The organism is Pedobacter sp. AC212, from assembly GCF_979258625.1.
Window position 1 is genome coordinate 3,114,262 of record NZ_OZ409870.1, and the last position, 57,671, is coordinate 3,171,932.

A 57,671-nucleotide genomic window follows, 5' to 3' on the forward strand; every position below is an offset into this window, starting at 1 on the left:
CGGGATAAATATTAAAGAACCAACTCCCAAAATTACCATACCCAATACCAATCCATTTTTAAAGCCTATCTTTTTTAAAATCCATGAACTTGGTAATGCTAAGAAGAAGTAAGCGATGTAGGATGCAAATGTGACAAAGAATGCCTGTAAATCAGTTTTTAGGTTGAGTGCTAATTTCAAAAAAGGGATTAAAGTTCCATTAGCCCAGGTTACAAAGCCAAAAATAAAAAACAGGGCACAACAAATTATCATGGGTAATAGTGCCGTTTTCTTTTGCGGTTTAGAGGGGTTGATCATTTTTTATAGTTGTTAAAGTTGGTTTGTTTAGTTAATAGGACCAAACTAAGCAATTTAACTATAACTTTTCAACTCAAACGTTTGCGTGATTTTCAGCATCAATTCCGTTGGGTGTCTCTGTTCTAACTGTTAGATAACCCTTTATGTCAATTAAACCAATAAATTCCGATGGTTGACAACCAAACTATAAAAAATGACCATCACGGTTAATTTATTACTATTTTAAATTGAGGTTTTCGTTCAAAATTGTGAGCACGAATAATTAATTGCCTTATAAATCAATACAGTAGCACTTTTTCAATATTTTTATTTGCATGAGATATATGGTAACCCTATATTTGCATCACTTTAAAGGAAACGGACAACGTTTTTAATAAAGAAGATTCCGTAGCTCAGCTGGTAGAGCATTACACTTTTAATGTAGTGGTCCTGGGTTCGAATCCCAGCGGGATCACGAAATGCCTCAATGAAAATTGGGGCATTTTGCATTAAAAGATATTTAGGAGAATAAAAATTACCTCAATCTAACGTTCACAATCATATTAGAATCTTTACAATCTAATTTCTAAGATTGCTATTTGCTTACCTACTTAAATCTGAAAAAAAATCAATCAACCCTATGTTCCCTTTTTGGGAACAAATTAGTATATTTGTTAAATATGCGAGTGATAGCCGTAAAAACCCTTAAGGACTATATTGATGAATTCCATCAGGCAGAACAGGCATTATTGAGCTGGCATGAAGAGGCGGTTTCTGCATTATGGAATAATCCGAATGAGCTAAAAGCACAATATAAAAATGCTTCTGTTCTCAATGAAAAAAGAGTTGTTTTTAATATTCACGGCAATAGTTATCGCTTAATAGTAGATATAGAGTACAGATTAAAAATTGTGTTTGTTGTGTGGTTTGGTTCGCATCAACAGTATGATAAAATAAATGCTAAAACAATTAGTTATGTTAAAACCAATTAAAACTGAGGAAGAATACGATAATGCTCTAGCTCATGTGTATGAGTTGATGCAAACTGATATCATCGAAGGTTCTTTAATTTCTGATGAATTAGAAATTTTGAGCCTATTAATCAAGGAATATGAATTAGTACATTATCCTGTTTCTTATCCTAATCCAATTGAAGCTATAAAGTTTAGGATGGAACAAATGAACTTGTCTGAAAACGAACTCAGCAATTTATTAGGTACGCGTTCAAGGAAATCAGAGGTTCTATCGGGAAAAAGAAAACTAAGCCTGTCTATGATCCGAAAATTAACTGATGTACTCCACATCCCGGCAAATGTTCTAATTCAAGCTTACTAATTATAGATTTTAGAAAATATTGAAATCAAATGCTTAGCTATTTGGTTAGTCGAATTTGAAATCCACCCATAAAACGATTTAAACTTTCATTTTTAAACTAGGTTAAAGTCTTATCGGGATCACGAAAAACCTCACAGAAATGTGAGGTTTTTTTGTTTAATCACATTCAAACTGATCAGGCCGAAAAAATTTTCGCTTGGTTGTGAGCATAGGCATCTCAGGCAAAATCTTGCAGATAAATCTCCAGTGGTTAAAAGTGTTCTTCGAAAAAACTTCTAATCCATCCGTGAAAGTTTTTCAGCAACTCCTATTCCCTTGATCTTCCAAAAAAATTAACATTCCTTACAGGATAGAACAGGATGGAATAATTGTTTAAAACCGCTAACATCGCATAAGTTTAACCAAATATATATCCGTATCAACGACTAACTTACAGCCCGTAAATCCGCAATCTTATTATTTTTCCACTATGATCGCTGTGTTACCGAAAGGTAAACTACTGGAAGACGTTTCGCAAATCATTGATCGCTTATTAACCAAATATTAATTAAAATCATTACCATGAATTTGAATTTCCAATCAAAATCAAATCATCGGCTAAATGTATCAAGCAGAAAAAAAATCCTGATTGTAGGTGTTTCTGCATTGTCGTTTATGCTCATGAGTAACACCGTTAATGCGGCATCAGGCGCTGAAATTGTGCGCATTGTTCATGCAAAAAACAGTAAAAAACTCGATGTTACTGTAAAGGGAAAAATTACTGACGACAAAGGCGAAACCCTGGTAGGCGTTAGTATTAAAATTAAGGGCACAGCTCTGGCAACCACAACAGATGCCAACGGTGCATTTTCAATCAACATCCCTTCGACGGTTACAAATCCTGTTTTAGAGGTAAGTTATATTGGGTATGCAAGCCAGGATGTTCCGGTAAATGGAAGAACAACTATCACTGTCCAGTTGAAAAGTTCAATTAATGATCTTGATGAGGTAGTGATTGTGGGGTATAATACCGTTAAGAAAAGCGATTTAACGGGAGCTGTAGTGAGTGTGGGTGCCGAAGAAATTAGATCAAGACCGGTAACCAATGCATTGCAGGCTATTCAGGGTAAAGCAGCCGGCGTTGATATTACATCGAATGAACGCCCAGGGCAATTGGGAAGTATATTGATTCGTGGTGTAAGATCACTTACGGCAAGTAATGCGCCGCTATACGTAGTTGATGGAATTCCATTGCAGGCTGGTGGCATTGAGGCAATAAATCCAAATGACATTGAAACAATCGACATTCTGAAGGATGCGTCTGCTACAGCTATTTATGGCTCACGAGGCGCTAATGGTGTCGTTTTGGTATCTACTAAGAAAGGTAAGGCAGGACGATTGACTTTGGACTACGTTGGAACAGCAACGATCGAAAAATTAAACGACAGAGCAGAAATGATGAACTCAGGTCAGTATATTGAGTTTCGCCGCGATGCTTACCGCAGAACAGCCTATATCAATTCGATAAACGGAACCAACACTGCTCCTATTTATAATTATCCTGTAGTGGCTACACAAGCTGCCGATCGCGAGATTTTTAAACAAGATCCAAACATGCTGGCCAACCTCGATCAAGGTTGGGTTAATGGGGTATTTGATGGTAGTTTAGTACCCACAACGAATTGGGGAGATTTGGTAACCAGAACTGGCGTAACACAAGATCATGTGTTGAGTGTGAGCGGTGGTACTGATAAAATTAAGGCATACGGTTCATTCGGTTATTTAAACCAAGAAGGAACTCAATTGGGTCAGGATTTTGAACGTTACAGCGGAAAGCTGAGCATAGAAATTAATCCGGTAAAATGGTTTAAAATGGGTGCTAACTTAACGGCAACCTATGGATTGCAAAACTATGGTTTCCAGGCGGCGAGTGCTTCAGGAGCTAGTAGTATTTATTTTGCAGCACGTGGCATGCTTCCTTTAGCTATTCCCTTTGATGCTAACGGTAACCGCATTAACTTACCTGGGGGCGATATAAACATTCAAAACCCGGTTTTAGAAGCAGACTACAATATCAACTTGCGCAAAACCTTGCGCACATTAGGTTCTGTATTTGCTGAAGTAAATATTCTAAAAGATTTAAAATACCGTGTCAACTTCGGTCCTGATTTCTCAAACTATTATAATGGAAGATATCAAGATGCGAAATCGGTTAATCGCGATGCTGGGGTACCAGGATCAATTAATAATTATGCGCAATTAAATCAAAATAGCCGATTTGCTTATACGCTTGATCATTTACTATACTATGATAAGACCATTAATAAACACAATTTTGGTGTAACTTTATTGCAAAGTTCATCATCTTACCGTGAAGAATCATCATCATTAACAGGAAGCAAAATTTCATTACCAAACTCACTTTGGTATGGTTTAAATACAGGTAACATTACAAATTTAGATGCGTTTGATGCCAATTTAAGGAAGTCGACATTAGTTTCTTATATGGCCAGGGCTAACTATAGCTGGAACAGTAAATATTTGTTAACGGCTTCTGCCCGTTGGGATGGAGCCTCACAGTTAGCTGCTGGTAACAAATGGGATTTTTTCCCTTCTGCAGCGTTGGCATGGAGGTTAGAGCAAGAAGATTTCATGAAAGATATTAAATGGGTTAACCAGTTAAAATTGAGACTTGGTGTGGGTAGCACAGGTAACTCATCAGTAGATATTGGTAGTACACTTGGTTTGCTTCAACCGCTAACTTACACTTTCGGAACTTCACCGCAAACTGGTTATGTATCTTCAGATGCCTCTCTAGCAAATCCTATCCCGCTCCCTAACAAATTATTAAGCTGGGAAAAAACATTACAATATAACTTAGGTCTTGATTTCGATTTAATTAAAGGCAGAATCTCTGGTTCATTGGATTTATACAAATCGAAAACAACGGATTTAATTTTGTTGAAAAAGATTGCTTCAGTAAACGGCTATACCACATCATTTGATAACGTGGGTTCGACAAAAAACAAAGGACTTGACCTTACTATTAACAGTATAAACATCAAAAGCGATGATTTCACATGGGAATCGACTTTAAACTTCTCTATGAGCAAGGATGAAATTGTAAAACTGGACAACGGTGATATGGTTAACGACCGTTTCTTCATTGGTCAAAGAAATGGTGTGGCTTACGATTATGTGAAGGAAGGGATTTGGCAAAATACACCAGAAGACATGGCAGAGATGGCCAAGTTCAATGCAAATATTGCTGCAAAAACCAGTTGGTTTGCTCCCGGTAGCGTTAAAGTAAAGGATATAAACGGCGATTATAAAATAGATGCAAACAATGATCGCCAGGTATTAGGCCACTACAATCCGAGCTGGACAGGTGGTTTAACAAATACTTTTGCTTACAAAGGTTTCGATTTATCAATTTTTATGGTGGCTCGCTATAATTTCTTAATCCAAACAGGCGCAGAACCTTTACAAGGGCGTTTTGCACAACGTGTGGTTGATTATTGGACACCGACTAACCCTACAAATGCTTATCCTGCTCCGAATTATGCTAGCGCAAGTGGCGATCAATACATAAGTGCTTTGAACTACCAAGATGCTTCATTTATCAAAATCAGAAACATCTCATTGGGTTACAATTTCGCTGCAGACATCGCAAAGAAACTAACATTGTCTCGCTTGAGAGTCTATGCACAAGTGATTAATCCAGGATTGATTTATTCAAATGTTAGCTGGATCGATCCCGATTTAGGTGGATCTACTTTTAACAGAGGTTTTGTATTTGGAATTAACGCTAGCTTCTAGCCAAAGAAAAATGAAAATGAAAAAGTTTATAAATATACTATCAGGAATGGTGTTGTTGGGAACATTGATGATCCTTCCAACCTCCTGTAAAAAAAGCTTCTTAGATGAAGAAGTAATTAATTCACATAACACTTCCGATTTTCAAACCACCTTAGGTTTGGATGGTTTGGTAATTGGTATGTATCAAAGTTTAAAGTTCCACTTTAATTACACGTGGGCTTACACTACCACAAATTACGGCGTTGATGAGTTTACCGTTGGCGGCGATCGTACCGAACAAATGTTTAATTCTTATGATGGAAACTTCAACTCTCTATCGGGTGATATTGCCTCCGTTTGGGACAATATGTATGGCAACATCAATTCGGCAAACATTATCATTAAAAATGTACCGGTATATTATGATGGTGCAAATAAAAATGTGCGCTTAGGTGAAGGTTACTTCATGCGTGCTTTTGATTACTTTAAGTTAGTTAAACAGTTTGGCGGCGTTCCTTTAAAACTCGAACCTTCAGAAACTATACAGGAGGAGTTTTCAAGAAGTACAGCAAAAGAAATTTATGCGCAAGTAATTCAAGATTTTATTCAAGCTTACGATTTACTCCCTACAACAGCAGCAGAGCCTGGAAGAATTACCAAATGGGCAGCAGCGCATTTCCTTGCAAAGGCCTACCTGTTTCGTGCTAGCGAAATTAACAATGAGTGGAATGGCGAAACTAAAACTGCCGATTTACAAAACGCAGTTAAATATGCTGATTTGGTAATTAATAGCGGGGGCTACACCTTAGCCACTAACTTCAGCGATCTTTGGAACTTTACAACAGTTGATGGTGCAAATGAATCAAATAAAGAAATTATTTTAGCAGCTCAATTTTCCAATAACACCACAACTCAAGGTCGTTACGGCAATCAAATTCATTTATATTATCCATCGGTTTATCAAACCCTTCCCGGTATGGTGCGTGATCTTGCAGGTGGTCGTGAATTTCAGCGTTTAAGATCGACAGATTATGCTTTAGATGTATTCGACCGTGTAAACGACTCCAGGTTCTGGAAAAGTTTCAAAACCCGGTATGTTTCAAATAATCCGGCAAGTGCGCCTAAATGGACTGCGGCTAATGCCCCTACTCCAGCGCAAGTTGGTCAGGCGAAATTTGTAGGTGGTGAAGAAGCGGTGTTGTACATTGTAAATAATGCTGGAGATACCCGTTACACTGCTTTAGATGCGAATGCTGCAAATCCTCTTCCAACAGATATTGGTCGTAGAAAACCAAGTATGTTTGTGAGATATTTTTCCGGTCAACCGCAAAGCTATCTTGCAGCACACGGAAATTATGGCGTTAGCCAGTTTGTTGCGTTATCTAAATTTATGGATGGCTCTCGCAACTTAGTGGCCTCGCAATTTGGCCAGAGAGATGGAATTTTAGCCCGTTTAGCAGAAACCTACCTCATAGCAGCCGAGGCATATGGCAGATCAGGTCAGTACGCTCAAGCCATTCCTTACTTAAACAGAGTTAGAGATCGTGCCGCTTACAAAGATGGAGAAAACAGAGAAAGTTATGTGGACGGAGGAATTTCTTACAAAACAAATCCGGTTACAAATGCCACTGCCCTTTCTTCATACTCTGATAAAAACACCTATTTCGAATCGAATAACTTGGCAGTAACAACTGCTAACACCTTAGCATCAATGCACCTCAATAGTGATGGTGATATCTTTAACTCCAATAAAGACTTTTATGATAAGATTGGTGCTGCTTCGCAGGCTGATAAGTTTACAGCATTCATTTTAAATGAGCGTTCCCGCGAGTTGATGGGCGAGTTGCAAAGATGGGAAGACTTAGCCAGGACCAAAACTCTTCTTGCCCGAACTGCAGCATTTAATGCAGAAGCGAAGCCGATAGATGGAAAACACTATCTTCGACCAATCCCTCAATCTTTCCTTGATGTGATCAAATCTAATGGAAGCGCATTGAGCCCAACTCAAAAACAGGCTCTACAAAATCCAGGCTGGTAAGAACAGCACTATATTGAATTCCAAGAGCAATTAACTTCGAGTTAATTGCTCTTTTTCGTTTGAGAGGGTTCGTATTACACCTATTTTTTCAAACGATTGAAATTTAAGTCTAGCCTCCCGAATCCTTTTTGAACCTACTTTAAACAGGATGGAACAGGATGGTATACCAATTTTTAAACCGTAAAATCGTGTAAGCTATTTAACCAAATATTTGAGTCTTAAGATTGTTGACAACACCATGTTGCGGCATGCTGAAGCATTACATCTTATGAAAATCTTTATCTATAAAAAAATTATCTTCGCTTGCTTGCTTTTAGTTTCCATATTCAGTTTTGCACAACAAAAAGGCACATCATTAATTAATAAACCTCTTTTTAGAGATCCTATATTTGATGGAGCGGCAGATCCAGTCGTCATTTGGAATAAGGGAGAAAAAAAATGGTTCATGTTTTACACCAATAGGCGGGCTAATGCAAAAAACCTTGATGGAGTGAGCTGGGTACATGGAACCAGAATTGGCATCGCCGAATCAAAGGATGGCATAAAATGGAACTACCGCGACACTTGCGACATCCAATATCGCCTAACGGATTACACCCACTGGGCGCCAGAGGTGATAGAAAATAAAGGTATTTATCACATGTACCTTACCTACGTGCCGGGAGTTTTCAAAGACTGGCGCCATCCACGGTATATTATTCATTTAACCAGTAAAAACTTAATTAACTGGAAATTCGAATCTAAACTGCCTTTGGCCTCCGATCGTTGCATAGATGCCTGCGTATTTAAGTTGCCGAACAACCAGGGTTGGCGGATGTATTACAATAACGAAGTGGCAGGCAAATCGATCTTCTACGCTGATAGCAAAGACCTTTACCATTGGGTTGATAGCGGAAAAAGAATTGTTGGCGATAAAGGATGCGAAGGCCCAAAGGTTTTCTACTGGAAAAATGCCTATTGGATGATTGTTGACAACTGGAAAGGCCTTGGTGTCTATTCCTCAACTGATTTATTAACCTGGAAAAGGCAGGAAAAAAACATTTTGCAAGCGCCAGGCAAAGGCGAGGATGATGGCGTGATGGGCGGTCATTGCGATGTGCTGGTTAACAATGGGAAAGCTTACGTTTATTATTTCACACATCCCGGCAAAACACCTGAAAACAAAGGCATAGATAATTACACCACCAGAAGAAGCTCCATACAAATGGCTGAACTGAAATATGAAAATGGTGAAATCACTTGCGACAGAGATGCACCACTTTATGCGAAACTAAAACAATAACACATGAAATACTTCTACCTCATTATATTTTTCAGCTTCTCTACCTTCAGCCTTCAGGCACAGAATCAACGAAAAACCTATAATTTTAATCCCGGATGGAAATTATTTGTCGGTGATCCGGAAAATGCCAAAAACGTTGATTTTGAAGACAACAGCTGGAAACCAATCACCCTTCCCCACGCCTGGAATGAAGATGAGGCATTTAAAAAATCTATCGAACAGCTCTCTACTGGCATCGCCTGGTATAGAAAACATTTCAAAGTTGAAGGCTCAAAAGACCATAAAGTTTTCATTGAATTTGAGGGAATTAGGCAGGCCGGAGAATTTTATTTAAATGGCGTGTTTATCGGTCGCCATGAAAATGGCGTAACGGCTTTCGGCTTTGATATCAGTGATTTAATTCAGCCAGACAAAGACAATGTGCTTGCCGTGAGAATTGATAATGCCTGGAATTACAAAGAGAAGGCTACAAACTCGGGATACCAATGGAGTGATAAAAATTTCAATGCCAATTACGGGGGAATCTCTAAAAATGTTCGCCTGCACCTCACGGGAAAGATTTATCAAACTTTGCCATTAAATGCTTTACTGAAAACAACGGGCAACTATGTTTATGCCAAAAACTTTGATATCACAGGTAAAAAAGCAGTAATTGTTTCTGAATCGCAAGTCCGTAATGAGACCTCAGCAATAAGCGAAGTGCTTTATGAGGTGCAAATTAAAGATGCATCAGGTAAAGTGATTAAAACTTTTCAATCCACAGCTCAGAACTTAGCGCCAGGAACAACCGCAATGCTAAAAGCAGAGGCAATGGTTGAAGGATTGCATTTCTGGAGTTGGGGCTATGGATATTTGTACACGGTTACTTCCCGAATTAAGATAAACGGTAATACGGTTGATGAATTAAATACGAAAACCGGATTTAGAAAGGCTGAATTCAAAGATGGTATGGTTTACCTCAACGATCGGGTATTGATGATGAAGGGTTATGCACAACGCACCAGCAACGAATGGCCTGCCATTGGTTTGTCGGTACCCGCTTGGTTGAGTGATTACAGCAATCAATTGATGGTGGAAAGCAATGCCAATTTAGTAAGATGGATGCATATTGCACCATGGAAACAAGATGTAGAATCCTGCGACCGGGTAGGTTTAATTCAAGCTATGCCTGCCGGTGATGCAGAAAAAGATGTAACGGGAACCCGATGGGATCAACGAAAATCTGTAATGACAGATGCCATTATTTACAATCGAAATAATCCAAGCATCCTGTTTTACGAATGTGGTAATGAATCTATTAGTGCAGCCCACATGGATGAAATGAAAGCAATTCGAGATCAGTACGACCCTAACGGAGGCCGGGCGATCGGCTCCAGAGAAATGTTGGACATTCCTTCCGCAGAATATGGCGGGGAAATGTTGTACATCAATAAAAGTGCTTCAAAACCATTGTGGTCGATGGAATATTCCAGAGATGAAGGTTTAAGAAAATACTGGGACGAGTTTTCGCCTCCCTTTCATAAAGATGGTGCGGGTCCACTTTATAAGGGTGCAGATGCCAGCATTTATAATAGAAATCAGGATACACACGCCATAGAGAACGTAGTGAGATGGAATGAATATTACAAAGAGAGACCAGGGACCGGAAAAAGGGTAAGTTCTGGAGGCGTGAATATCATCTTTTCGGATTCTAACACCCATTACCGGGGAGAAGAAAATTACCGTCGAAGTGGCGAAGTAGATGCCATGAGAATCCCTAAAGATGGATTTTATGCGCATAAAGTGATTTGGGATGGCTGGGTCGATACCAAAAAAACAGGCATTCATATTATCGGTCATTGGAATTATAAAGCTGGAATTAAAAAGGATATTAATGTAATCGCCGCAGGCGATAAAACTGAACTGTTTGTTAACGGAAAATCATTGGGTTTTGGAGCTAAAAGAGATGGCTTTTTGTATACTTTTAAAGATGTTGCTTACAAATCTGGAAGCTTAAAGGCAATTTCTTATGACGATAAAGGTGCTAAACTAGCTGAAAAGCAAATTAAAACCGCCGGAACGCCTGTTGCCATTAAACTAACCAAGCTACAACATCCCACAGGATTTAAAGCAGATGGTGCCGATTTAGCACTTGTTCAGGTAGAGGTTGTAGACGCCGAAGGAAATAGAAACCCGATCGCATTGAACTTAATTAATTTTGAAATAACTGGTCCGGCAGAGTGGCGTGGTGGTTTAGCGCAAGGACCAGATAACTATATACTATCCAAACAGTTGCCGGTAGAAGGTGGCGTAAACAGGGTATTAATTCGGTCGACCACAACGCCGGGTAAAATCAATATCACTGCAAAAGCTGATGGATTAAAATCCGCTACGATTATCTTAGAAACACTTCCCGTAAATGTTACTGGTGGTTTATCAGTCCAATTTCCGGCTGACGGATTAAAATCAAACTTACAGCGTGGAGAAACACCAGTAGCACAAACTTACCAGATGAGCAGAACACCTGTAACCATTTTATCAGCCTCTGCCGGCGCTAATACAGAAAAGGCCAAGCTAAGTTATGATGATAACGAGCTCAGTGATTGGGTAAACGATGGAAATTTAAACACCGCCTGGATCAAATACAATTTGGCTAAAGAAACCAGGGTTACAGAAGTTGAATTGAAAGTAAATGGTTTTAGAACTAAAGCGTATCCGATAAGAATTTTGGTGGATGACAAAGAGGTTTTCAAAGGCAATACCATTCCAAGTTTGGGCTATTTTACCGCTGTCTGTAAGCCAACAATAGGCAAAACGGTAACTATTCAGTTGCTCGGTTCTGGAAAAGAGACGGCAGAGAGCGAAAAAATCGGCGTTGAAGTAAATGGCAAAAAACTTGATGACGGCATCGAGCGGGCTGAAACCAAATCAAAGGGAGGTTTAAGCATTATCGAAACCGAAATTTATGGAGCTAAATAGAAGAGAAATTGCGAGGTGTATACCTGACACAATGAGTTTGCCGCAGTAGCCCAGCGTATCGAAATTCTAGCACTAAAAAATAAAATCACTTGAAAATTAAATGAGCAAAATCAAAATAAAAAATCACTTCAAATTACCTGTTCTAATCCTTACATTTTTGCTATTGTTTACCGCTGTAAATAATCTACAGGCACAGTTTGCAAACATCAAAAATGATAATTTCTGGAAAACAAAAGATGGCCAGCCAATTTATAGCCAAGGTGGTGGTATTTTTCAGTTTACCGATCCAAAATCTGGCACTAAAAAGTATTTCTGGTATGGAGTCAAATATGTGGAGGCCGAACTTTACTTAAACAATCCATCAGTTACCTATCCAAATGCAACATTCGAATCCGTTACTTGCTATAGTTCTACTGATTTGGTGAACTGGACTAGCGAAGGTAACGTGTTAACTAAAGGTGAAATAAGCAGAGTGCCTAAAACCTGGGTTGGTAGATTAGGGGTAGCCTATATTGCAGCACTAAAAAAGTACGCCATGTTTGTTCAGCATGGCAATCAGGTGCTCATTACTACTGCTGATACTCCGAACGGATCCTTTACCTGGCATCAACGAATAAACATGGAGCCAATGATTGGAACCAGCAATACTGGCGATCAAACTGTTTTTAACGATGAAGATACTGGAAAATCATATCTGGTTTATTCTTATGGTCGAGGTCGCAATAAAATTTATCTTTCGGAAATCGGAGTAAAAAACGGCAAAGTTAACCTGCTTGATTGTACAGAAATTTTCAAGGGCGAGAGTCGTGAGGGCAATTGCATGTTCAAATATCGAGGGAAATATTACATGTATGCTTCAAATATTTATGGGTGGGATGGCTCGCTGGCTTACTATCTAGTGGCCGACAACATCAGTGGACCGTATTTACCTAGCAACAAAATGCTGGTAACAAACGGAAGTGCTGAAGATTATGCACACATTTCACAAACAGGTTTCTTCGTTAACGTTAAAGGTTCAAAAGCAGAAACTGTTATTTTTTGTGGTGATCGCTGGGCCGATTTCGCTGGAAATGGACTAGGTTATAACCAATGGTGTCCACTATCTTTTGATGGAAAAACACCGTATTTTAATTCGCTTAACTCATGGAATCTCAATATTAAAACAGGCGCCTGGCAAGTTGCTGACGACAATGACTTTGTTAAAAATGGTAGCTTTGAAGCAGATAGAAAGCGGATTCCAAGTGTAGTTAAGCCAGTTCAAATGCAATTAACAGGTTGGAAAACCGCTGTCATTAAAGGAAATCAAATTAGCATGGATAGTTTAACCTCCCCAGCGTTAAATCATTTCAACAGCACAGCCGAAAGAAAAATTGTTATTGGAGAGAAAAGTTTAAATGTTAGCGATAAAGTAAATTTCGAAAGAAAAATTAATCAAATTATTACCTCAACTACCCGAGTTAAACTGGTTGATGGGCGCTATAAATTAACCGCAAAAGTAAAAACCAAAGGCCGATTTAAGAATCTGGAAATGTATGCTGTAAGCGGAGGCAAAAGGCTTAGTCACCATTTTGAAAAAGAAAACAATAATTGGAACACTATTATGCTTGAAAGCATTGATATCGCCAATGGTAAGATAGAAATTGGCTTTTTGGCCGAGGGAATGGTTGATGCAAGCTGCTTGATAGACGATGTCTCTTTAATAAAAAATAGATAAAACTGATGCGCAAATGCAAACTTTTGAGTATTTTATGGAGCATGCTGCTTTTTCAAGCGTTAAATTTATTTGCTCAACAGCCTGGAAAAACTGATGCAATTTATTCTGGTTTATCGTGGTATGATCAAAATGGTAATGTAGTAAGTGCTCACGGGGGAAATATCCTTAAAGAAGGAAGTCGGTATTATCTGTTTGGCGAAGCACATAGCGATACCAGCAATGCATTCGAAGGTTTCAACTGCTACTCTTCACAAGACCTTTACAACTGGAAATTTGAAAGCGTTGCTCTTCCAAAACAACTAAACGGAAAGCTTGGTCCAAATCGAGTTGGAGAACGCGTAAAAGTGATGAAAAATCCCTCTTCAGGACTTTTTGTGATGTTGATGCATGTTGATACTTTAGGCTATAAAGATCAATTTGTCGGTTATGCTACTTCAAAAAACATCACAGGCCCCTACCTATTTAACGGACCTCTTTTATTTAACGGAAAAGCGATCAAAAAATGGGATATGGGTACTTTTCAGGATGATGATGGAAAAGGGTACTTGCTTACCCATGGCGGAATTATTTATCGGTTAAGTGATGATTACCAATCTGCAAGTGAACTGCTGAATCAAGATATATCTACAGGTTTTGAATCGCCCACACTGTTTAAAAGAAGTGGAGTATATTATTTTATCGGATCTCATCTAAGCTCTTGGGAAAAGAATGATAATTATTATTACACTTCATCTTCGCTTTCAGGTCCATGGAAATTTGGTGGACTATTAGCACCAAAAGGAAAACTTACGTGGAATTCACAATCAACCTTTGTACTGAAAATATATGGAAAATCTGATACAACTTACATGTTTATGGGCGATAGGTGGTCCTATCCAAAACAGCATTCTGCTGCGAGCTATGTTTGGCAACCCATTAGTTTTGCAGGTGATTCGATGTCTATCTCTACATTTTTACAGGCCTGGAAAATAAATCAAGTTAGTGGCAAAGCAACGGTTAAAGCGCTTGATTATCAAATGCTTTTAAGCAATAATAAACTCTTAAAATATGCTGGGCGGTGGGTCGATACGACTATCAACGAATCTCCAGTTATGCGATCAACCGAATCTAAAGCCTCGGTTTCTGTCGAATTTATCGGTACTCAAATTGGAATTTATGGATTAACCTTACCTGATAATGGTTATGCAAGAGTATCGCTGAGCAATAAAAGCGGAAAAATTTTGGTGAATACACTGGTAGATTTTTATTCCAAAACTCCTGCTTCACAATTGATATTTTTATCGCCAATATTAAAAAAATCAAGTTATAAAATGAGGTTAGAGGTAACAGGCGAGCGCCCAAATTGGTCCGATAAGAAAAAAACGGTTTACGGCAGCACAGCAAATAACATCTCCATATCAAAAATGATTATCAAATAAAAGAATAGATGAATTTTAAACTACTACTTCTGCTGATTGTTTTCTTTGCACTACCCCAGTTCCTATTTGCCGATTTTATCTTTCGCAAGGGGAAGAATATGGAAATTTTATTGCCTGGCGGAGAAGAAGATGTAGTACAAACGGCAGTTGATATTTTTTCCAGAGATTTCACGGCCGTTTTTAATGCAAATTTATCGAAAGGTTCAAACGCTCAGATTATAGTCGGCACCCTTGGAAATCATTCCCTTGCAGAAAAACTGATTGACCAGGCATCTTTGGCAAAGCTTAAAATTCATCCTGAAGGTTATGCTTTATGGGTAGAAAATGATAAAATGTACATCCTAGGTAGCGACAAAAGAGGCACCGCTTATGGCATACTCGAATTATCTCGTCGCATCGGCGTTTCACCCTGGGAATGGTGGGCAGATGCGGCCATCGCCAGAAAAAATTCACTAAGCTTTAAAAACGGGTTACGATTATTAGAACATCCATCGGTAGCATATCGCGGCATATTTATCAACGATGAAGATTTTGGTTTGATGCCCTGGAGTTCCCGCACTTTCGAACCTTCGAAAATTAAAGGGCAAATAGGACCAAAAACACATGCCCGAATTTTTGAACTCCTGTTGCGTTTAAGGGCAAATGCTTTTTGGCCAGCCATGCATGAAGTTTCTGTAGCTTTCTTTCAAACGCCTGGTAATAGGGAAATGGCAAATAAATATGGAATTGTTGTTGGTTCATCACATTGTGAACCAATGATGAGGAGTGCCAATACAGAATGGAAAATTGATGGTATAGGCAATTATGACTATGTAAATAACCGTGAAAATGTATTGCGCTTTTGGGAAACCCGAGTGAAGGACCTTAAAAACTCTGACAACATTTACACCTTAGGAATTAGAGGGGTTCACGATGGAAAAATGCAAGGGGCAAATACTTTAAAGGAACAATTTGATGCCATCACCTCGATAATTAAAGATCAACGTAGCATGATCAGTGAGAATTTAAATCCTGATCTGACTCAAGTTCCTCAAGTTTTTATTCCTTACAAAGAGGTTTTGGATGTGTATAACATGGGCCTTAAAGTGCCTGATGATGTAACTTTGATGTGGACAGATGATAATTATGGCTATATCCGCCACTTCCCTACCGAAGTAGAGCGGAACCGCAAAGGCGGAAACGGGATTTACTATCACATTTCTTACTGGGGTCGTCCGCATGATTACCTTTGGCTATCTACCAATCATCCTGCGCAAATTTATACGCAAATGAAGCTCGCTTATGATAAAGGTGCTAAAGACATGTGGATCCTAAACGTTGGTGATATTAAGCCGGGGGAATATTTAACCGAACTGTTTTTGGATATGGCTTGGAATATCGATTCGATTGAAGATAACAAACAAGGATTGGATCAACATTTAAAAACATGGCTTACAAGAGAGTTTGGCCAGCAATATGCTGCTGATTTACTCGCCGTAATGAATGAATACTATCGTTTGGCCTATATCCGAAAACCCGAATTTATGGGCAACACGCGAACTGAGGAGACCGATCTAAAATTTAAAGAAGTTGCAGATTTACCCTGGAGCGAGCAGGAAATAAAAAACCGCATCGCCGATTATGATAAAATTGCCGAAAAAGTAGTCCAGCTTTCTAAAGCTATACCAGCCGACAAGCAAAATGCCTGGTTTGAATTGATTGAATACCCCGTACGTGGGGCAGCCGAGTTAAACAAAAAGCTGCTATATGCGCAACTTGCCAGACATGGTCGTACGAACTGGTCGCAAAGCGATGCCGCTTATGACTCCATTGAAAAACTCACGACTAAGTATACGACTTTGACGAATGGAAAATGGAAAAACATGATGGATTTCAAACCAAGAAATCTTGCAGTTTTTCAAAAACTACCGCAAGTAAAATCAGCAACTCCGCTTAAAACTTTCCAAGCCCCTTTTGCAACATTCAACGGAAATCAATTTGTAAAATTCGAAGGTACAAAACCTGTATCACATGGCTTAGGTTATCAAAGTGGAGCGGTATCTATCAAAAAAGGAGATCACGCAGGGTATGAATTTAATAGCCCTGCAACAGATTCGATAAGGGTTGAAGTAGCGCTTGCTCCGAATTTACCGGTGGAAGGAAAATTGATTCGGTTTGAGATAAAAATTGATGACCAGGCTCCAAAAATTGTGGATTACCATACCAGCGACCGAAATGAAGAATGGAAAATCAATGTTTTAACCAATCAAGCCAAACGTATGATTGTGACCAGCTTGAATAATAAACAACGCAAACACTCCATTACCATTAAAGCATTGGACGAAAACGTTGTTTTGGATCAAATAAAAATTTATAACTTATAGATTATCAAATGTCAAAACAAAAGACATTTACTTTTTCACAACCAATGGTTCACCATTCACAATAACATTTTCGTATTTAACATCATCATAATTATTTTTAAGTACAGGATTTTTAGTAGTGATCTGCAAATTCTGAAAGGTAAAACCAGAAAGTTTGTCCAGGGGATTGCCGTTCATTTCACCAAATTTGTTGGCTTCTACTTTGATGTTGCTCATTTTGATATTCCTAATGGTGCCAAAAGGTTGTTCAGTGCTGCCTGCTAAATCAAAGAACTGCTTCCAGGGATTGAGGCTAATTACCGAACCGCATTTACCGGTTATATTGTCAATGGTAATGTTTTCATAAATTTGAAAGGTATCACCTCTCATCTTTAAGTTCAAAATCGGACAATTATTTTCCATTACGCAGTTGCGAAGGATGATGTTGTTGGCGTGTACACATTCACTGCCCAAGGTAAGCACCGCGTGCGAGTTTCCAAAAGTGCAGTTTTCAATTAATACATCTTCTACCGTTCCGTTTTCTGGCAGCTGATGAGCGGTTGGTCCTTTACCTCCTTTGATAGCAATAGCATCATCATTTACAGAGATATAGCAATTTCTGATGACCACGTTTTTGCATACATCAAGGTCAATTCCATCGGTGCTTGGTGCAGGAACAGGTTGATATGGCGATCGGATATCAGTATTTTCTACTAAAATGTTATTGCATTTGTAGAAATGCGTTGTCCAAAAGCCGGCATTGCGAAGTTTAATATTTTGAATTTTGACATTGTCACTTCCCCAAATAAAAATTAATCTAGGCCTGCTCACTTCCAAATTGGTACTTTCCTTTCCAATTTTGCGAAGCGAATCACGATGCGACCAAAAAGTTTTCCAAAATTTTAATCCATTGCCATTAATGGTTCCAGGTCCTTCGATACTGAAATCGTTCACTTGATACGCATTTACAACTGCCGCAAAATATTTCAGGCTTCTCCCTTCCATTCTCGATGGGATAAAAGGATAATTATTAATATCATCTGACCCTTTTAGTACCGCACCTTCTTTTAAAACCAATTTTGTTTTCTTTTTGAAAAACAAAGCACCAGTCAAGAAAGTGCCTTTAGGTATCACAATCTTTCCTCCAGCTCTTGAGGCCGCTCGATCGATTACTTTTTGTATGGCTTTGGTTTGAACGATGTTGCTATCAGCTTTTACGCCAAACTTCGTGATGTCGTATTCTTGCGCATTAAGCTTTAACGCAGTGATGAAAAGGATAACGGTTATTAAATATTTCATATTTGGTTAGCGATCAACATTAAATCGACCCATTTCAAATATCAATAAATGGGCAACGAATTGCGTCCTGTAGTATCCTGCATTGATGAATAGGAAACCTAGTGTCGACGACTTGTGGCCTAACTATGGTTCTCTGCTTAAATAGATAGTCTTTACACCCTTGGCAGCCACCTGATTTTTCCCATAAGTGAGTTGGGCCTTATCATTAATTTGTGCGGAAATGACCATCGTGTTGCTCGACTGCTCATCAACTGTCCAGTTATCGAAGGTGGCAATGGCAACATTTTCAATGATAAGCGTTCTTGTACTCACCGTATTGAGCACTCTATAATTTGATGTTCTAACATCGGCATTGATATCGTTGAATAATTTAATTTGACTTTGTTCAAAGGTCCAATAAGTTTTAATGGCGTCTGCAACGGAATGGCTAACCACATCTCCCGATGAATTATAGAGGATGATATCGTAGCCGCCGGTTGACCATTTTCCTTTTAGTGTTTCGGCGGTAGTTGCATTGTTTTCTTTTTTACAGGAAAAGAAGCAACAAATCACTATAATGGCTAGAAAAGTATTTCTCATATCATTTTGGATGAATGTTAAAGATAAATATTCTTAATAAAACCACAAAGCTTTCATTTAAAAGCGATTAGATAATTAGTAGAACGATAGATTTTTTGGTAAAACCTTTAAAAACAGAAAAGGACAATCCATCCGGAACTGTCCCTTTTTCTAACCAAATATATACCTGTTATGAGTCAGGTAATTTTTTATGTTTGCAGCCTCTACGACTGAAATTATCTTGTATATAACGCGATGCAGTTATGCTCTTTATTTCCAGAAATTCATATTTAAAATTCGAAACCAATGAGTGCTGTTGGTTTGCTTTTGATGAATATTTGGTTAAAGAGCCTTGCTTATTCTCAGAATTTCACTTCCTTCAAAGCCAGTTTAAAACGTTAAACAAATCTAAGTTATTTTTTACTAATAAATATATTATTTATATAAAAAATTTTCAATTTAAAAACCTTCATTGCTGATGAAGGTTTTTAAATTGAATCTTCGTGTTTATTTCCACTCAAATGGTAAATACCAATTTTCAGGATTTAGTAGTTTGGCTCTAGCTGCGCTAGCAGTTGGATCGCCATCTTTTAAAAGCTTTTGGTAAACCCTTTCCGCTAAAAAAGCAGGGTTATTCTGGCGTCGGGCTATGCGCACTAAATCTGGCCAGCGATTGCCTTCGAAAGCCAATTCTAAAGCACCTTCATCAATTAACTTTCCTTCTAAACCAATCATATCGCTTTGCAAACTGGCATCAAGCGGAGTTAGGCCAGCACGGTTACGAATACCTGTATTACGGTACCAAGGGCTTTTATAATCATTATTGTTTCTGGCATCCAGATAGTACGGTGCCGGATAAGGCGTTTGCATGGTATTGATTTCATCAAATGACACTGGCGTAGGTGCTCCAGCTGATGAACGTGTACCGGTGTAAAAAGTATTGGCAATACCGATGTTTAATAATGCCCAACCCAATTTGCTCTTACCATCACGATTAGCCGCTTCCGAATAACGTAAATGCAATAATCCAGCACGATAAATACCCCATTTACCTCCTTTGTTTAGGTTTGTAACTGGGATAACATTATCTGTTAACTTAGTAATGGCCGGCCCAGTAGCAGTGGTTTCATAAGATAGTCTACCTCTCGCATCGTAAGGAATACCACTGTTCTGTCTTTGCGCATTCCAATTATCGATAGCGGCTTTTGACGGTTTTATCAGGTATTTACCATATACTGGAGAACACAACTCGATCATAGGATTACCCGGCTTGAAACTCGAACTGTACGGAATACCCCAGAAAAACTCCGAATTCCATACGTTATTGGTGTTCTGAGCACTAAACATGCTTTTCCAGCCTTGATCATACAGCAAAGTACTTTCGTCTTGATATTTCGCATAGCGTACCGCCTGATCATTATAGGCAGAATTTCCATAATAAACTACTTTATAGGAGTCAAAAGCAATGTTAATATTAGTATTGTTGTTTTCAACGTTCAATATCTTACTATAATTCTCTGCAGCTTTTAAATAGTTATTGCTCCATAAATATAAATCACCAAGTACAAATGGTTTACAAATAAATATTTTCTGCGTATTATTTCCATCAATGGTGATCACCAATGGATTTCCAGTTGGATAAGCGTACACTTCCTTGTAAGGCAATTTTTCAGTAAAATCAATCAGTTTTGTTAAAAGCTCCTCAAAAGAAATTCGTGGATATGCTGACAAGTTTTTAATGTCGTCTACATTCTCTACCGGAGTTGTAATATAGGGAACGCTACCATATTGAATCCCCAACTGGAGATAAATCCAGCTCCTTAATGCGCCAATATCAGAGTAGTGTTTGTTGTAATCATCCACACTCATGCGGAAGTCGTCCCGCATCAATTGGAAATTTTTCAAGGCATCATTACAGTTTAAAATTACTTTGTAATATGGCCTCGGATCTATGTAAGGATTATCTTTAGTGACGCTGTGGTTAGCCAGTTGTTTTAAATAAGGATCGGCATTTGCTGTAACGTTTACCAAATCAGCTCTCAATTCATTTTGAAGGATATATGTTTTTTGTAAACCCAGAAACTGACCGTAAATACCGATCACTGCGGCATCGGCATCAGTAGAATTTCGGTAAGCATTTGATATATCAAGCGTCGCTTCTGGCTCTTCATCTATTATTTTTTTGCAAGACCATGAACCTGTTGCAAGCAGGGCTACTGCTAAAAGGGCAATAACTTTTTTATTAAAATCCATCTTCATCTTTTTATCAATTATCAATTATAAACCAATTCTAACACCCAATTGAACCGATCTGAACTGTGGCTCTAAAGTGGTATCTACACCTTGAGTGAAAATACTTCCAGTAGCGCTAAACTCAGGATCGTAGCCCAGGTATTTGGTCAGGGTAAGTAAATTATTTCCGGTGGCATAAATTCTGGCATACTTAATCGCCTTCGTTTTTAAAGGGACGTTGTAGGTTAAATTTACCGAACGTAAACGCAGGTACGAACCATCTTCAATCCAACGATCAGAAAACTGAGCATTGCCCATCGGATCGCCAAAGCTGGCTTTAGGTACATTGGTAATCTGCCCCTCGCCTCTCCAACGGTTTCTCATAATTTCTGATTGATTGTAATAAGCATTTCCCGATTCGAGCACCGAGCGTGTGTAGTTGTACAGGTCGTTTCCTAATACGAAGGAAACCAATACATCCAGTGTCCAGTTTTTGTATCCAACGGTATTATTGAAACTTCCAAAAAGATCTGGATTTGGATTTCCAATCACCACACGATCAGCTCCGTTGATGATTTTATCTCCATTGGTATCGATAAACCTCATATCTCCACCTTTGAAAGGTACGGTTACCCCTGCACTATTTACAATAGATAATCCTGAAGCTGTAGCTTCGGCATCCGTAGCGTAAACACCGTTGGTGCGCTGACCGTAGAATAAATTAGCTGTTTCGCCAACTCTTGTTAAGTATGTGCCGTTTGCATAATTGGTAACGATATCGTTTCCATTGGATAAACTTTGAATTTTATTTCTGTATAGGCCTAAATTAACGCCCAAATCCCATTTTATTTTTTTGTTTACTACACGGGCATTCAAACCAAAATCAAAGCCATTGGTTTGCATACCTCCTTGATTATCAACGTAAGAATCTACACCGGCAATTGAAGTAACCGGAATATAGTTTAGCATTTTACTGGTGGTATGTACATAATAATCTAAACTCATGCTTAAACGCTCATTAAAAAAGGAACCATCTACGCCAACATTAAACTTGGCTACACGTTCCCACTGGATATTTGGGTTGGCCACATTGCCGCGAACCACACCTTGGAGACCCAATAAATTTTGCGAAACATAGTATTGTCTGTTATTATAGTTTCCGATATCATCATTCCCTACAATGCCATAACTTGCCCGAAGTTTCAGTAGATCTACACCTTTATAACCTTGCATAAAATCTTCTGATGATACAATCCAGGCACCGCTTAACGCCGGTAAAAGAGCCGTTTTGCCACCAAATAAATTTAAGCCGTATCCACTTGTACTTGCTGATGTGTTTCCATCACTTCTACCAAAACGCGATGAAGCATCTGCCGCAACAGCCAGACTTAAAAAGTACTTGTCTTTATAACTGTAATCTGTAGTGAAGTAAGTATTTAGAGAACTCCAATTGCCTATATCTCCACCAAAAAACCGTAGGGCAGCATTACTGTTGCCAATACTAATCAACACATCAGTTGCAGAATTGTAACCTATGGCAAAATCCTGTTCGCTAGAATTTTTTGAATAACGCGTACCCAAACTCATTTTCAAATTGTGATCTTTGGCGAAGGTTTTGTTAAATGCGAAGCGAAAATCATTAAAAACGTTTGAATAACGAATTACTTGAGAACCCAACTTGCTATCGCCGATAGTATTTTCTAACACCTCATTTGTTACGCCTTTACGAGGGATAAACAAAGTTTCTTGTGTTTTATCGTACGTTAATCCGGTTAAGTTAGATATCTTGAAATTTTTATTGAATTCATAGTTGAACACGATGTTACCAAAGAAACGGTAAGCTTTCTTCTGATTCAAACCTTTTTCTATAAGTGCTCTGGGATTACTTACCCCAAGTGTATCCGCCTCTGCAAGATTTGGAGAAACTGCGCCGGTAGAGCTAATTTCATTTTTGGCAAGAAAAGGTGCTTTTACCAATGATAAAAAAATTGGGTTGGTACGTGGCGCAATCCCCTGGTCTTTTAAGCTTTGCTCCGTATAGCTAAAAGATAAATTTGTACTTGCCTGAAGCTTCTTCGTTAAATTTAAATCACTGTTGAAGCGCATGTGATAGTTTGTGTTATTCGTTGAATCGATAACACTTTTATTTTTCGAGTAACCTGCCGAAAGTGCATATTTAGCGATGTTATCGCCACCACTTACTTTCAGAAAATAGTTTTGATTGAAACTACGTTTGAAAACTTCTTTTTGCCAATCGGTATTTTGGTGATACATGGCATAAGTTGGGTTGGTGGCTTGATTTGGATCATCGTTCATGTAAGGCAACGCTGCAATAGCAGTATTGCTCAAACCACGGCTTTGCAAAATATCAGAAAGATAAGTTCTAAAATCACCTCCATTCATTACCGAAAGTTTTTTTGGCACCAGGTTGATACTGCTATAGGCCGCAAAATCTATTTGAGTAGCCAAATCTTTAGCATGGTTGGTGGTAATAATCATTACCCCATTGGCTGCTTTGGTTCCGTAAACTGCTGCCGCTGCTGCATCTTTAATTAAGCTCACGCTTTCAATATCATGAACATCAATAAACTGTAACGGATTATTGCGGTGCCCGGCTGTTAAAGATGAGCCGTAAGAATTGGCGTCGAAAATCATTCCATCAACCACGTACAAAGGCTGATTGGTTGCATAAAGTGAAGTGAAGCCTCTTACAAATAAATCGGCTCCAATTCCAGGGGTTCCTGATCTTCTAATAGAATTTAACCCTGCCATTCTTCCTTGCAAATAACTGTCAGGCGTTTCTGCATTTACTGTCCAGCCACCTTGCGGATTGGCATAAGAAATAGCTGATGAAGTTCTGGCCAGGTTTTGGGTACCCGATGGCAACACCACCTCTGTAAACACAGAAGCAAAAGAACTCGGGTAAATTTTAATCGTTGCGAGTTTACCTTTGTGAACAGCCAGCAACTTAGTGTGATAGCCAATATTACTAATGGTGATTGTTGCATTATAATCTGGAACAGTAATCGAGAAGCGACCTTTATCATCGGTTAGTGCACCAGAAAAATCTGTTACGGTTAATTTTACACCGGTAACAGGTTTATTGGTTGCGCCATCTACCACGATGCCGGTTATTTTCTGTCCGACAAGTTTTTTAACTTTCACTTTAACCGTTGTGGTATCGGTACTGTACTTACTTGTATCTGTTGTGGTGGTATCTGTCTGCGCAAAAACCGCAGTAGCAAACATCATTCCGAACAGTGTAAGTGAAACTCTTTTTTTTATGATGGTAAAATTATACATAGTCAATTTATAATTCAGATTATGGAAGAATAGGTTCAAATCTCAAATAATCCAATATGAGCGTACTTACATTTTTAGCTGTGCTAGCGGCACTGGTTAACCTGAGGTCTAATAACCCGAATTGCTTAGGCGTAAATTCGCCCATGTAAACCTCATCATAATTGAGTGGCGTTACATTATGAATGGCGAATAAATCATAAACAGGAGCTGTTGGCGTAGAGGTTAATGGGTTGAAGATATGATAGCGCTGTGTAAATGCTGCAACCTGTGCATCGCCTGCGGCACCTGCAACTGCCCGGGCATAAACTTTATATTTAGCCACCGGCACGTTACTTCTTAAGTACCTGATGTAATATTCTGATACGCTGTGGTCATAAACCTCAATATCTTTATATTGAACTCCCTTATTATCTAATTTAGTTCTGTATAGCGTATTTCCATCCCTGTTTATTCTGAAACTAAAAGGAAGTTCTCCCTCAATTTTGAATGTAGGTACTTTATCCTTTAGTCTAAAAGGAAGTGCACTCATTACATGTACAATTCCGTTACTTGCTTTGTAAGATTTTACTATTGCAGCCTTACTGATCGGAATTTTAACGCCGCGTGTTGAAAGCAACGTATCAGGCAATTTATCTGCGGTATATAAACCTTTCACGGTGAAGTCGCTTACTAATCCCAGTTTATCGAAAATAGAATAGTATGGTGTAAGCTTCGCCGTTTCACTATTGAAAGCAGCATCCTGAAGCATAAAAAACGTGTACTGTTGATTTTCGGTTCGAAGATCGGCCACGGTAGTCCAATATAAATTTCTGGAAACCATTGGTGGATTGGCTGCAAAAATCGGGTTACCAGAATTATTATAACCAATAATCACTGCATTAGCGGTATCAATAACCATTGATGATATATTGCTGATGTAGTTAGTCTGCAGTGGTGCATCCGCACTGCTTAACATGTACTCCCATACATTAAATTTAGTTGGAACAGCTTTATCAATGGTGTATAACGCACCGTTTTTAACAAACTGACCACCACCTGTAACAGCAGCTTCTTCAAATGTGTTGCCTACCAGTGTAGCGAATTTTTTATTGATCAACTGAATGCGTAAAGTATCTGAAGCGGTTTTTGGAGCTACCACCGTAGTTAAAGCAATGTGGTTGGCTACAAAATCTTTCAATTTTGCCGGATCGGATGAAATTGCAGCATCTAAAGAATTTAATGCGTCGTTTGTTGGTGCCCAAACCGTATAATTTTGAGATGATGCCAACAGTTTGTCGTAACCTGTACTGCGTACAAAATCACTGAACTTACTTAAATTAGATTGCGCAGATAGTTTCTGAAAAACGTCGATCGTGTTATCAACATTCACAATCTCTGTATGCTCTTCCAATACATCTTTACATGCGCTTAGCCAAAAAATGGTACTAAGGAGCAATAGGGTGTGAAGTATATTTTTTTTCATTGAGAATTTTCTTTTGGTTAGAATTTGTTTGCCGGAGTGTTGCCACCCCGGCTTAATAAATTATGGGCGGTTAAATACTGTTCCAAAGGTTGAAAAACGCGGATAGTTTTGGTCGGCATCAACAGGAATAAAATGGATCATGTCCAACCAACTTTGGTTACTTGACCCTGCATTACTTACCACTGTTAACCTTATCCAATGTCTGTCGGTGGTTTGGATATCAGCAGTACCTGCCAAGCGGCCAACCAGTTGATCCCATCCAGAGCCATTTATAGAAACTTCTCCCCTTGCTGTACCCTGATAATCGGCAGTGGTTGCCATGTAACGTTTGTAACCGTTTGTTAACATTAAAGCATCTGCCGATGGTAGCGTAGCCGTTGTTGCACTAATACCGGAAGAGCCCAGGTATTGTCTAAAATCGACTAAATTTGGCAGAATCTGTTCTCCTGGTCTTCCCACATCTACACCAACTTGAAATAAATTCGAACTTCCACTTTGGGCATAACATATCCATACCTTGTACTTGCCTTTTACCAACATTGGTGTCCTGATATCGATGTATTGTATCCTTGCCGCACTTGCGCCGAGTGATAAGTTTAGAAAATCATTCCAAGCATATTTCCGTGTAGCATTTGGTACAATTACCCTTTCATAGTTACTTCCTTGAGTTACTTTAGAAAGGTCGTTACCGAAAAGCAATCCATTTACCGTAGTTAATCCATTCGCATACAAAGGGATAGTTCCCGCAGCAGCGCCTCTCCATTTCGGGTTAATTCTCAAATCTGCATGATCAGAAACATCAAAATAAACGGCAGATTGTACCCTCACTTTTATTGCAAACGGCTTTTTCACTTCATGCGATACGCCATTTGACGCCGTTACATCGCTAAAGGTTCTGTTCAGTTCAACACCCGGTTCTACTACTCCATTAAATTCATCTTCATTCAGCAAAATTTTCTGTCCAGAAAATTTGGTTGTGATCACTTCTTTAGGTGCCAATGTATAAATTGCTGGCGAACTGATGATATCAGGTGTGTAAGACGGACCTGTAGAAATGTGATAAGCCATGTATAACCATAAACTATCAGCATGATTTTTAGGATCTCCCGTTTTTGAATATCTGCTTTTAAAACTAGCGTAGCTCGAATATCCTGCAGCTTTCAAAGCAGAGTCTGACTCTAAAATTAAGGTTTGAAAGCGACGTGTGGTATCTTTCGCTGCAGCGCCATCAATATTTAATGAATCGTAAAACCCTGTTTCTTTTAAGGCCTGAGTAAAATAGCTGTAACGAGAATTGGCTTCAACACTTTTGGCTAATGTTAAAGTTGCTGGTACAAGTACATGATCTAACACATGGATAATTCCATTGCCTACTCTAATATTCGACTTTGTTAATTTGGCAATCTTATTTACCACGTAACTACTGATCCCGCCTTGGTTAACTGCACCTGTTTGAAGGTATTGACCATACAATGTTATCTGCGGTAACTTGCCATCGGTAAAACGGTTGGTTGCTACAGTATCAGGCAGAATATGAAACTTAATCATATCTCTGGCTTCATCTACCGTCAAATCTGCAACAGCTGCTTTTCCTTTTGCTTTTAGCCATGCCGTTACGGCCACGTTATCTGGTGTAAACAAGGTGTATTTTCCGTAGGCACCTAAAAAACCTGTTGTGGCAGATCGGTCCATGATTTGTCTCATCATGGAAAACTGATCAGGATAGCGGTCCAGATATCCTGTAATATTTACATCATCTGTAGTTGTTAAGGTAAGCGATTCTCTTTTACAAGCATTTATAAATACAAATGTAAAAGCTAATACAACCATCATGATGATTGCATTGCGGCCATTTAAATTATTTTTCATCATGCTATTATTTGGTGTAAAATGGATTTTGAACAAGTTGAGGATCAGCAAAAAGTTCTGCCTCATGAATTGGAAAATAGTGACTGTTAACGTCTCTAAACTTAGTAATTGCCGATTGTTGTAGTGCAGGATTAACGGTTTGAGCCACTATGTTTAATAAAAGATCAAGTCGTTTGTAATTATCGCGTTTAGCTATGCGAAGAAGATCGTACCAACGTTTTCCCTCAAATGCAAATTCTCGGGCACGTTCAGCTAAGATATAATCAGATATTGCATCTTTATCGCCAGGATCTACCGTTTGCGAAGTGGCTACAACGGCTCCTCTTTTTAACCTTATTTCTTCAATTAAAGCAAGTGCCTCTGCTCCTCTGCTGGTTTCGGCAAGGGCTTCAGCTTTCATTAGCATCAAATCAGAAATACGGTAAACCTGCCAGTTGATGAATGTTACGGCATCAGTTCCCCATTTAACAACCGCTAAATCTGAACCTCGGTAAAAGGCTTCTTCTCTAATATCATAAAACCTGGTTGGGTCAACATCATCAGGAATAAAAACATCACTACCCAGGTATGAACTAGCCAAAAATCTTTTAGGAGATCTTCCTAAAGCATTAAACAAAGGACTGCTAACGGATGACTTATTATTGAATTCAAAAACCGTCTCGATAGAACTTCCGTTAAAAAACACGTTGAAGTACCACGAAGAGGCTGCTGACTGTAGTGCGAAACGTTGCGAATTAATTACTTTATTACATTCCTGAATGCAGCCTTCGTAATTATCCATCCACAGGTAAACATCAGCCAGCACTGAATTTACAGTAAATTTGGTCACCCTGCCTTTATCTGTTACCGTATTGCCAAAAGTAGTAACTGCCCCAGCTTCCGCTTTTTTCAAATCGTTTACAACTTGAGTTAAAATGGCTGCTGCAGATGTTTTAGGCAAATCTTGCAAATCGGTATCTTTTGTGGTTGCCGTTAATTTTAAAGGCACATCGCGATAGCTTTTTACCAGATAGAAATACATCAGGCTTCTCAAAGTTAACACCTCACTTAAATAGGCATTAAGCTGTTCTACACTAAGCGTTGGATCGATTTCACGAACCGATGGTGCATTATCTATAACCGTGTTGCAGAAATTGATGGTGCGGTAAAATGCATTCCAGCGACTCAATGAATTGCTTTGCGTAATATTTACATTAAAAATATCAGTTTCATCATTTAAGGCTCCAGGTCCCGGATCAATCATATCGGCTCTTATCTCACCAAAAACAAAAATGTTTTCGATTAAAGATCTTTCATTTACCCCAGGAGGCGGCGCCAGCAAAGACGCGTAGCAACCCGCTACTGCAGCCTGGATATCTTCTTTGGTTTTCCAAAAACCTTGTCTGGTGATGCCATCACGAGGTTGTGTATCTAACCATTTTTTACATGAGCTAGACATGATCAGCACCATGACTACAGCCGCACTATATATAATTTTTTTCATTTTTTGCTGATTAAAAATTTGCTGTTAAACCTAGGGTGATTGTTTTTATCGGAGGTGTTGTAGAGTTATCTACTACCGTTGAGAAGGTAGATAACTTAACAGGAACCTCAGGATCTTGTCCGGTATATTTGGTGAAGGTTAAAATATTTTCCATCATGATATTGGCGCTTAAACCCCTTACCCCGATACGTCTCAATAAATTTTTGCTGAAATCATATTTTAGGGTAATACTTCTCAAACGCAAATAAGAGCCATCTTCCACATATCTATCTGAGCCTAAAAAGTTATAACCCGTTGCATAAGTAGCACGAGGAATATCGGTGATATCACCTTCGGCTCTCCATCTGCGTAGAACTGCTGTACTTTGATTATTAAAACCGTACATACTGGTGGTATTAATTTTTGTTCCGTTGATGATTTGATACCCCGTTCTGTAGGTAAAGTTGGCACCTAAGCGCAGGTTACCATTAAAAGTGATTGCCGTACCAAAACCACCAGTTAAATTAGGGTTACCATTACCTAGATAGACAATATCTTTATAATCAATATTTCCATCATGATTGATATCCTCATACATGGCATCGCCTGGCTGGAAAACATAATCGATAGATGGATAAGCGAAACGCATAAATATCTGCTGGCCATTCGGACCTACGATTTGGTTGCCGTTTTCATCCAAGGCAATTGTTGAATTTTTATCAACATAAACACCTTTAAATTTAAACCCATAGAATGAACCAAATGGGTTATTTTCCTGCAAATAAACCTTGAAAGCGTTATTGGTAGTTATCCGAGCGTTATTTTCTCTAGGCACCAATGGCGAGATCTCACGAATCATATTCTCATTGTGTGAAATATTAAAATTCACATCAATACGAAGTTTTTTTGATTTAACTGGCGTGTAGAACAAACTGAATTCCCATCCCTGGTTATCCATTGTACCCACATTCATATCTACTCCGGAGTAACCATTGTAGGTAGGAATAGCGATGCCATTATAAAATAAATCAGTTGTACGTTTACGGTAAACATCAATATCCATATTTAATGAATTCTTTAGTAAAACCACTGTTAAACCAACGTTAGACTGCGTTACTTTTTCCCATCTTAAATCTGATAATTCGATATTAGATGGATATACGCCCGAAGATCCTAAGTAACTGAAACCATAATTCTGGTAGGTATTGAAATAGGAGTAATCGTTTCTTGGAGCATTACCAACCACACCATAACTTGCTCTTAAAGCTAAATTATCAATGTATTTGGTGGTGTTTTTCATAAATGGTTCTCCAGAAATTCTCCAAAGAACAGATGCCGATGGAAATAAACCATAGCGATTATTAGGTCCAAATTTAGAGTTTCCATCTCCCCTAACTCCACCATTTACGATATAACGATCCATGAATTTATACTGCGCACTTACTAATAAACCAACAGAACGGCTTTGCGAAAATGAAGAATAAGCGGAGCCAGTTTGATTCGTTCTGCCATCAATGGAAGGATCGGCTAAAAAGGAAGAAGCTGTATTGGTTGCAAACATTCCTTGTCCTGTTCTTCTGCTATCGTTACTATCAAATCGGGCAAAAGTGATTAAATCGTGGTTTTTGCCCAATGTTGGCGTATATGCCAAAGTGATATTGGTAGCCATAGTAAACGAATCACCATCAGAATCTCCGGCATAATTTACTACAGCTTCAGAGAATGGACGACCTGTGGCTACTTGAGGTAAAAACTTTTTAACTTTTGTATTATTGATATCAGCCTGGAAATTTGCATTTAATCTCAACTTATCAGGGATGATTTGATATTGTAAACTAAATTTAGGAATTATCCGCTCTCCCAATTGCTGATTACTTGCTGCGAGCGCCATAGCCAACGGATTATAGGTTCCTAAAACACGGGAATTTGCAAAATCGTATACAAAGCCTCCCTGTGCGGTTGTAGCCGGACTAAAGTAGTTTGAGGTAATGTTTCCATATTCGTCATACTCATACACGGCCTGATTAGGCATTTTGGTATAAGCCACATCTCTCACATTTGCGTCTCTTGATCCACTTGGATAAAGGTTTTTGTTATCAATGTGGGTGTAAGCGATATCTGCACTGAAACGAATCTTGGTTGATACGGTATAATCTAAATTTACCCTTGCACTTAAACGACCCAAACTCGTTCCAACAGTTGTACCATTTTGATTAAAATAATTGACTGATGCACGGTATTTTGCTTTCTCACCACCACCCGAGATCGATAAGTTATGATCTTGTAGATAACCAATTCTGGTAATGCTTTCTAACCAATTGGTGTTATTGCTGTAATTGTAGTAATTGTAAGGATCGTTGCGATCGTACTGAAACTGTTTTGCAAAATCAGAAGTAGCAAATTGTCTGCCCGCATTGTAAAACTCTTCTAAAATTAACGAGGAATATTGATTACCCGTTAACATTGGTATCGCACTTGGCTGCTTTGAATAAGAACCTTTGAAGTTGTACGAAATGCTAGGTGGACCCAAAACACCTCTTTTAGTATTAATTACCAATACGCCGTTTGCAGCTCTCGAACCCCAAACCGCGGTTGCAGCAGCATCTTTTAAAACGCTGATGTCTTTGATATCAGATGGTGCAATGTTTAAAAGCTGACCATAATTATTTTCGTCTGATGTAGCGAAGTTAAAATCAGATGGAATAGTGATGTCGTAAGGCATACCATCTACCACAATTAAAGGATCTACCGCACCATTGATTGACGATGTACCCCGAATCCTAATCTGCATGGGTGCACCTGGATCTCCACTACTTGCAGCAATATCTAAACCGGCTAATCTACCTTGCAAAGCCTGATCAATTGATGCAGCTTGCATATCTTCCAATTCTTTTGCATTGATGGTACCTACTGCCGAGGTTTGATCTCGCTTATCGATACTCATACCACTCCCGTTATCCGTTTTAGCCCGCGATACAATTTGAACTTCCTCCATCTGGTTGTCTGCAGATTCTAATTGAAAATTGATCACTGCTTTATCAATGGCAATAGGTGCCGTAGATTTATAGCCAATGTAGGAAACCATGATCCTATAGGTTTTATCATTAACTGGAAGTGAATAGTTTCCATCAATATCAGTGGAAACGCCTTTCATTACCCTGCGGTCTTTATCTACAATGGTTACAGAGGCACCAATAATGGGCTGGCGATCTTTCTTGTCGATTACTTTCCCCTTCACATAATTGATTTGCTGTGCAGATGCGATAGAAGACAACAGCAAACAGCATAGTAAAATAAAAATACTATATGTATATTTCTTAGTCATGTTGGTTAGAATTGATATTTTAGATAAGAGTTGATCTGGTGGATAACTGTTCTATTTGATAGTACGTTACTTCTATCAGTAGCACCCAATAGTACATTCACTGTTGCACCGGTTACATCACGCAATGAAAGTGTAGTAGTGGTATTCATGACCACATTTATTTTTGATGCATCGCCAGAATCACTCTTGAGAAGCGTTTCAAATTCACCTGTTTTTTGTCCATCACTCACTACGGTACTTTTATTGATGATGTGGTATTGGATAAACTTATTGATCAATGTAACAGAAGCACCATCGGTAGCAGTGAAATTCGGAACGCCCGTAGTCACATTGCCTGGTAGCCAGCCAGCTTTTACAGCATTAACAATAGCCGCATTTGTTGGAATAAACACAGTATAACTCACCCCATCGGTTACTCCTGATATGGCACCAGTTGTTTTGTTATAAAGGGTAGCATTATTAAATAAAAATTGAAAGAAATTATAGTATGGGTCGGTAGCTAATGTACCGTATCTTTCGATGTGTTTACCAACATTTAGTGCGGTATAGGTTAAAGCCTCTTTACCATAAACTACAGCACCGTTTACAGGGGTAGTGTTAATAGAATCAACAGGGATGGTCTGTTTAGAAACTGCTACGCTATCTTGTGTACCTGCTGATAATAAGGTGTTGCGGTTATATTTGATATATTCTCCATTAGAAGTTTCCAAAATACCAGACCCAGATCTAAAATCGGGAATTGCCCTGTTGCCTAATGGAATAATATGTGTTTGCAAAATGCGTCTTAATGCTTGTAAATCTCCACGAATCGGCTGGCTTACAAAAAATGGTTCGTAAGAGAAGCCCATTTTCTTCAAAGTAACATCGGGGATCGGAATAATTACATATCTAATTGAAGGTGTTTTAAGCGGAATTGTTAAATTAAAATACAACAATGCCTGTTTCATGATATTGTAATCAGGATCGAGATTTACATTGCCATAAATTGTAGAGAATACGTTAGCATCCTGGCTTTTGTTAGAACCATAGAAAAATCCATTGCTCAATACTTGTTTATCGATAATATCGGTAGTGCTTTGCTTGGTTATATCACCCAAAACATTTTGAGTGATGGCAAATTTAGCTGGCCACAAAGTAGTGTTGTAAAGATGAGAATTAACATAATCGCGAATTAAATCTGGCGCAACAACATAAAGTTCATTCAAAGTATTTACGCCTTTTTTTCTCCAGTATTTTAATAATACGTTTTTTGCATAAGCATCAACAGCAGCATTTGTAGGCGCAATTACGCTGTAAGAACCTTGCTGAGCATCATTGGCATCTACCTTCAAAAAGTTTTCGTTATTTGGCGAGAAACCCAATAGTGTGCTATAACTCTTCACATATACATTGGCTGCTTTCCCGGTTAATACTTCGTAGCGATGCGATATATCTGCATTTAAGCCGTATGTTACAAACTTATCTAACAAACTTTTGAAAGTACTGTATTCTGGTTTAGATCCAACATACTGATCAATGCTTAATGGTGGCGTTAAAACGCGGTCGACCACGTGAATGACGCCGTTTTCTGCAATGATATTTTGTTGATCTCCTAAAATATGAGCGGGACCAACATTACTGCCATTGTAAGCAATGTTAGGATAGAAAAAATTATAATCTGCGGCAGACAAACCAGAGAAAGCCATAAATGGCGCTAAGAAGTAGGTTATACTTTTATTGTTAAAATCGCCTGCGAAGTAAATTCCATTCCTATTGGTAGCAATGGCCTTGATAGGATTGCCGTTGTTGTCTTTCTCATCATAAACGAAATCGTAATAAACAGATCTCCTTCTAAATGCGGTATTTTTGATGAAACCTTTAACAGAGAAAAAATCGCTCAGTTTTTCCGTTTTTTCTCCATCGTAAATCATTGAATACCGAACAATCTTCGAAGCTAAATCTGCAGTAATCTCTGTAAGCGAATTTTCTTGTAGATAAGTTTTAAACGCCTCATCAGTTGGTGCAAAAACTGTCCAAGAACCGGCCGTACTTAATGTTTCCTTATAACCAGCCTTGTCTATACATTCCAAAAATTTGGTAAAAGTGCCCTTTGCCTGGAGCTGCTGATAGATCGGGTCGCCTAGATTTTCGGGGCGACCATAAAATTCATCAAACTCCTTCTTCCGGCAACTGCTCAGAATAACAATAAATGTCAAAATGACGATTAAAAATTTTGGTAAAATTTTACTCATAATAATTTTATTGAATGCCAACGGCCATAAAACTAATTGCAAAACAGTACGCTATGAAGGATCGGAAAAACGAAATGATGAAAACGGAAAGAGCGTAGAAGTTTATTGCATAGATTCGCTAAACGAACGTTATTTTAAATATTTGGTTAAAGATTATTTGGTTAGTAAACTTGACTAAAGATAAATAGGCTATCAGTTATTCCCATCCTGTACCATCCTGTCATTTATTATGAAATATTATCATAAATGAAGTATCTGATGGCGAAAGTTAATATAAATCGATTTAGTTGAATACTGGGGTTTAAATAGTAGCACTAATTCATCTAACTATTAGTAAAAAAATATCAAATTCGATCAAAAATAAGGGGTGAGTACTACCGGGCCAATCAATCCAGATGGCATTACTGACCATTTAGAGGCATCAAAATCTTTATAATTTATGTTTACAAAATTGATTTCGTGGTATTTTCGCCATTCTATTTTCTTGATATCCATATCACGGATTCGGTTAGCCATTAAATTTACCACTTCAATTTTGATCGTATTACTTCCCTGCTTCAGGTATTTACCTATTCGGGCCTGAAACGGAATACTCCATAAAATCCCCACCTCTTGTCCATTTATCCAAACCCGGGCACTTTCATTAACCTGATTGAGGTTTAATACATACTCTTTAGCCGTTTTTGATTTCAAGTTAAATTTGGTCGTGTAAACTCCAGTCCCAGAGAAAGCATCTAGCTTAGGGTCGTTCAGTTTTGTCCAGGATACCAATTGATTCAGTTTTTGATCTGAGGGAAGCTCTGGTCCTCCTGCGGTAAAGTGTAATAACCATGGTTGGGTAATGGCAATTGGCTGCCCGCTTTTATTCAGATACTGCCAGGCAATATTTTCTGGTTGATTTTTAGACATATTAAGAAAGAGCGCCTCTCCTGATTTAATCTGCACACGAACATTTTTACCTTGCATTGCAGCTGAACCGATAACTCCACTTTGCGGATCCAGAATAATTGCTTTTCCATCTGCATTTACAGGGATTTGCGTATCAATATCTTTAGCCGTATGGTTTACCAAATAGTAATAAGTGTCGTTATTTGCTTTTCTTCTGATGAATTGCAAACCAGAATCAGTTAAGGTTTCTCTCTTGATCGCAAGATTCGAAAGCGCTTGGGAAATATCAGCAGACAAAAGCACTTTACCCGCACCTATTGTATAAGTAAGTGAGCCGTTCGCTGAAGGCTTAAACACCATTTTAGACAAAGATGCCTTCAATTCAGTTCTTCTATTTCCAAGGTTAGCTAAACCCGGAACATCTTTAGGCAATTCCTGAAAAATAACCGTTGCGCCATTGTTCGCCAGTTGTAGGATATTATCCAAAGTTTCGGGGCTCATCAAATTACAAGAAGGGATAATCAAGACTTTAAAAGGAGAAGCATTTTCTGCAGTACGAAGCACTCCGTTCTCTGCCTTAGTTTTCGCCAATAACCTATCTGAAGCGAAATCAAACGAGTAACCAGATTTTGAAAGATTTTTAGCTAGTTTATAGAAAGGACTTGGATGGAGCCATTCATCAACATCGTGAACTTTTAGTGCCATATCCAACCCCTTCGCTTTATTCCAAACATCGTAAACAGGCCAGTAGATCAGCAATTCATTATCAGATTTACCCGATTGTAAAATGGATTGACAACGAGCTAAGTAATTATTTAATCCCTGGGCATGTGGCCACAAACTGTTGTTCGGGTTCATTTCAACAGAGGCATAAAACAGCCAACCTGGCCAAGGCACATTTTCAGGAGAATTTGTGGTACCGTGATAAAAAACATGATTCACGCCAGATAAGAACAATTGTTCGGCTTCAGGCTTACATTGCGAATAGGAGGTTTTAAAATGCTCGGTAAGCCAGGTAAAAGTTTCAGAAGATACTAGCTTTTTACCGCCGGTGTGCGCTGCTGAAGATGCAAATTTACTCATCATCGGATCAGGATCGACATTCCTAATATCAGCAGAATCTCTCCTCAAACCAGGAATAGCAAAGGCGCTCGAGCCAAAAGTTTCGGTTTCCGGGATATCAACAGCGCCATAAAGATCAAGCAAATTGCCTGGTGAACCATGAGATTGGTTCTTGGTTAATGATTTTAACGCATGTGCCCAGTTCGTCCAATTTTTTGTAAAATTTTCCAGCAGCAATTCATCCATGGTTTCACGGTAGTCGGACTTTAAACGAGCAATATTTTCCGTCGTCGAATCTTTGCTTACCAAATCTTTTAGGTGCATGGCTAAATCATACCCTCGATTCTTTTTAAATTGAGCGAAAAAAGTTGGGGTCCAGGTGGCGCCATATACTTCATAACTATCGTTAAAAAACGACCGTATTCCCTGTGGCTTATTCCGAAATGAATCGGTAAAGCGTTTTAAGTAAACATCTACCGAAGGTTTATCAAGGTGATCTAGTGTAAACCCCTCACCGCCAGGAGCGGCACGTTTTACCATTTGTCGGGTTTTACCGGCAAAAGCTGCATAAATTTGCCAAACACCAGATTTCGGCGACCAGTTCAAACTCCCATCTTGATTAACAGCAGCAAATAAATCAGCTGTTTCACCATTTGGCCCGTAAGCGGTAACCGCCTGCAACTTAGCGAAATCCTGTTTAGTTTCCTTTACTTTAATTACCTCATTTAGCTTTTCGCCGGCAGCTAATTTATATTCCTGAACAATTAATTTTGTTGCGGCATTTTCTGGCTTTACCTGCGGACCGCCAAAGGGCCAGCCTGTTCCGGTATTCATATCTACGCCCATTCCGAGCGAATTGGCTTGCTTCACGGTATAATTTAATGCAGTTATCCATTGAGGCGAAAGGAACGACAAATATTGCTTTTCATAACCCATGGCACCATAAATTGGCGTAATCTCTACCCCGCCCAAACCTGCAGCGGCATATTTTTGCAAAACGATGTTTAGGTTGTTTTCATCTACGGCATTTCCCATCCACCACCACCTGGTCCATGGTTTCATTTGGCGCTCTATCTTAGGCCAGGTGACTTCCTTTTTAGATACAGATTGGGCCTTAGTTACATGGTAAAATGAAAAGCTTATAAAAAGTAGCGAGACGAATCGTTTAGTTTGCATGATTTTTAATCTAAATGGAATACCTGTTCTAATGGAATTGATACTGGAGATTGGTCTGCATTCGTTTCCATGATATCGGCCATGTACGCCCACCATTTCTGAACGATTTCTGTGCTGCCCAAATCTTGTGATGAATTTCCATTTTGCTGTTGTACGGCAAATAAGGTATCGGTTTCTTCATCTAAAAAAATGGAATAATCACTGATACCATTTTCTCTTAGCAATACAGCCAACTCCGGCCAAATTGCATCATGACGGGTTTTATATTCATCCTTAAATCCAGGCTTAAGTTTCATTTTAAATGCAATTTTCATCTTTTTTATTTCTATGTTTTAGGATGACAGAACCTCTTGCTATCATGCTGAAGGTTAATTTATATCAAAAAATCAATATGAGTGACGTTTTAGTGCGGTCGTCGTTGCCAGCGAGTATTTCTTGACTGTGGCAATCTTCTCTTTTACGAATCAGATTGTGCCAAAGGCATTCCTCTGGAGCTTCTTCCGATAAAGAATCGGGATCGCCTGCCTGCCGCAGACAGGCAATGACGAAATATAAAACATCCATGGTAGATACGAAGCATCCTTACCTTTCATCTCCACATTAATTTACTTTCAAACTAATATCCCTGTCATTATTGCCAGTAGATTTTATCCAAATAAGATTTGCTTTAGCATCATAGTACCAACCAGCAGCTTTATCCAACGAATCGACGGATTTGAGCTTTGCCACCATACTCCCATTTTCGGAAACTGATTGTGGAGGTGTTTTACCATTCCAGTGAATCTTTGCTAAATAAAAATGACGACTTGGTTTATACTTTCCTTCAGGTTTTAAAATGTTTATCATTAAACGATTATCCTTTGAAGAAGATGTGATTTTAGTAATCGAAAAATCACCTTCTTTATACTTTGAAGTTAAGTTATCATCTTCGTAGAAATCATATTTTGAATCTTCGTAAGGAAAAACATCGAGTGTGATCACATCAACAGGCTTTTCTCCAGCGTAAATCATTTCTGGTTGCATTGGAATAATGCTTCCAGCCTTTACAAAAAGTGGGATTGTATCTAATGGAGCAACTACATGATGGTAACTTTTGCCGGCAAACTTTTCTCCATTATAATAATTAAACCAGGTGCCTTCTGGTAAATAAATAGACCGCGTAATAGCACCTTTGGTAGTTACCGGGGAAACCATAAAGTTGTCGCCAAACATATATTGATCGCCAATTTCGTAAACATTTTCATCATCCTGATGGTTCAAAACCAAAGACCGCATCATTGGCAAACCTGTTGCATATTGCTGATGCATACTGCTGTATAAATACGGGAACAAACGGTAACGTAGCAGATCATATTTTTTAAAATTCTGTAACGCCTGTTCACCATAATTCCAGGGCTCTTTGTAACCGGGATGGTCCATTCCAAAAACAAGTGCAATCGGACTAAACATCCCAAACTGGACCCAACGGATGTATAATTCAGGATCGGCCTGATGTTCGAAACCGCCCATACAATGTGCCCATGAACCCACACCTGAAAGGCCAACATTTAAACCTGCCTTTATTACGGGTGCAAAATACTGCCATTCACTAGGCCAATCGCCGGCGAAAATATAAGGATAACGTTGGATGCCTGAATAACCCTCACGAGTTTGATTCAATCCACGAAAACCATTAAGCTTTTCGAATTCCAGAAAAGGTGCTTTAGCATAGGCTACGGGAAATAAATTATGCAGTCGTTCTGCTTCTTTACCTGTTGGCCCAACTTTCTCACTCTCATTTGCCAGTGCACCAAAAGCACTTCCTTCATCGGTTTTAAGAAATTTCGCACCTAATTTCGCTACCCGCATCACCCCGTTATCCCACCACCATTGGGTCGCTTTGTCATCAAAAAAGTTAACGAATTCTCCTGGTTTTCCATTTTCAGGATAGGTAAAGCCTTTCTCCTGTGCTTGATCCAATAGATTTAATTTTTTCGCATTATCAAACCGCGGACGAAGGTGTAATCCCACCATTTTGTAGTTCATGGCATAAATACTGTCAAACATTCCCTTTGGATTTTTGAAGGTTTCCCGCCATTCGAAAGAGGTAGCCCCTTTCCCACCCTTTTCGCCAAACAACCTCCAGGTAGAATCAAGCCAAAGTAAATCGACCGGAATACCTAATGCTCTATATTTTCTGGCCAATTCAACCACGTATTGGTCTGAAGTTTTTTCCTCATGTCCCCAAGTTCCGCCGCTGTAGGTACCGGCATGCAAACCGAGTGCAAACTGCGGTAACATGGGCGATTTTCCAGTGATCGATGTATAAGAATTTAATATTTCAGGGAAAGTGGGGCCATAAATAAAATAGTAATCCAGTTCTCCATCGGCCGCTTTGAAGCTGTATTGATCTTTGTTTGATGCGCCCATATCCCACTCTGTGGCAAAAGAATTATGGAAGAAAATACCATAACCTTTTGTACTCATAAAAAAAGGAACAGGACAATAGTTTGCCTCTAAAATATTATAGGCGCCAATGGCATGGGGCAAACCCTTACCACGACCCACATTCAAAGTAACTTTTTTAAACCGGCGATCCATAAAATCCATCCTTTCACCAAAGCCGAAAAAATGCTCATCGGCCTGGAGCTTCTTAGTTACGCCAACTTTTGTAGCAGACTTAGCAATCGACCCATTATTTTCAGCACTTAAAAGTTTTCCTTTCAAATCAAAAACATCGATTTTAAATGGAGTTTTATAAATTTTAATTAAAAGTTTGGCTGTGGAGATGGTAAACTGATCTTTCTTTTCTTCAACTTTAGCAGTAACATTCGGCCAGCTATATTTAATCACCATTAAATTTTCATTTGTCTCGTATTTTCCGTTCCAGGTTGATCTGATTCGGAACATTTCCGGGGTGCAAAAATCAAGCTTCACCTCGCCGTTTGTGGTTAGAAATGAAATTGCGTTACCATCTTTTTTAAAGCCCGATTTATAGTTTCCAATGGTTTGACTGGAAGCTGTAAACGAGATCAAAAGAAAAGCCAAAGCCAGATATTTTTTCAACATAGTGTTTGTGATGGAGTATTGCTATTTCTTCAATTTATAAATCTCGGTACCGGCCAGTAAAAAGCAGCCCAATCCATAATCCTCAAAATCTGGCTTGCTGGTATAGGTTACTGGTTGTCCATCTTTCGGCTCTTTACCTGTACCCTGTGTATACCCCAGGAAGCCATCTTTTTGAACCGCGTATTTTGCCATGCCATTCCATGCTTTATTGATAATTGGCAAATAAGTTTTCTGATCTAAAATACCTTTGTTAACACCCCAAGCCATCCCATAGATAAATAAGGCGGTTCCTGAAGTTTCCTTACCTCCAAAATGATTAGGATCATGTAAACTTACATTCCAAAATCCGTCTGTGCGTTGTAATGGAACCAAAGCTTTGATCATTTCATGATAGGTTTTCAAATATTCATCATAACCAACGGCATCTTTTGGCATAATATCCAATACCCTCACCAGTGCTGCAACTACCCATCCATTTCCCCGCGACCAATAACAATCTTCGCCATTTGGCTCTTTATACGGAGGAACGAAGTCTTTATCTCGCCACCAAAGGCCATCCTTTGCGTTGTATAAACCGCCACCCTGCACATTTTTGCTGTGCAAATACATTTTATACATGTAATCGTAATAGCTGTTATCGTTGTACAGATTTCCTAACTTTGCAAAAACAGGCATTCCCATTTGCAAAGCATCTATCCAGGTCCAATCGTCTACTTTACCAGATTTAACCATCATATCAATCGAGGCTTTTATATCTTTTATACGCTCTGGCTTTTTGTCGATGTTATAAAGGTCAATATAAGTTTGACCACAAGCATGATTGTCTGCATCTCGGGTTTTCACACCATCTCTTAATCCCCAATGATGTTTTTCGCCCCATTGAACGGCGTAGTCATAATATTTCTGTTCACGATTAACTTCATACAAGGCCATTAATCCTTCATAGTAAACCGCCCTGGTCCAAAGGTTACTTGGCCGTTCTTTGTTGGTGATGATAGATTTACCAGCATCGGGCCATTTGTTCATGAAATAGGTATTGGTTAATTGCATGGCCTTTAAAACCGCTTTTTTATTTGGAATTTTCTGTGCAAAAACTAGCTGTGCTGATAAGCCGATGATGAGGCAGAAAAGGAATGTGAATTTCTTCATTATTATTAATTTATGGTTATCATAAGGTTTAAAGCAGAACAATCTTTTGCAACGCTTGTGCTTCCAGATTGCCTCCTTAGGCGCTATGACAACAGGTTTTCTAATTTGAATTTGGTTTAGGCTTTAACTCGTCAGGACTATCTTTTGTAAAAGTATCGAACTGAATTTTAGATGGACTTTCGAAAATATCTTTTACAGTATTATAGGCTACTTCATATTTAGGCTTAAAGTTTTCAGACATCATGTATCGCTGCAAGCTAAAAAAAAGTTGCTGTGCCGCAGGCGAATTTTTTAAATCGGGACTTAGATTGGCACTTGAAATAATCAATTTGCCTTTACCCACTTTTGCCTCTAAAACTAAAGCCAGTTTACGATTGAGAAACCAGGTATCAATCGGTTGAACGATCGGCTTAAACCCTTTAGGGAAATCTTCCAAATTCATTACCTGCGCTTTATTTACAATTTCCCACCATTGCATATTGCTGTGGTTTTCAGTCGGGAAGTTTTCAAAGGCTGGATTTGCTGGATCGCAAAGAATGCCCAACGTATGCGGCGGACGCATTTTAAACCAGGATGTATTCCAGAAAACAGGCAAAAATGTTTGAACCACTTCTTTACCCTTGATTACTTTGCCGGCTGCGTTTAAGAACACATTTCCGCCTTCATCCAATATCTTTTTTGCCTGCTCATCTAATTTGTCTGTGTAATAAAAACTGGTTTTAAATTTTGGAAGTTCTGCGGGATAAACCCAAAAGCTCCAATCGTTGGCGAACTCGGTACCTTCAATGCTTACCTCTACATTTAACTTGGTGGCTTTTAGGATAGTATTCAAATCAAATTTGATATCGCCAATTACGATTCCATTTGCAACGGGCAATGTTTGCGGACTAAAAGCGCCTTGAGCCAATGTTACTCCCGAAGCATCTTTTATAGTCCATAAAACCTTGGCACCTTTTAATGGCGCTTTGCCAAAGTGCGCAATCTGAACAGCCGCAGTTAGCGTTTCGTTGTTGGTATAAACAAATTTAGGAACGTTAAGCAATGGAACTGTGCTGTTAGAAAAACGTCTGAATTCTTTAGCGGTGATGTATCCTTTTTCATCCCAAAAAGCATCCAGAACACCAACCAAAGCTGTTCCCTGGCCAGGATAATCATTTAAAGAAAGTAATTGATAACCATTGTAATTTGGGGTTCTTAAAGCTTTCTCGATTTCATTTTTATAACAAAGGGCTTGTAACTTTCCCGAAGCCATTAAAAAATCTTTGGCCTGGTCGGCCATATCATGATCGGCTAAATCTTCCTGAAACATCTCGAAGTTTTTCGGCTTGTAAACACCGGTATATTTTTTCATTTCCGCAAAATTTGGAAATGCACAATATTGGCCCATTTCGTGGGCTACGAAAGGAACGGTAAATTGTTCAATTTGCTTGGCGTAGGTGGAGATGCTCTCCGGTTTTTTACCCCAATCTAAACCCCGGGCACCAGCACGAACCATGTATTCATTATTTGGGATTACCGGCCAACTGCCACCCACTGATGCTCCGGTGTATAATCTTCTCGAATCTTTTGCTTTCCAATAATTATTAAATTTTGTTAGATATTCTACCTGTCTGCCTCGAGGTTCATTGCCATAGGCCATCATACAAAACGAAGCGTAGTTGCCATAGTTTTTAGTCATCCGATTTGTTTCATCGTAGATGAATTGATCAATTGGCTTCCCTTCTCCTATTGATGTACCATGGTTGGCCCAACTTGGTCCTTCAGGTTGCAAATAAAATCCAGTTAAATCGGCGGCAATAAAAGCAGCTTCAGGCGGGCACCAGGAGTGGAAACGCATGTGGTTCAATCCATGTGCTTTAGATATTTTGAAAATTCGCTCCCAGGCAGCAACATCCATAGATGGATAACCGGTTAGTGGAAATTCGCAATTGTTGGCTGTTCCACGTAAAAATACCGGGCGACCATTAATTTCAAAACTTCTGCCAACAGCCTTAAACTCACGCATGCCAAACTGAACATTTTTAGTGTCCTTTTTACCATCGTTAGCAGTTAGAGTAGCTGTTAAGCGATATAAAGCGGGATCAAATTCATCCCACGTGGCAATGTTATCGCCCATTGGCAAATCGATTTCTAAAGTACCCACTCCATTTTTGATTTGATATGGAACCGTTACCGGCTTTACACTGATAATATTTTTGGTGTTGAAACTTTTTGCAGATAAGGTAACCTTCCCGCTGGAAGAAATGTTGGAACCTGCCTTTAGCTCAATTTTTATTTTTGCAGATTTTTCTTTTAAGTCTGGATAAATCTGAACATCTTCAAAATATACAGGCGAACCAGCCTGTAAAAACATTTTGCCCACTACACCATTCCAGTTTCCCTGTGTATGATCGGTTAAACTGTGAGAATCCTGACCGACATTGATGGCTTTAATCCGATTGTCTATTAATAATGTAATGGTGTGTTTTCCAGCTTTTAAATTTGCTGGCAACTCGAAGTTTTGTGCCACCACAAAGGTGTATTGCGTGCCAATTTCCATATCATCAATCCAAACACGTGTTTCTGAGTGGGGATATTCGAGAGATAAAACCACCCGCTGCCCTTTCCAGTTTGCAGGAATTTCTACATCTTTCTGATACCATGCGGCACCTGTATAATGTTTTGCAGGGGTTAACCAGAAGGGAATTTTAAGGTTTCCTGGTTTGCGATATTTTTCCAAACGTGGGTGATAAAAATAAGAACTATCGTAAATACTTCCCGTCCATTTGGTTTTAAGCGTGATGTCGTCGCCCTTTAAATTTTCTGCCATTGAACCAGGCAGGTTGATGGTTTCAGGCAATTTGGTATTGTACCATTTAGCCTTGATGCCTTCGTCACCAGCATCAATTTTAAACCTCCACTTCCCTGAAACAGAAATGGTTTGACCGAAGCTGCTCGTAGAAAAAACGGTTAGGAAACATATAGCCAGTGCTACATATCTTGCAAACGACAATACTTTTATCTGCATAATTTTATCTGAAATGAATGCTAAAGCATTCTATATATTTGGTTAAGGGCACTATAATAGCATTAAATATAAATATGGGCAACCTGTAGTGTCCTGTTAAACCTTATTTATTCGTAGTGATTTTGAACTGTGTTCAAAGTAAAAATGGCATTGTTCGAGATCTTATTAATCAGTTTTCCTATAAGGAGATCTCTCCGCTGTGAAAAACAGCGTTCGAGATGACGATCAATTAGACATAAGAATCATCCTCTTTACTTCAAGTAAGCTTTCAGCTTATTTTTTTTCAATGTTTTCAAGCCCTCCACAACTAGTGCAGCATTTACTTTGGCGCCATCTTCATTGGTATGTGTATGGTCCTTTTCTGTGAAATAGCTTTTAATTTGATCTGCTGATGAAACCAAATACTTATCTTTAATCAATTGGTTTAAGGGAATAAAATCTACATTTTCAGCCTTTGCAACTTCTTGGGCCCATCCGGCATAACTATCGTTAACTAGAATTACTTTACCATCCTTTACCGGATTTCTTGGAATCGAGGAGCAAACAATTGGCGTTGCGCCTTTCGCCTTAATATCGTTTATAAATTTCCGCATATACCAGCCATAGGTATAAACCGTTTCTTGTTTCTTTTTGATGGGGTTGAAAGTATCTTTGCTTTCCATGCCGATACCTTTTATAGTACCACGGGCACGGGCAGTATCATCAAGCGGACTGCTGTCGTTGTGCCCGAACTGCATCATCACAAAATCGCCTTTTTTTACCTTGGCTAAAACGGCATCCCATAAACCATTGGTTTGAAATGTCCTGCTGCTTGTTCCGCCCAAAGCATTATTTTCAATATTAATTTTTTCGGTATTGAAAAAATTTTCAATAAAACTTCCCCATCCCCATAAAGCGCCATCGCCTTTACCCTTTCCGTTTTTAACAGTAGAATCTCCAATTAAAAATAAGGTTGGTTTCTGTTTTTGCCTTAAGATCATGCAAGAAGAAAAGACGAGAAAAGCACCCGTTAACATAAGGGTGAGATATGTTTGTTTCGATTTCATAAGAGTTTATTTTAAAAGGATAATGGTGAAAATTTTAAAGCTTCTATTTTTTGTTAGGTCGGGTTATGCAAAACACCGCGATTAATTTGATGGTCCTTCGACAAGCTACAATTGACGTTTTAAACTTTCCGTCATTGCCTGCCTGCGGCAGGCAGGCGAAATCGATTTTTCATCGGGAGAAGCTCCGGAGGAATGCCTTTGGCACAATTTCATTTTTTGCATTATTTTATTAAAGGAGATTGCTTCGTGCCTCGCAATGACGACCGTTCTTAACATCATTTATATTGATTTTCATGAAATGAATTACCCCTCAGCATGACAATCGTAACCTTTGATACAGCCAACTCATTTTACAATAAATAATTTTTCAGTTTACAGCCCTTCAATTTCTTTATTCCTTCTACTACCGATTGTGCATTTAGTTTGGCACCTTCCAAATTGGTATGTGTATGGTCACCGGGAAAAAAGGCTTTAACTTTTTCAGGTCCCAGCTCGTCATATTTATCACCGGTAATTTTGTTGAGATCAACGAAATAAGCGTGCTCTTGCTCGGCTACTTCTGCGGCCCATTTCCCAAAGCTTTGATCAGCCCGGAGCACTTTCCCATCTTTAAATTGATTTCTGGGAATCATAGAAACCACAATTGGCGTGGCGCCTTTTGCCTTCGTTTCGCGAACGAACTTGCGAATATACCAACCATAAGTATGCACAGTTTCCACCTTTCCATCAGGCCAGGTTAATACCTTTGTTTCTTCGCCAGTTCCTTTCAAAACACCCCTTCTGCCCGCTTTTGTGGTGTCGGGTTCGCTACCATCATTATGCCCAAACTGCATGGTTACAAAATCACCTGGTTTTAATGTTGCCAAAACTTTATCCCATCTTCCTTCCGAAAGAAAAGTTCTGGTACTTCTGCCCGCCATGGCATTATTTTCTACATGAATTTTGGTGGTATCAAAAAGTAAGGCAATTGGTGTGCCCCAACCCCAGGTTTCTTTATTTGAATTACGTACGGTAGAATCGCCAATGGTATGAAGTGCTGGCTTTTCGGGTTTAACAAATGCTGAAGCAATGATGAGTATCGCTGCAAATACAAATAACTTCATTGATATTGATTTCATGTGTTTATATTCTTTTGAATGTTGTGGATATTAAACTGGGGTTATTGATAGTTAATTCTGGTTATTTTAGGTTTTGAGCTGCAGGCTTAACAAGTATAATATTCGGTTTCGGCGCCTTTTTCATTCCATAACCAAAATAAAAACCAGTATGCGGCGGCTGGTTGTAGCCAACATTTTGCCATGCAATGCTCAGGCGGTATTGTGGATCATGCATCAAGGTGTAATTTCTATGCTCCGTTGGAATAGTCGTGGTGTAAATTCGGAGACTTTGATTGTCATACGACCGAAGAACAAGCTCTTCACGCCAATCGCCAAAAAGGTCTGCACTTAATGTTGGTGTGGACTTTGTCCAGTTGTTGGCAATAGCACCATCAGCGGTCAAAAGTCTTCCTCCGTTGTATTTATCGATATGATTGCCATCTAAAAGTTCTCTGGAAAGATCTCCATCCCAGTAAATCAAAAAGTTGGTAGATCTTGGCTGCGCTCCAATTCTGTTGCCCTTAATATCGAATAAACCGTTGGAACCCGACCACCACATTTGCGCACCAACCCGGGTATTGTCTATGTTATCTGCCACACCTCTGCCCACGTCTTCATCTTCGGATCCATGCCACAATATTTCGCCAGTTTTCGCGTCGTAAACCGCCACTCCAGGCCCTTTTGTTCCTTCTTCAATTTCGTGGACACCAAAAACTTCTAGTCCGGGTCTTTCGGGATCGAGATCGGAAACATGCAAAGCATCGCCATGGCGTAAACCAGTTGTGTATAAACCTTTTCCATTATCGTCCACACACATTGACCCGAAAATAATTTCATCTTTTCCATCACCATCTACATCGGCTACGCTTAAATTATGGTTTCCCATTCCTGAAAACGGGTTCCGCCCGTCCTTCGAATCAAAAACCCATCTGGAGGTAAGCTTGCCGCCCCGCCATTCCCAGGCTGCTAAAACGGTTCTACCATAATAACCTCTGGCCATCACAACACTCGGGTGGATGCCATCAAGGTAGGCGATACATGACGTAAAACGATCAACCCGATTTCCTGAGTTATCATTTTTGCCATTACCACCTTTTCCACCCCAAGCGCCAATGTCGCCTCTCGCAGGAATGTAATCTGTAGTTGCCAAAGCTTCACCCGTTTTGCCGCTAAAAATGGTAAAAAATTCTGGTCCTTCTAAAATCCGGCCATTGCGATTGCGATAGTCTTTTGTTGAATCGCCTATTACTTTCCCTATGCCATCAATCGTACCATCAGCAGTTTTACAGGCGAATTCGGCAATTCCGTCTCCATCTAAATCGTAAACCATAAACTGTGTATAATGAGCACCTTCTCTGATGTTTTTACCCAAATTAATCTCCCACAAAAATGTACCATCAACTTTATAAGCCTGAAAAATTGGTGGATCAGTTAGTCCATTTGATGAATTATCACGACTTCTACCCGTTTGGTGCAAAACAATATCATATTCCCCATCGCCATCGAGATCACCTACCGATGCGTCATTTGGTGTATATCCGGCTGGAGTTTTTAATGGAATAGTCAGATACTGATTTACAGCGCTTCTAGCCTTCAATAAAAAGGACTTGCCCGCTTCTTGCTCCTGATTTTTTATTATCGCCTTTACAAAATAGCTATTATCTAAATCAGGATTTATGCCGACATCAACAAAATTTGTTGCTTTTGATAGCGGGGTTTGATTCAACTTTTTCGCTATTGTATTGGCTGTTTTTCGATAAAGATTAAAAGTGATGTCATCAGGTTCAGTCCCTAAAATCCTCCAGCTGATAAATACAGAATCAGCACCCTGGCGAACGGCAACTACTCCTCTTCCCAGGTTTTCCATTTGGCGCTGGGCAGAAACATACAATGATGAAATGATCATCAGCAGCAGAAAGCCGAATTTTAAAACGACTGGTTTATCTTTCATCAAATTGTCTTCTTTTGGTTTTTGTTTTATTGAACAACATATGTACTTTTTGCAGTAACTGCCGATCCTTTTTCTGTGATCCCGTCTGTCTTAATTACAATTGTTCCTTTATTATCGCCATTGTAGAAAACTACGCTTGCTTCTCCTTTGGCATTGGTTTCTACTTTTGGTGCCCAAAAAATGGTTGTCCTCAAATCTTTATTTTTATTTGCAGGATTGCTATAATTGGGAGAGTAAAATGTTCTTGCACTATAATATCCGGTTAAGTCGAGGTTTAGTAAATGAAGATTTGTTGCACCGAGCGCATCCTGTTTTAAGTTAAGACTGATCACATAAACATCGGTACCCGAATTATTAATCAGGTGCTGCACTTTAACCTGATCAATTTTATCCATTCTCAAACTATAATAATCCCGCCTTTCGCCTACCAACTCTTCCCGATTATTGACTCTTATGATTGGCGTGATTTTTTTGCCATTTGAAATAAATGCAATCCCCTCTGATCCTACTGAATCTACATCTTCGCGAGGGTAAGCTCCACTTACTTTAGTGAGCAAGAAATGCTCAAGCCCGTTAAAAGCGTAATCGGCAGGAGTGATATTGAAAACCTGCTCAGGATAGCCAAACGTCATTACGGTTTCATTAAAGAGCACAACTTTCTTCTTATTTGGATCTGCCTTAATTTGAATATCATTTAAAGTAATTGAATCGCCGAACTTATAAATTTTATTATAATCCATGCGTTTACTGATTTCTGCTTCGATATTTTTAGCAAAATCTTGTAATCCTTTTTTAAAAGTGATAGATATTGGTTTGGTTGCCGAATCAATTTCAAGCCATCCGCCCTTCTTGCCTTTAGCATCTTGCGAAGAAATTTTTATAGGCTGATCGCCATACCACTTTAGTCCATCAATAAAATAATTTCCATTCTGATCCGTTGTGGTGGTAAATAACTTGTCGCCAGTAAATCCAGATCCAAATAATGTGATATTCATATTTGGGAGTGGTTTATTACCCACTTTTTCTCTCACAAAGCCTTTTATTGATAGCGCAGGTTCAGGCAGATAACTTACAGACATAGTTGTATCGGCAAATTTTCGCCATAAATACGCTCTCCAACCTTGTGTTAGCAAAAGCAAATCCAACTGCTTTAACCGTGAAGGATTTTTAACATCAAAATATTGCTCCGGATTTTTAATCTCGCCTTTAATTTCTGATTGAAGCAACAAGTAAGTCCGTATATCACTGCCATCATCCGGAATCAAACCATCAACAGCGGCCAGTGAGAAATGGGTTTTTACCGGCATACCAAAAACATCAGTAGCTTTTACATTAAGAACTACTTTTTCACGAGCTTGATAAGCCGTTTTGTTGGGTTTAAGGGTATAGGAAACTTTCTTTTCGTCAGCGATAAAAATCAAACGCTCACAGTGTGGTTTTCCTAAATCATCAACTAAAGTAATTACAGCAATACCGGCTGGAAAACCTTTGCTTGGAATAGAAACTGAAATACTTTGCTTTACCATTTTAACTGCTCCTGTGTAAATTTTGTCTCCCGCGTGTTTAATCACAACTGATAAAGTCTTTCCAGCGATTTCACTAAACGTCATCTCATTGGCGGTAATAGATGCTTTTAAGTAAAGCGAATCGGCAGTTACATGTAACGACAAACCTTTTTTAAGTATTTCTGGAAGTGGCGTCGAAAATTTCTCATTGCCAAAAACCCCTACCGCTCGATAGGTTTCATTTATTTTGGGCGTGAAAGTAAATAATCCCATTCCTACAGCTGTGCTTTGAAAACTTGCTACTGTATCGCCTTTGCTAGACACAATACTACCTGAAGCTTTGAGACCATTGCCTAAATCATCGTTCGTTTTAAAAGCCACCAAACTGTTTATACCCTCAACAAGCGCCCCTCCTTCAGGAAAAAATGTAATTGTTTTTTTGTTGCCACTTTCGGCAATGCCGACAGGTTTTTTGTTTGCATTTCGCGTAGCATAAGTGGCATTTTCTTTCAAGTTGTTGGTGATATAGATACTTTTCTGGAATACGAATTCATCGCCAAAATTCCGCATCCAGTTGGTGTAAGCACGTATGTTATACCAACCCGTAGCGATAGAATCTGGTAATTTGAAATCTCCATTCCCTAACCCTTTGCTTAAAAAAATCGTTTTTTTATCTAATATCGCCGATTGGGGAGAAACGAGTTCTACATATAAGTTCGCACTACTCGATGTAAGACTTGTGCTTTTTCCGTTCACCAAATAGGCGCTAAACCAAACATCCTCGCCAGTGCTAAAATAGTTCCTGTCTGTTTGCAGATAGACCTTTTCAAAGAATAACTTCATTGTTTTAGCATCGGGAAGCGGCTTGGCTGATTTTTGCTGTGCCATACCCAACCAGGAATAGCAACTCACCACGACAAGAACAATCATATGTTTGATTTTCATAAGCGCTTAATTAGAATCAATTTCGAAATTGTATTTTACCAACAATCAAATTCAGTGTATTGTAGTACAATTTGCCCTGCTTTGTTCGCCTTGTGCTTTCAGCTTGGAGGCTAACAGGCGCTAAAGGTTTAATTGTATTAGAGGTAACGGTATATTTTGGTAGTTCTCCCTTTCCAATTGACAAAGCTTCATCGCCATTTTTTGCTGCATTTCTAAACATTAATGTACCGCTGAACGATTGCCGCTGCCCGTAAGAAACCGCACAGAAAGACATCATCACAAACAAAAGACTGATACAAGGGAGCCTCATAAAAAGATATTGGTTAGAAAAGCGTCTCTAAATTAAACTAAAACGCTCTTTAAGTCGACAATTTAAAGACTAAATCATAAACTGGCATCCTGTGGTATCCTGTAATTAGATGTTAACATGCTACAGTAACAATCTGGACCCTTTAAAGCGATATGAAATTATAATTGAGATATTAATGTTACCAAATTTAATGGAAACATCTTTTTAATGATAGAAACAAGGACCAACCATGTAAAACCTAGATGGCAATATTGTAGAATAACATTCGCAAAAAAATAATCGTACAATTAACGTTTATTATTTTAAAAACTTTACATTTACAATTAGTACTGACCAAATATTATATAATGAAACTCATTGCACCTGTAAAAAGTGTTTTAATTACATGCTTAACTGCTTTCTTTGTGATTCCGTTAAATGCACAGCAGCCAAAAATCGTCAAAGTTAAGTTAGATCAACCCATTGCAAAGGTTCAACCCAATATGTGGGGTGTATTTTTCGAGGATATTAATTTTGGTGCAGATGGCGGAATTTACGCGGAACTCATTAAAAACAGATCTTTCGAATTTGCTAAACCTTTAATGGGCTGGTCGATTTACAGGAATAAACCGAGAGAAGGTGAAGTTTTGGTTGTGAATAGAAAAGAAACCAATGAAGCGAATCCCCGCTACCTCCAGATTAAAAAATTAACTGATGATTTCGAATTGATTAATGAAGGCTTCAAGGGCATAGGAGTTAAAAAAGGGATGCGATACGATTTTTCAACGATGTACCGTCAGTTGCAACCTGGAGTGAAAATGATGTTGATTTTGAAGGATGAAAACAGAAAAATTATTGGCCAGGGCAGCTTCAATCCTGAAAGCAACGGCAACGACTGGAAAAAGCAATCGGTAAGTTTTATAGCTACTGAAACCAACCCGAAAGCAAAATTCGGCATTATCTTTCAAGGGAAAGGAAATATCGATTTAGATATGATTTCGCTATTTCCTGGTGATACCTGGAAGAACCGTAAACAAGGATTGAGGGCAGATATGGTTCAATTGCTGGCAGATATGAAGCCAGGATTTATCCGGTTTCCGGGTGGATGTATTGTGGAAGGAACTGATCTGGCGAATCGCTATCAATGGAAAAATACCATTGGCCCTATTGAGGAGCGGAAACTATTGATCAATCGTTGGAATACCGAATTTGCCCATCGCCCTGCGCCAGATTACTATCAAACTTTCGGCTTGGGATTTTTTGAGTATTTCCAGCTGGCAGAAGATATTGGATCGGATGCTTTGCCGATTCTTAATTGCGGAATGGCCTGCCAGTTTAATACCGGCGAAGTAGTGGCTTTAGATGAATTACAACCTTATGTTCAGGATGCGCTCGATTTAATTGAGTTTGCAAATGGTGATGTGAGTACTACCTGGGGAAAAAAGCGAGCCGAGCTTGGTCATCCAAAACCATTTAACCTAAAAATGATGGGGGTTGGCAACGAAAACTGGGGACCGCAATATCTAGAGCGCCTGGCGATTTTTACAAAAGCGATCAAGGCAAAATATCCCGATTTTAAATTAATTAACAGCTCCGGAACCGATCCTGATGGCGATCGTTTCAATCTATTGAATACCTCACTGCGTGAAAATAAAGCTGATTTTATAGATGAACATTATTATCGTCCGGCAGACTGGTTTTTGAAAAATGCTGGCCGTTACGATAATTATCCTAGAAACGACACCAAAATTTTTGTCGGGGAATATGCTGTTCATGCCGATAAAAACGTAATTGGCAGCAATAGGAACAACTGGGAAAGTGCTCTGGCATCGGCTTCATTAATGACGGGATTAGAGCGCAATGCTGATGTAGTTCAAATGGCATCGTACGCACCGCTTTTCGCCCATATTGATGGCTGGCAATGGGCGCCAGATATGATCTGGGTTGATAATCTAAATTCCTACGGTACGCCAGATTATTATGTTCAGAAACTGTTTTCTACCAACAAAGGCACCGATGTAGTTTCCATCACACTTGATGACAAGAACATCATCGGACAAAATGGTCTTTTTGCTTCATCCGTAATCGACAAAACAAAAAAAGAACTGATCATTAAGATTGCAAATAACACCAAAGAAAGCCAAAGCATAATTTTTGATCTGGAAGGAAAAACTAAATTGAAAACCAAAGGGACAATTGAGGAATTGGCAAGTGAGCAGTTAAGTCAACTAAATTCTTTCGAAAACCCGGTTGCCGTGAGTCCGAAGGCAGCTACTATCAGTATAAAAGACAAGAAGCTGAGCACCTCGCTAAAGCCATATTCATTCAACGTTATTAAAATTCCATTCATCTCATACGCCAAACCATGAAGAAATTAATGTTCTCTTTCGCAATGCTTTGCATTAGCTATTTTGCAAATGCGCAAAGCGAAACGTTATTATCCGTTAAGCCTGCGGGCGATCAAATTGTTAGTAAACACATTTATGGTCATTTCTCAGAACATTTAGGGAGATGTATCTACGATGGGTTTTGGGTAAATGAAAACTCTCCTATCCCAAATAAGGGCAGAATAAGATTGGATGTAGTAGCGGCTTTGAAAAAAATAAATGTACCCAATTTACGTTGGCCAGGTGGTTGTTTTGCCGATGAATACCACTGGAGAGATGGTATTGGACCACGAAATGAGCGCCCGAAAATGGTTAATACCAACTGGGGCGGCGTAACAGAAGACAATAGTTTTGGTACACATGAATTTCTGGAGCTCTGCCAAATGCTGAACTGCGAGCCCTACATTGCAGGTAATGTGGGCAGTGGGACGGTTGAGGAAATGGCCAAATGGGTAGAATATCTCAATTTCGACGGCGTGAGCCCAATGACGGCAATCAGGAAGCAAAACGGAATGGATAAACCCTGGAAAGTTTCATTTTGGGGTGTGGGAAACGAAAGCTGGGGTTGTGGCGGTAACATGACCGCTGATTACTACAGCGATTTATACCGCCGATATGCAACTTATGCCCGTGATTATCCTGGTGCTCCGTTGAAAAGAATTGCCAGTGGTGCTAATGCAGAAGATTACCGTTGGACGGAAACCTGCATGAAAAACATTGGCCCAAATAGAATGTGGGGCTTAACACTCCATTATTATACCCTACCGACAGGGAACTGGGGCGTAAAAGGCTCCGCAACAAAATTCGATGAAGCACAATACTTCAATACGATGAAAAATTGTATTCGTATGGAAGAAATTGTAGCTAAACATTCGGCAATTATGGACAAATACGACCCCAAGAAAAAAGTTGCTTTAATTGTTGATGAGTGGGGAATTTGGACTGACGTAGAACCGGGAACCAATCCGGGCTTTCTTTATCAGCAGAATAGCTTACGCGATGCGCTAATTGCCGGCACAACCTTGAATATCTTTAACAATCATTCTGATAGGGTGCGAATGGCAAACCTGGCGCAAACCGTAAATGTTTTGCAGGCCATGATTTTAACAGAAAAAGATAAAATGCTGCTCACTCCTACCTATCATGTTTTCGATTTATTCAAAGTACACATGGATGCCAAGTACCTTCCGATAAATTTTACAAGTCCGGATTATACAATGGGTGATCAAAAAATTGCAGCATTGAATGTTTCTGCTTCGCAGGATTCAACCGGAGCCATTCACGTATCGTTGGTAAATCTCGACCCGAAAAATAAAATCTCTATCAACACAGATCTAGGTGATTTAAAATGGAAAACGGTAACTGGCCAGATTCTTACTTCGGCAAAAGTAACGGATATCAACACGTTTTCTGATCCAAATAAAATACACAACGCAAAATTTAATGGTGCAAAAAAATCTGGTAAAGCACTTAAAGTAGATATTCCAGCTCAGTCTGTGGTGGTGCTTGAGCTGAAATAAACGGCATAAAAATGAAAAAGATATATATCCTTTTAGCAGCAATGATGTGTTGCGCCTCTAACCTATTTGCACAATCAAATAAAGCCGTATACCTGTTTGCCTATTTTAAAAATAACGGTAAAGATGGCCTGCACTTGGCTTACAGTAAAGATGCTTACCAATGGACTGCCCTAAAAAATGATTCTTCTTTTTTGAAACCAACAGTAAGTAAAGATCAATTGATGAGAGACCCCTGCGTTATTCGTGGCGCAGACGGTTTATTTCATATGGTTTGGACAGTAAGCTGGAAAGATAAAGGGATTGGATATGCAAGTTCAAAAGATTTAATCCATTGGAGCGAACAACAATTTTTGCCGGTGATGGCTAAACAGGAAGGCGCAAGAAATACCTGGGCACCTGAAATTACCTATGATAGCCTTACCAAAACCTATATTATTTATTGGGCAAGTACTATAACAGGAAAATTTAATGAAACCGCTTCGAGCTTAGAAGATGGTTATAATCACAGAATTTATTTTGTAAGCACTAAAGATTTCAAAACCTATTCGGAAACAAAACTTCTTTATGAGCCAGGTTTTAACGTAATCGATGCAACCATTGTAAAGGATAATGGAAAGTTTATTATGTTTTTAAAAGATGAAACCCGCGAACCCGTTCAAAAAAATATCAAGATTGCAACTGCCGACAATTTGACTGGTCCTTACTCCGAAGCAAGCCAAGCCATAACCGGAAAATACTGGGCTGAAGGGCCAACGGCAATCAAAGTAGGCAATGATTGGCTTGTTTATTTTGATAAATATCGCGATCATCAATATGGCGCCATCCTATCATCAGATTTAAAAAACTGGAGCGATGTTTCTGAGAAAATTTTACTCCCGAAAGGTTTGAGGCACGGAACCATCCTCACCATAAAAGAAAAAGAACTTAAAAAATTATTAAAGCAATAATATGATGTTAAGACGATTAGGCCTATCAATAGTAGTGCTTTTAACGATGCAATTTGACAGTAATGCGCAAGAGAAGATTATCGTAGCGAAAGGCAATCCAATTATCACGGATAAATATACGGCAGACCCAGCGGCGTATGTTTACGGCGATTCGGTTTACTTATACACCGGACATGATGTAGCGCCGAAGGGTAAGGAGAATTATGAAATGCATGATTGGTTAGTGTATTCTTCAGCAGATATGATCAATTGGAATGAACATCCTTCACCACTAAATGTTAAAAACTTTGCGTGGGCAAAAAACGATGCCTGGGCTTCACAAGTAATTGAACGCGATGGAAAGTTTTATTGGTATGTGGCTATCTCTCACGGAACTATACATGGAAAATCTATCGGAGTAGCGGTTTCTGACAGTCCTCCGGGACCTTTTAAGGATGCCATTGGTAAAGCACTGATCACGAATGATATGACTACTGATGTCAAAATCAGCTGGGACGACATTGATCCATCCGTAATTATCGATGATGATGGACAGGCTTATTTATTTTGGGGCAACCAAAGATGCTATTATGCCAAGCTTAAAAAGAACATGATCGAATTAGACGGTCCGATAAAAAAAATTGACATTCCTGAATTTACCGAGGCACCTTGGATACACAAACGCAAAAACTGGTACTATCTTTCTTATGCTTCGGGTTTCCCTGAAAAGATTGTTTACGCCATGAGCAAAAATGTAAATGGACCATGGGAATATAAAGGCATTTTAAATGAAA

The 57,671-nt window shown here is 39.0% G+C and carries 33 protein-coding genes and 1 tRNA gene (2 of these 34 only partly in view); 14 read left to right on the forward strand and 20 right to left on the reverse strand.

The features are described from left to right. A protein-coding gene (locus ACZZZC_RS13610) for a sugar MFS transporter (protein ID WP_463482529.1) crosses the window boundary here: on the reverse strand, positions 1 to 297 show its start. The gene continues 1,008 nt to the left of window position 1, outside the view; only the first 297 of its 1,305 coding nucleotides appear in the window; its start codon is at positions 295 to 297; its stop codon lies off the left edge, out of view. 381 nt (positions 298 to 678) lie between these two features. On the opposite strand from ACZZZC_RS13610, the gene ACZZZC_RS13615 reads away from it, so the two are divergent. From ACZZZC_RS13615 to ACZZZC_RS13660, 10 genes are all read left to right on the forward strand, one after another. Beyond that, positions 679 to 751 (forward strand) — tRNA-Lys (locus tag ACZZZC_RS13615). Between the two features lie 205 nt (positions 752 to 956). After that, positions 957 to 1,268 (forward strand): type II toxin-antitoxin system HigB family toxin, encoded by a 312-nt coding sequence (locus ACZZZC_RS13620; RefSeq protein WP_463487412.1) that lies wholly within the window; start codon positions 957 to 959, stop codon positions 1,266 to 1,268. Then, the gene (locus tag ACZZZC_RS13625) at positions 1,252 to 1,611 is read left to right on the forward strand and encodes a helix-turn-helix domain-containing protein (RefSeq protein WP_463482531.1); all 360 of its coding nucleotides are present in this window, start codon (positions 1,252 to 1,254) and stop codon (positions 1,609 to 1,611) included. The genes ACZZZC_RS13620 and ACZZZC_RS13625 overlap by 17 nt, the downstream gene beginning before the upstream one ends. A 561-nt stretch (positions 1,612 to 2,172) precedes the next feature. Beyond that, the gene (locus tag ACZZZC_RS13630) at positions 2,173 to 5,409 is read left to right on the forward strand and encodes a SusC/RagA family TonB-linked outer membrane protein (RefSeq protein WP_463482532.1); all 3,237 of its coding nucleotides are present in this window, start codon (positions 2,173 to 2,175) and stop codon (positions 5,407 to 5,409) included. Between the two features lie 16 nt (positions 5,410 to 5,425). Then, entirely contained in the window at positions 5,426 to 7,426 is a 2,001-nt protein-coding gene (locus tag ACZZZC_RS13635) for a RagB/SusD family nutrient uptake outer membrane protein (RefSeq protein WP_463482533.1), read from the forward strand. 268 nt (positions 7,427 to 7,694) lie between these two features. Then, positions 7,695 to 8,708 (forward strand): family 43 glycosylhydrolase, encoded by a 1,014-nt coding sequence (locus ACZZZC_RS13640; RefSeq protein WP_463482534.1) that lies wholly within the window; start codon positions 7,695 to 7,697, stop codon positions 8,706 to 8,708. Between the two features lie 3 nt (positions 8,709 to 8,711). Then, on the forward strand, positions 8,712 to 11,666 hold the full coding sequence (locus tag ACZZZC_RS13645) for a glycoside hydrolase family 2 protein (protein ID WP_463482535.1): 2,955 nt from the start codon (positions 8,712 to 8,714) through the stop codon (positions 11,664 to 11,666). A gap of 100 nt (positions 11,667 to 11,766) precedes the next feature. Continuing rightward, positions 11,767 to 13,380 (forward strand): family 43 glycosylhydrolase, encoded by a 1,614-nt coding sequence (locus tag ACZZZC_RS13650; protein ID WP_463482536.1) that lies wholly within the window; start codon positions 11,767 to 11,769, stop codon positions 13,378 to 13,380. A 5-nt stretch (positions 13,381 to 13,385) separates the two neighbouring features. Further along, positions 13,386 to 14,798, forward strand: a complete 1,413-nt coding sequence (locus tag ACZZZC_RS13655) for a family 43 glycosylhydrolase (protein ID WP_463482537.1) — start codon at positions 13,386 to 13,388, stop codon at positions 14,796 to 14,798. Positions 14,799 to 14,806: 8 nt separating this feature from the next. Further along, a complete protein-coding gene (locus ACZZZC_RS13660; protein WP_463482538.1) occupies positions 14,807 to 17,161 on the forward strand; it encodes a glycosyl hydrolase 115 family protein in 2,355 nt (784 codons plus the stop codon). A gap of 27 nt (positions 17,162 to 17,188) precedes the next feature. Here ACZZZC_RS13660 and ACZZZC_RS13665 read toward each other — a convergent pair whose 3' ends face one another. The 19 genes from ACZZZC_RS13665 to ACZZZC_RS13755 all read right to left on the reverse strand — a co-directional run bounded on the left by ACZZZC_RS13665 (position 17,189) and on the right by ACZZZC_RS13755 (position 52,065). Next, the gene (locus tag ACZZZC_RS13665) at positions 17,189 to 18,439 is read right to left on the reverse strand and encodes a glycoside hydrolase family 28 protein (protein ID WP_463482539.1); all 1,251 of its coding nucleotides are present in this window, start codon (positions 18,437 to 18,439) and stop codon (positions 17,189 to 17,191) included. Between the two features lie 123 nt (positions 18,440 to 18,562). Further along, on the reverse strand, positions 18,563 to 19,018 hold the full coding sequence (locus tag ACZZZC_RS13670) for a hypothetical protein (protein ID WP_463482540.1): 456 nt from the start codon (positions 19,016 to 19,018) through the stop codon (positions 18,563 to 18,565). 486 nt (positions 19,019 to 19,504) lie between these two features. Continuing rightward, the gene (locus ACZZZC_RS13675) at positions 19,505 to 21,250 is read right to left on the reverse strand and encodes a RagB/SusD family nutrient uptake outer membrane protein (RefSeq protein WP_463487413.1); all 1,746 of its coding nucleotides are present in this window, start codon (positions 21,248 to 21,250) and stop codon (positions 19,505 to 19,507) included. Positions 21,251 to 21,274: 24 nt separating this feature from the next. After that, positions 21,275 to 24,532, reverse strand: coding sequence for a SusC/RagA family TonB-linked outer membrane protein (locus ACZZZC_RS13680; protein WP_463482542.1), 3,258 nt, complete (start codon positions 24,530 to 24,532; stop codon positions 21,275 to 21,277). A 19-nt stretch (positions 24,533 to 24,551) separates the two neighbouring features. Beyond that, positions 24,552 to 25,994, reverse strand: coding sequence for a fasciclin domain-containing protein (locus tag ACZZZC_RS13685; RefSeq protein WP_463482543.1), 1,443 nt, complete (start codon positions 25,992 to 25,994; stop codon positions 24,552 to 24,554). A 60-nt stretch (positions 25,995 to 26,054) separates the two neighbouring features. Next, positions 26,055 to 27,866 (reverse strand): fasciclin domain-containing protein, encoded by a 1,812-nt coding sequence (locus ACZZZC_RS13690; RefSeq protein WP_463482544.1) that lies wholly within the window; start codon positions 27,864 to 27,866, stop codon positions 26,055 to 26,057. A gap of 4 nt (positions 27,867 to 27,870) precedes the next feature. Continuing rightward, on the reverse strand, positions 27,871 to 29,346 hold the full coding sequence (locus ACZZZC_RS13695; RefSeq protein ID WP_056849107.1) for a RagB/SusD family nutrient uptake outer membrane protein: 1,476 nt from the start codon (positions 29,344 to 29,346) through the stop codon (positions 27,871 to 27,873). 10 nt (positions 29,347 to 29,356) lie between these two features. Further along, positions 29,357 to 32,650: a SusC/RagA family TonB-linked outer membrane protein gene (locus ACZZZC_RS13700; RefSeq protein WP_463482545.1), complete on the reverse strand. Its 3,294-nt coding sequence runs from the start codon at positions 32,648 to 32,650 to the stop codon at positions 29,357 to 29,359. Between the two features lie 5 nt (positions 32,651 to 32,655). Beyond that, entirely contained in the window at positions 32,656 to 34,881 is a 2,226-nt protein-coding gene (locus tag ACZZZC_RS13705) for a fasciclin domain-containing protein (RefSeq protein WP_463482546.1), read from the reverse strand. A gap of 354 nt (positions 34,882 to 35,235) precedes the next feature. Further along, on the reverse strand, positions 35,236 to 38,007 hold the full coding sequence (locus ACZZZC_RS13710; protein WP_463487414.1) for a glycosyl hydrolase: 2,772 nt from the start codon (positions 38,005 to 38,007) through the stop codon (positions 35,236 to 35,238). Between the two features lie 5 nt (positions 38,008 to 38,012). Beyond that, entirely contained in the window at positions 38,013 to 38,321 is a 309-nt protein-coding gene (gene rhaM / locus ACZZZC_RS13715) for an L-rhamnose mutarotase (protein ID WP_463487415.1), read from the reverse strand. A 286-nt stretch (positions 38,322 to 38,607) separates the two neighbouring features. Then, positions 38,608 to 41,055 carry a glycoside hydrolase family 31 protein gene (locus ACZZZC_RS13720; protein WP_463487416.1) on the reverse strand — a complete coding sequence of 816 codons (2,448 nt, stop codon included), beginning with the start codon at positions 41,053 to 41,055 and terminating at the stop codon, positions 38,608 to 38,610. A 21-nt stretch (positions 41,056 to 41,076) separates the two neighbouring features. Beyond that, positions 41,077 to 42,204, reverse strand: coding sequence for a glycoside hydrolase family 88/105 protein (locus ACZZZC_RS13725; RefSeq protein ID WP_463487417.1), 1,128 nt, complete (start codon positions 42,202 to 42,204; stop codon positions 41,077 to 41,079). A 100-nt stretch (positions 42,205 to 42,304) separates the two neighbouring features. Next, a complete protein-coding gene (locus ACZZZC_RS13730; RefSeq protein WP_463487418.1) occupies positions 42,305 to 45,211 on the reverse strand; it encodes an exo-beta-1,4-galactosidase in 2,907 nt (968 codons plus the stop codon). Between the two features lie 251 nt (positions 45,212 to 45,462). Next, entirely contained in the window at positions 45,463 to 46,257 is a 795-nt protein-coding gene (locus ACZZZC_RS13735) for a rhamnogalacturonan acetylesterase (protein WP_463487419.1), read from the reverse strand. A 350-nt stretch (positions 46,258 to 46,607) separates the two neighbouring features. Then, positions 46,608 to 47,375: a rhamnogalacturonan acetylesterase gene (locus ACZZZC_RS13740; RefSeq protein ID WP_463487420.1), complete on the reverse strand. Its 768-nt coding sequence runs from the start codon at positions 47,373 to 47,375 to the stop codon at positions 46,608 to 46,610. Between the two features lie 61 nt (positions 47,376 to 47,436). Beyond that, complete coding sequence (locus ACZZZC_RS13745; RefSeq protein WP_463487421.1) at positions 47,437 to 49,305, reverse strand: rhamnogalacturonan lyase; 1,869 nt, start codon at positions 49,303 to 49,305, stop codon at positions 47,437 to 47,439. Positions 49,306 to 49,331: 26 nt separating this feature from the next. Then, entirely contained in the window at positions 49,332 to 51,755 is a 2,424-nt protein-coding gene (locus ACZZZC_RS13750) for an MG2 domain-containing protein (RefSeq protein WP_463487422.1), read from the reverse strand. Between the two features lie 16 nt (positions 51,756 to 51,771). Next, positions 51,772 to 52,065 carry a hypothetical protein gene (locus tag ACZZZC_RS13755; RefSeq protein ID WP_463487423.1) on the reverse strand — a complete coding sequence of 98 codons (294 nt, stop codon included), beginning with the start codon at positions 52,063 to 52,065 and terminating at the stop codon, positions 51,772 to 51,774. Positions 52,066 to 52,412: 347 nt separating this feature from the next. On the opposite strand from ACZZZC_RS13755, the gene ACZZZC_RS13760 reads away from it, so the two are divergent. The 4 genes in view from ACZZZC_RS13760 to ACZZZC_RS13775 are tightly spaced (at most 11 nt apart) and all read left to right on the forward strand, a layout consistent with a single transcriptional unit that may run on beyond the window. Beyond that, positions 52,413 to 54,413 (forward strand): alpha-L-arabinofuranosidase C-terminal domain-containing protein, encoded by a 2,001-nt coding sequence (locus ACZZZC_RS13760; protein WP_463487424.1) that lies wholly within the window; start codon positions 52,413 to 52,415, stop codon positions 54,411 to 54,413. Then, on the forward strand, positions 54,410 to 55,951 hold the full coding sequence (locus ACZZZC_RS13765; RefSeq protein WP_463487425.1) for an alpha-N-arabinofuranosidase: 1,542 nt from the start codon (positions 54,410 to 54,412) through the stop codon (positions 55,949 to 55,951). Before ACZZZC_RS13760 ends, ACZZZC_RS13765 begins: the two co-directional genes overlap by 4 nt. 11 nt (positions 55,952 to 55,962) lie before the next feature. Further along, on the forward strand, positions 55,963 to 56,898 hold the full coding sequence (locus tag ACZZZC_RS13770; protein ID WP_463487426.1) for a glycoside hydrolase family 43 protein: 936 nt from the start codon (positions 55,963 to 55,965) through the stop codon (positions 56,896 to 56,898). 1 nt (position 56,899) lies between these two features. After that, a protein-coding gene (locus tag ACZZZC_RS13775; protein WP_463487427.1) for a glycoside hydrolase family 43 protein crosses the window boundary here: on the forward strand, positions 56,900 to 57,671 show its 5' portion. The gene runs 200 nt beyond the window's last position; 772 of the gene's 972 nt are visible here — the first part of the coding sequence; it begins with the start codon at positions 56,900 to 56,902; its stop codon lies off the right edge, out of view.

Coding starts and splice junctions, on each gene's coding strand:
- ACZZZC_RS13620 (WP_463487412.1), top strand. CDS start 957: ATGCGAGTGATAGCCGTAAAAACCCTTAAGGACTATATTGATGAATTC.
- ACZZZC_RS13625 (WP_463482531.1), top strand. CDS start 1,252: ATGTTAAAACCAATTAAAACTGAGGAAGAATACGATAATGCTCTAGCT.
- ACZZZC_RS13630 (WP_463482532.1), top strand. CDS start 2,173: ATGAATTTGAATTTCCAATCAAAATCAAATCATCGGCTAAATGTATCA.
- ACZZZC_RS13635 (WP_463482533.1), top strand. CDS start 5,426: ATGAAAAAGTTTATAAATATACTATCAGGAATGGTGTTGTTGGGAACA.
- ACZZZC_RS13640 (WP_463482534.1), top strand. CDS start 7,695: ATGAAAATCTTTATCTATAAAAAAATTATCTTCGCTTGCTTGCTTTTA.
- ACZZZC_RS13645 (WP_463482535.1), top strand. CDS start 8,712: ATGAAATACTTCTACCTCATTATATTTTTCAGCTTCTCTACCTTCAGC.
- ACZZZC_RS13650 (WP_463482536.1), top strand. CDS start 11,767: ATGAGCAAAATCAAAATAAAAAATCACTTCAAATTACCTGTTCTAATC.
- ACZZZC_RS13655 (WP_463482537.1), top strand. CDS start 13,386: ATGCGCAAATGCAAACTTTTGAGTATTTTATGGAGCATGCTGCTTTTT.
- ACZZZC_RS13660 (WP_463482538.1), top strand. CDS start 14,807: ATGAATTTTAAACTACTACTTCTGCTGATTGTTTTCTTTGCACTACCC.
- ACZZZC_RS13665 (WP_463482539.1), bottom strand. CDS start 18,439: ATGAAATATTTAATAACCGTTATCCTTTTCATCACTGCGTTAAAGCTT.
- ACZZZC_RS13670 (WP_463482540.1), bottom strand. CDS start 19,018: ATGAGAAATACTTTTCTAGCCATTATAGTGATTTGTTGCTTCTTTTCC.
- ACZZZC_RS13675 (WP_463487413.1), bottom strand. CDS start 21,250: ATGGATTTTAATAAAAAAGTTATTGCCCTTTTAGCAGTAGCCCTGCTT.
- ACZZZC_RS13680 (WP_463482542.1), bottom strand. CDS start 24,532: ATGTATAATTTTACCATCATAAAAAAAAGAGTTTCACTTACACTGTTC.
- ACZZZC_RS13685 (WP_463482543.1), bottom strand. CDS start 25,994: ATGAAAAAAAATATACTTCACACCCTATTGCTCCTTAGTACCATTTTT.
- ACZZZC_RS13690 (WP_463482544.1), bottom strand. CDS start 27,866: ATGATGAAAAATAATTTAAATGGCCGCAATGCAATCATCATGATGGTT.
- ACZZZC_RS13695 (WP_056849107.1), bottom strand. CDS start 29,346: ATGAAAAAAATTATATATAGTGCGGCTGTAGTCATGGTGCTGATCATG.
- ACZZZC_RS13700 (WP_463482545.1), bottom strand. CDS start 32,650: ATGACTAAGAAATATACATATAGTATTTTTATTTTACTATGCTGTTTG.
- ACZZZC_RS13705 (WP_463482546.1), bottom strand. CDS start 34,881: ATGAGTAAAATTTTACCAAAATTTTTAATCGTCATTTTGACATTTATT.
- ACZZZC_RS13710 (WP_463487414.1), bottom strand. CDS start 38,007: ATGCAAACTAAACGATTCGTCTCGCTACTTTTTATAAGCTTTTCATTT.
- rhaM (WP_463487415.1), bottom strand. CDS start 38,321: ATGAAAATTGCATTTAAAATGAAACTTAAGCCTGGATTTAAGGATGAA.
- ACZZZC_RS13720 (WP_463487416.1), bottom strand. CDS start 41,055: ATGTTGAAAAAATATCTGGCTTTGGCTTTTCTTTTGATCTCGTTTACA.
- ACZZZC_RS13725 (WP_463487417.1), bottom strand. CDS start 42,204: ATGAAGAAATTCACATTCCTTTTCTGCCTCATCATCGGCTTATCAGCA.
- ACZZZC_RS13730 (WP_463487418.1), bottom strand. CDS start 45,211: ATGCAGATAAAAGTATTGTCGTTTGCAAGATATGTAGCACTGGCTATA.
- ACZZZC_RS13735 (WP_463487419.1), bottom strand. CDS start 46,257: ATGAAATCGAAACAAACATATCTCACCCTTATGTTAACGGGTGCTTTT.
- ACZZZC_RS13740 (WP_463487420.1), bottom strand. CDS start 47,375: ATGAAATCAATATCAATGAAGTTATTTGTATTTGCAGCGATACTCATC.
- ACZZZC_RS13745 (WP_463487421.1), bottom strand. CDS start 49,305: ATGAAAGATAAACCAGTCGTTTTAAAATTCGGCTTTCTGCTGCTGATG.
- ACZZZC_RS13750 (WP_463487422.1), bottom strand. CDS start 51,755: ATGAAAATCAAACATATGATTGTTCTTGTCGTGGTGAGTTGCTATTCC.
- ACZZZC_RS13755 (WP_463487423.1), bottom strand. CDS start 52,065: ATGAGGCTCCCTTGTATCAGTCTTTTGTTTGTGATGATGTCTTTCTGT.
- ACZZZC_RS13760 (WP_463487424.1), top strand. CDS start 52,413: ATGAAACTCATTGCACCTGTAAAAAGTGTTTTAATTACATGCTTAACT.
- ACZZZC_RS13765 (WP_463487425.1), top strand. CDS start 54,410: ATGAAGAAATTAATGTTCTCTTTCGCAATGCTTTGCATTAGCTATTTT.
- ACZZZC_RS13770 (WP_463487426.1), top strand. CDS start 55,963: ATGAAAAAGATATATATCCTTTTAGCAGCAATGATGTGTTGCGCCTCT.